Source organism: Streptomyces sp. NPDC001851, assembly GCF_040297165.1.
Lineage (GTDB): Bacteria > Actinomycetota > Actinomycetes > Streptomycetales > Streptomycetaceae > Streptomyces.
This window is the reverse complement of sequence record NZ_JBEOYR010000031.1, coordinates 1-57,671: the sequence shown is the minus strand read 5'-3', so window position 1 is coordinate 57,671 and position 57,671 is coordinate 1. Positions and strand designations below refer to the sequence as shown.

The 57,671-nt window shown below is 71.0% G+C and carries 37 protein-coding genes (1 of these 37 running past the window's edge); 11 read left to right on the top strand and 26 right to left on the bottom strand.

The window, feature by feature from the left end; genetic code table 11:
• From ABT171_RS34360 to pqqC, 6 genes are all read right to left on the bottom strand, one after another.
• On the bottom strand, positions 1-1,007 hold the 5' portion of the coding sequence (locus ABT171_RS34360; RefSeq protein WP_503077642.1) for an ABC transporter substrate-binding protein. 178 nt of this gene lie to the left of the window's left edge; 1,007 of the gene's 1,185 nt are visible here — the first part of the coding sequence; it begins with the start codon at positions 1,005-1,007; its stop codon lies off the left edge, out of view.
• 244 nt (positions 1,008-1,251) lie between these two features.
• The gene (locus tag ABT171_RS34355) at positions 1,252-3,966 is read right to left on the bottom strand and encodes a SpoIIE family protein phosphatase (RefSeq protein WP_503077641.1); all 2,715 of its coding nucleotides are present in this window, start codon (positions 3,964-3,966) and stop codon (positions 1,252-1,254) included.
• 191 nt (positions 3,967-4,157) lie between these two features.
• A complete protein-coding gene (locus tag ABT171_RS34350) occupies positions 4,158-7,232 on the bottom strand; it encodes a choice-of-anchor D domain-containing protein (protein ID WP_351250324.1) in 3,075 nt (1,024 codons plus the stop codon).
• Positions 7,233-7,306: 74 nt separating this feature from the next.
• Entirely contained in the window at positions 7,307-8,419 is a 1,113-nt protein-coding gene (gene pqqE, locus ABT171_RS34345) for a pyrroloquinoline quinone biosynthesis protein PqqE (RefSeq protein WP_351250323.1), read from the bottom strand.
• The gene (gene pqqD, locus ABT171_RS34340; protein WP_351250322.1) at positions 8,412-8,747 is read right to left on the bottom strand and encodes a pyrroloquinoline quinone biosynthesis peptide chaperone PqqD; all 336 of its coding nucleotides are present in this window, start codon (positions 8,745-8,747) and stop codon (positions 8,412-8,414) included. The genes pqqE and pqqD overlap by 8 nt, the downstream gene beginning before the upstream one ends.
• Positions 8,747-9,454 carry a pyrroloquinoline-quinone synthase PqqC gene (pqqC, locus tag ABT171_RS34335; RefSeq protein ID WP_351250321.1) on the bottom strand — a complete coding sequence of 236 codons (708 nt, stop codon included), beginning with the start codon at positions 9,452-9,454 and terminating at the stop codon, positions 8,747-8,749. Before pqqC ends, pqqD begins: the two co-directional genes overlap by 1 nt.
• A 466-nt stretch (positions 9,455-9,920) precedes the next feature.
• Between pqqC and ABT171_RS34330 the strand changes: the two genes are divergently transcribed.
• Positions 9,921-11,306, top strand: a complete 1,386-nt coding sequence (locus tag ABT171_RS34330; protein WP_351250320.1) for a Dyp-type peroxidase — start codon at positions 9,921-9,923, stop codon at positions 11,304-11,306.
• Positions 11,307-11,343: 37 nt separating this feature from the next.
• Positions 11,344-12,216 carry a YncE family protein gene (locus ABT171_RS34325; RefSeq protein ID WP_351250319.1) on the top strand — a complete coding sequence of 291 codons (873 nt, stop codon included), beginning with the start codon at positions 11,344-11,346 and terminating at the stop codon, positions 12,214-12,216.
• Between the two features lie 72 nt (positions 12,217-12,288).
• Here the strand turns inward: ABT171_RS34325 and ABT171_RS34320 are convergent, their stop codons facing one another.
• The 7 genes from ABT171_RS34320 to ABT171_RS34290 form a co-directional block, all read right to left on the bottom strand.
• A complete protein-coding gene (locus tag ABT171_RS34320; RefSeq protein WP_351250318.1) occupies positions 12,289-13,086 on the bottom strand; it encodes a hypothetical protein in 798 nt (265 codons plus the stop codon).
• Between the two features lie 225 nt (positions 13,087-13,311).
• Positions 13,312-14,469: an alkaline phosphatase family protein gene (locus ABT171_RS34315; protein WP_351250317.1), complete on the bottom strand. Its 1,158-nt coding sequence runs from the start codon at positions 14,467-14,469 to the stop codon at positions 13,312-13,314.
• A 120-nt stretch (positions 14,470-14,589) separates the two neighbouring features.
• The gene (qhpG, locus tag ABT171_RS34310; protein ID WP_351250316.1) at positions 14,590-16,029 is read right to left on the bottom strand and encodes a flavin-dependent monooxygenase QhpG; all 1,440 of its coding nucleotides are present in this window, start codon (positions 16,027-16,029) and stop codon (positions 14,590-14,592) included.
• The gene (locus ABT171_RS34305) at positions 16,026-17,414 is read right to left on the bottom strand and encodes a radical SAM/SPASM domain-containing protein (protein ID WP_351250315.1); all 1,389 of its coding nucleotides are present in this window, start codon (positions 17,412-17,414) and stop codon (positions 16,026-16,028) included. Before ABT171_RS34305 ends, qhpG begins: the two co-directional genes overlap by 4 nt.
• Before the next feature lie 14 nt (positions 17,415-17,428).
• The gene (locus ABT171_RS34300; protein WP_351250314.1) at positions 17,429-18,298 is read right to left on the bottom strand and encodes a LodA/GoxA family CTQ-dependent oxidase; all 870 of its coding nucleotides are present in this window, start codon (positions 18,296-18,298) and stop codon (positions 17,429-17,431) included.
• Positions 18,295-19,686, bottom strand: coding sequence for a hypothetical protein (locus tag ABT171_RS34295; protein WP_351250313.1), 1,392 nt, complete (start codon positions 19,684-19,686; stop codon positions 18,295-18,297). Before ABT171_RS34295 ends, ABT171_RS34300 begins: the two co-directional genes overlap by 4 nt.
• Positions 19,687-19,727: 41 nt before the next feature.
• The gene (locus ABT171_RS34290) at positions 19,728-21,203 is read right to left on the bottom strand and encodes a ferritin-like domain-containing protein (RefSeq protein WP_351250312.1); all 1,476 of its coding nucleotides are present in this window, start codon (positions 21,201-21,203) and stop codon (positions 19,728-19,730) included.
• A gap of 489 nt (positions 21,204-21,692) precedes the next feature.
• Between ABT171_RS34290 and ABT171_RS34285 the strand changes: the two genes are divergently transcribed.
• Positions 21,693-22,154 carry an NUDIX domain-containing protein gene (locus ABT171_RS34285; RefSeq protein ID WP_351250311.1) on the top strand — a complete coding sequence of 154 codons (462 nt, stop codon included), beginning with the start codon at positions 21,693-21,695 and terminating at the stop codon, positions 22,152-22,154.
• Between the two features lie 224 nt (positions 22,155-22,378).
• On the opposite strand, the gene ABT171_RS34280 is transcribed toward ABT171_RS34285, so the two are convergent.
• Positions 22,379-23,362, bottom strand: coding sequence for a hypothetical protein (locus ABT171_RS34280; protein WP_351250310.1), 984 nt, complete (start codon positions 23,360-23,362; stop codon positions 22,379-22,381).
• A 252-nt stretch (positions 23,363-23,614) separates the two neighbouring features.
• Here ABT171_RS34280 and ABT171_RS34275 point away from each other — a divergent pair, with 252 nt between their 5' ends.
• Both ABT171_RS34275 and ABT171_RS34270 read left to right on the top strand, forming a co-directional pair.
• Complete coding sequence (locus ABT171_RS34275) at positions 23,615-24,241, top strand: papain-like cysteine protease family protein (RefSeq protein WP_351250309.1); 627 nt, start codon at positions 23,615-23,617, stop codon at positions 24,239-24,241.
• A 5-nt stretch (positions 24,242-24,246) separates the two neighbouring features.
• Positions 24,247-25,104: a hypothetical protein gene (locus tag ABT171_RS34270; RefSeq protein WP_351250308.1), complete on the top strand. Its 858-nt coding sequence runs from the start codon at positions 24,247-24,249 to the stop codon at positions 25,102-25,104.
• Positions 25,105-25,289: 185 nt separating this feature from the next.
• On the opposite strand, the gene ABT171_RS34265 is transcribed toward ABT171_RS34270, so the two are convergent.
• From ABT171_RS34265 to ABT171_RS34235, 7 genes are all read right to left on the bottom strand, one after another.
• Positions 25,290-26,864, bottom strand: a complete 1,575-nt coding sequence (locus ABT171_RS34265) for a multicopper oxidase family protein (protein ID WP_351250307.1) — start codon at positions 26,862-26,864, stop codon at positions 25,290-25,292.
• Positions 26,861-27,325: a hypothetical protein gene (locus tag ABT171_RS34260; protein WP_351250306.1), complete on the bottom strand. Its 465-nt coding sequence runs from the start codon at positions 27,323-27,325 to the stop codon at positions 26,861-26,863. The genes ABT171_RS34265 and ABT171_RS34260 overlap by 4 nt, the downstream gene beginning before the upstream one ends.
• The gene (locus ABT171_RS34255; protein ID WP_351250305.1) at positions 27,318-27,665 is read right to left on the bottom strand and encodes a darcynin family protein; all 348 of its coding nucleotides are present in this window, start codon (positions 27,663-27,665) and stop codon (positions 27,318-27,320) included. Before ABT171_RS34255 ends, ABT171_RS34260 begins: the two co-directional genes overlap by 8 nt.
• Positions 27,666-27,763: 98 nt before the next feature.
• A complete protein-coding gene (locus ABT171_RS34250) occupies positions 27,764-29,464 on the bottom strand; it encodes a hypothetical protein (RefSeq protein ID WP_351250304.1) in 1,701 nt (566 codons plus the stop codon).
• 122 nt (positions 29,465-29,586) lie between these two features.
• A complete protein-coding gene (gene xdhC, locus ABT171_RS34245; RefSeq protein ID WP_351250303.1) occupies positions 29,587-30,396 on the bottom strand; it encodes a xanthine dehydrogenase accessory protein XdhC in 810 nt (269 codons plus the stop codon).
• Between the two features lies 1 nt (position 30,397).
• Positions 30,398-32,845: a xanthine dehydrogenase molybdopterin binding subunit gene (xdhB, locus tag ABT171_RS34240; RefSeq protein WP_351250302.1), complete on the bottom strand. Its 2,448-nt coding sequence runs from the start codon at positions 32,843-32,845 to the stop codon at positions 30,398-30,400.
• Complete coding sequence (locus tag ABT171_RS34235; RefSeq protein ID WP_351250301.1) at positions 32,842-34,305, bottom strand: xanthine dehydrogenase small subunit; 1,464 nt, start codon at positions 34,303-34,305, stop codon at positions 32,842-32,844. The genes xdhB and ABT171_RS34235 overlap by 4 nt, the downstream gene beginning before the upstream one ends.
• Positions 34,306-34,736: 431 nt before the next feature.
• Between ABT171_RS34235 and ABT171_RS34230 the strand changes: the two genes are divergently transcribed.
• The gene (locus ABT171_RS34230) at positions 34,737-35,537 is read left to right on the top strand and encodes an SMI1/KNR4 family protein (RefSeq protein ID WP_351250300.1); all 801 of its coding nucleotides are present in this window, start codon (positions 34,737-34,739) and stop codon (positions 35,535-35,537) included.
• A 128-nt stretch (positions 35,538-35,665) separates the two neighbouring features.
• Positions 35,666-37,117 (top strand): amidase, encoded by a 1,452-nt coding sequence (locus tag ABT171_RS34225; protein ID WP_351250299.1) that lies wholly within the window; start codon positions 35,666-35,668, stop codon positions 37,115-37,117.
• Positions 37,118-37,189: 72 nt separating this feature from the next.
• On the opposite strand, the gene ABT171_RS34220 is transcribed toward ABT171_RS34225, so the two are convergent.
• Positions 37,190-37,552 carry a transposase gene (locus ABT171_RS34220; protein ID WP_351250298.1) on the bottom strand — a complete coding sequence of 121 codons (363 nt, stop codon included), beginning with the start codon at positions 37,550-37,552 and terminating at the stop codon, positions 37,190-37,192.
• A 698-nt stretch (positions 37,553-38,250) separates the two neighbouring features.
• Here ABT171_RS34220 and ABT171_RS34215 point away from each other — a divergent pair.
• Genes ABT171_RS34215 through ABT171_RS34205 form a run of 3 tightly spaced genes read left to right on the top strand, consistent with a single transcriptional unit; the run spans position 38,251 to position 42,159 of the window.
• The gene (locus tag ABT171_RS34215) at positions 38,251-39,489 is read left to right on the top strand and encodes a hypothetical protein (RefSeq protein WP_351250297.1); all 1,239 of its coding nucleotides are present in this window, start codon (positions 38,251-38,253) and stop codon (positions 39,487-39,489) included.
• Complete coding sequence (locus ABT171_RS34210; RefSeq protein WP_351250296.1) at positions 39,476-41,593, top strand: tetratricopeptide repeat protein; 2,118 nt, start codon at positions 39,476-39,478, stop codon at positions 41,591-41,593. Before ABT171_RS34215 ends, ABT171_RS34210 begins: the two co-directional genes overlap by 14 nt.
• Positions 41,590-42,159 carry a flavin reductase family protein gene (locus tag ABT171_RS34205; protein ID WP_351250295.1) on the top strand — a complete coding sequence of 190 codons (570 nt, stop codon included), beginning with the start codon at positions 41,590-41,592 and terminating at the stop codon, positions 42,157-42,159. The genes ABT171_RS34210 and ABT171_RS34205 overlap by 4 nt, the downstream gene beginning before the upstream one ends.
• Positions 42,160-42,257: 98 nt before the next feature.
• On the opposite strand, the gene ABT171_RS34200 is transcribed toward ABT171_RS34205, so the two are convergent.
• A complete protein-coding gene (locus ABT171_RS34200; RefSeq protein ID WP_351250294.1) occupies positions 42,258-44,156 on the bottom strand; it encodes a CASTOR/POLLUX-related putative ion channel in 1,899 nt (632 codons plus the stop codon).
• Between the two features lie 217 nt (positions 44,157-44,373).
• On the opposite strand from ABT171_RS34200, the gene lgoX reads away from it, so the two are divergent.
• A complete protein-coding gene (gene lgoX, locus ABT171_RS34195) occupies positions 44,374-46,368 on the top strand; it encodes an L-glutamate oxidase LgoX (RefSeq protein ID WP_351250293.1) in 1,995 nt (664 codons plus the stop codon).
• A 275-nt stretch (positions 46,369-46,643) separates the two neighbouring features.
• Here lgoX and ABT171_RS34190 read toward each other — a convergent pair whose 3' ends face one another.
• The 3 genes from ABT171_RS34190 to ABT171_RS34180 all read right to left on the bottom strand — a co-directional run.
• On the bottom strand, positions 46,644-47,720 hold the full coding sequence (locus ABT171_RS34190) for a hypothetical protein (RefSeq protein WP_351250292.1): 1,077 nt from the start codon (positions 47,718-47,720) through the stop codon (positions 46,644-46,646).
• Between the two features lie 161 nt (positions 47,721-47,881).
• On the bottom strand, positions 47,882-54,346 hold the full coding sequence (locus tag ABT171_RS34185) for a type I polyketide synthase (protein ID WP_351250291.1): 6,465 nt from the start codon (positions 54,344-54,346) through the stop codon (positions 47,882-47,884).
• A gap of 34 nt (positions 54,347-54,380) precedes the next feature.
• A partial coding sequence (locus ABT171_RS34180) for a type I polyketide synthase (RefSeq protein WP_351250290.1) occupies positions 54,381-57,671 on the bottom strand: 3,291 nt, incomplete at its 5' end.

The window sequence follows — 57,671 nt, the reverse complement described above, 5'->3', positions numbered from 1 at the left end:
TCCTGCCTCATGACGTCCATGAGCACCGGGCGGGCGTAGCCGCGCAGCCGCAGGTTCTGGCCCTGTGGGCTGAAGAGGTACTCCTGCCACAGGCGGGCAGCCGCCGGGTGCGGGGCGTTCTTGTTGATCGCCAGCGCGAAGTACTGGGCGAAGCTGCCGTCGAAGGGGATGGCGACCTGCCAGTTCACGCCGTGGCCGCGGAGCTGGTCGGCGTACTGCAGGTTGATGTAGTCCCAGTTGATGCTGATGGGTGTCCGGCCGTCCTCGACCGTCGCCAGGTCGGACCTGAGCGGGGTGAGGTTGCCGTTCTCGTGGAGTCTGGCGAAGAAGTCGAGGCCGGGCTGGACGTCGGCGAACGACCCGTTGTTCGCGAGCGCGGCCGCGTAGACGCTGGCGAACGCGGTAGCAGAGCGCGGCGGGTCGCCTTCGAGTGCGACCTTGCCCCGGTAGGCGGGCTTCAGCAGGTCGGCGAAGGTCTCCGGGCAGGGCTTGACCCGGTTGGCGTCGCAGCCGATGGACATGTAGCCCCCGTAGTTGTTGGACCAGCGGGCCTCGGGGTCCTTCTGATTGCCGGGGATCGAGTCGTAAGCGGCGACCTTGTACGGCGCGAGCAGATTCTGCGCCGCCGCGTTCCGCGCGAACGTGTCGCCCACGTCGATCACGTCGGGGGCTGTCGGTCGGTTCCCCCTCTTCCGAAGGGTGTCGATCTCGTCCTCGCTGTGGCCCAGCGGATTCTCGACCGTGACCTTGATGCCGTACTTCTTCTCGAAGCCGTCGATCAGGCCGCCGTAGTCGGCCCAGTCACGGGGAAGGGCGATGGCTCTGAGCGTGCCCTCCTTCTTCGCCGCGGCGGTCAGCGCGCGCATGCCGCCCACGTCCTCGGCGGACGTGGCCACCGACGGCTTCGCGAGCCTGGCGGTCGGGGAGTTCATGCAGGCGTTCACTCCCAGTGCCATGAGAGCGGAGCAGCCGAGGACGGCCGCTGCTCGGGCACGGGATGTGGTCACGACTGCTCCAGGCGTGGGGATGGAGTTGTCACCCGGGGGGCGGGTGCTGGTGACAGGGCGCGTCGGGCCATCGGAGGGATGCCCGAGCCGCTGTGGCCGGTCTGGAGTTCCGGTCGCTCTCGCAGGCCGAGCGGCCACGCGCCCGGCGACATGGTCGTCGACGCCAGGGTACCCGGCCGCCGCGACGGCGGACGCCCTCCCGTGAAGCCCGCCTCTCCCGCGGAACGGGACGGGCAGGCGTCCCTCACAGTGCTGTGTCGTCCCATTGGCCGAGCAGGATCTCGCCGAGTTCCTCCCGCTCCGGCGCGGCGCCGTGGCGGAGGGGCTGTTCCGCCCAGATGACCTTGCCGGTGGGGGTGTAGCGAGTCCCCCAGCGCTCAGCCAACCGGGCGACCAGGAAGAGTCCGCGGCCCCCCTCGTCGGTGGGCTTCGCCCGGCGCAGGCGGGGCGAGGTGCTGCTGCCGTCGGAGACCTCGAAGATCAGGGTGCCCGCGGCGGGGCCGCTGGTCGGCACCGTGCGGAGCAGCCGGACGGCGATGGGTTCGCTGCCGTAGCGGACGGCGTTGGTGATCAGTTCGCTGAGGACGAGTTCGGCGGTGAAGGCCATGTGTTCCAGCCCCCACTCCGTCAGCCGGCGGGCGCAGGCGGCGCGCACCGGGGCCACCGCCGCCGGTTCACGGGGCACGTCCCACTCGGCGATCTGCGCCGGTCCGAGGCGGCGCGTGCGGGCCACCAGCAGCGCGATGTCGTCCCTGGGCCGGTCGGACAGCATGGCCTGCATCACCGCCGCGCAGGTGGCCTCCGGCGTGCGATCGGACCCTGTCAGAGCATCGCGCAGGGCCGCAAGACCGGCATCCAGGTCCCGGGTTCGGTCCTCGATCAGGCCGTCGGTGTAGAGCACCAGCCGGGAACCCTCGGGCACGGCGAGCTCGGCGGTCTCGACCGGCAGGCCTGCGCCGAGTCCCAGTGGTGGGGAGATCGGCAGCCGGGGGAAGTCGACGGTCCCGTCCGGCCGGACCACCGCCGGGCCCGGATGGCCGGCGGTGGCGACAACCAGCTGCCCTGAGGTGGGGTCGTAGACGGCGTACTGGCAGGTCGCGCCGGTGATCAGGCCCTGCCCGTCCTCCGCGGTGGCGGCCTCCTCGGCGTCGATCTGGGCCACCAGTTCGTCCAGCCGGCCCAGCAGCTCCTCCACGGGCATGTCCAGGCTGGCGAAGTTGTGTACGGCGGTGCGCAGCCGGCCCATGGTCGCCGCGGCGTGCAGACCATGACCGACGACATCGCCCACGACCAGCGCCACCCGGGTGCCGGACAGCGGGATCACGTCGAACCAGTCCCCGCCCACCCCCGCCTGGGCCGGCAGGTAGCGGTAGGCCACATCGAGGGCGGACTGCTCGGGCAGCCCCCGTGGCAGCAGGCTGTGCTGCAGGGTGACGGCCATGGTGTGTTCGCGGGTGTAGCGGCGGGCGTTGTCGATGCACACCGCTGCCCGGGCGGCCAGCTCCTCGGCGAAGGACGCGTCCTCTTCCTCGAACGGCGGGGAGCCCGTTGCCCGCCGGAAGTCCACCACTCCCAGCACCACGCCGCGGGCCCGCAAGGGAACCACGAGCAGGGAGTGGATGCCGCGGTCGAGGATGCTCCCAGTATGTTCGGGGTGCTGGGTCCGCCAGCCGGCAGCGGCGCTCAGGTCCCCGATCAGGACCGGCCGGCCCTCGGCCATCGCCGCGGCGACGGGGTGGGCGGGGGCGAACCGGATCAGCTCGCCGACGGGCTGGACGCGGTCGTCCGCGTCCAGCCCGGCGACGGCGCTGCGGCGCAGCTCGGTGGTCACGGCGGTCGCGCCGGGGGCCTCCTCGCCGCGCAGCACCGGGTCCAGCAGTTCGACGGTGACGATGTCGGCGAACCGGGGCACCGCCACCTCGGCCAGTTCCTCGGCTGTGCGCTTCACATCCAGCGTGGTGCCGATCCGCAGTCCGGCGTCGTAGAGCAGCTTCAACCGCTCACGCGCCACCTCCGCGCGGCCGGAGAGTGCCCGCAGCTCCGTGGTGTCCCGGAGTGTCACCACGCTGCCGACCGGCCCGTGAGGTGCGGTGAGCCGCTTGTTGACCGCGAGCAGCCGGTCGCCCGCCAGGTGCACCTCGTCGGTGGCCGGGCGGTCCGAGGCCAGCAGCCCGGCGAGGTCGTCCTCCAGCCGCAGCTCGGTGATGTGCCGCCCGTCCGCGTCCGCCGGCAGGTCCAGCAGCCGCCGTGCCTCGTCGTTGGCCAGCAGCAGCCGGCCGTCACCGCCGACGATCAGTACTCCTTCCCGCACCGCGTGCAGCACCGCGTCGTGGTGCTCGTACATCCGCGTCATCTCGGTCGCCCCCAGGCCATGGGTCTGGCGCCGCAACCGCCGACTGACCAGGCCCGCCCCGCCTGCCGCGACGGCCAGGGCCGCGGCGGCGCCGCCGAAGAGGACCGGCAGCTGCCGGTTCACCCTGTGCTGCACCGTCTCGACCGTGACGGGGACGGAGACGATGCCGACGACCGAGCCGTCGCGCCCCCTGACGGGAACCGCCGAGATCACGGAGAGCCCCAGGGACCCCTGGAAGGTACTCGTGAACGGCTTGCCGTTCGCCGCCTTCGCGTAGGGCCCGATGACGTGTTTGCCGATCTGGTGCGGGTCGCTGTGGGTGAGGGTGAGCCCGTTCAGCCCGTACACGATGATGGCTTCCACGCCTGCGGCCTTGCGGGCCGCCTCGGCGTGCGGCTGCAACACCTTGCTCGGGTCGGCACTGTTCAGCGCCGCCGCGGTCCCCGGGGCGTTCGCGAACGTCTGCGCCGTGGTGAGCGTCCGCTGCCGGGCGTCCGCCATGACATCGCTTCGCGCCTGTACCACGAGCGCCACCAGGGTGGCTGCCACGAGGAGCATCACGACCGCCAGCTGCAGAAGGAAGACCTGGCCGGCGAGGCTGTGCACGCTCAGCAGCGAGCCCGACGGCCGCTCCTCTCCTCCTGGAGGGGAGCGATCGGGCCGAGGGGTCTGCCGGGACGCATGAGGCACCTCGCGCCCGGTTTGACCCGAAAGTTCACGCATACACCCTTTCTATCGTTTCCGGGCGGCCAACCACTATCCGACCGTCGACGTGAGGTCGTTCCCGAGAAGGGAGCTCAGCAGACGATGGCTGTGTTCCGGACGAGGTGGATGTCGGTCAGGGCCGCCGTGGCCGCCGTGAAGCCGACCAGGGCCGGTGTCGGCACCCTGACGGCGGTGTCCAGCACCCGCACGTGGTCCAGGTCGACCTGGAGGTGGCCGTTGGCCACCGTGACGTGCACGTCGTGGGTACCGGTGCGCAGATCGGGGATTCCCGTCGCGGTGGAGGCGTAGGTGAGGGCGTCGCCGGTGCCGCCTGTGGCGATCGCCAGGAAGTTCGCGGAGGGATCGTTCGTGTTCCGGTGCGTGTCGAGCGTGACGGCGATTCCGGGCAGCCCGGAACACCCCAGGCCACCGCCTCCCGCGCCCAGCGCCTGCGGCGTCGCGGTGGGATCGAGCAGGACGAAGGCGAGTCCGTCGGCGCCCGTGCCGCCGCCGATCTCCACGGAGAACTCGGCCCGCAGCCCGGCCGTGGGCACCGCCACGGTGTGCAGGGCGGATCCGGTCTCGTTCGGGGCCGCCCGAGTGAGCACCAGGTCGGCGCCCGAGAGGGCGGCGCTGCCGTTGAAGGACCAGGAGTCCCTGGCCGGGCCCGGGACGGCCCCGCCGGGGACGCCGGTACCGGTGAGGTTGACGATCTGCTTGCCTATGGGGTGTTTGCTGTCGCTGTTGATGGTGTATTGGCCGTTGGCCGGTCCGGTGGCGGTGGGTGCGAACACCACGGCCGGGTGGAGGTCGCTCTCGGGCCCCAGCCGCTGGCCCTCGGCAAGGGGGTGAGGATCGTTGAAGGGCGGGGTGGGCGCCTTGGCCAGGGTGAGGGTGAGGGTGAGGGTGCCGCTGTTCCTGACGTGGAAGTCGAGGGTGCGTGAGCCGCCGACCGGGACCTGTCCGAAGTCCAGGTTCAAGGGCGTGACGGAGATTTTCCGGTCTCCGACGACGGCTCTCCCCCGGAGCGGCACGGTGACCGACAGCCCGCTGGCGCCGGTGACGGTGAGACGGTCCGTGTCGCCGGCAGGCGGGCTGGGGGTGGTGGGGGCGTAGGTGACCGCGATGGCGAGGGACGCGCCCGGCTGCAGCAAGACCGCTTGGGGCAGATCACCCGTGTGGAACGGTGCCGCGGGTACTCCAGTGGTGCTGATCGTGTCGGCGGTGGTGCCGGTGTTGGTGATGATCACGCCGAGGGTCATACGGTCGCCGACGTTCAGCGCGTCGGCGGGGTCGAACGTGACCACGGAGGGGGACGCGCTGAACCCGGGCTTGGTGCCGTTGCCGAACACCCCGAGACCGACGGTTTCGGTGGTTCCGCCGACGCTGGTCGAGAAGCTGAGGGAGCCGACCGCCCCGCCCGGGCCCGTGGGGGTGAAGGACACCGGTACGGCGAACTGCTCGGCGGGGTGCAGGGTGGCCGGCAGCTGGGGCGGCGAGGGCAGGGAGAACGGCGGCTCGGTGGTCACCGCCGTCACGGTCACCGTGTCCGAGGCGGTCACGGTGGCGGTGGCCTGCCCGCTGCTGCCGACGCCGACGCTGCCCAGATCGACGAAGCTTCCGGTGAGCGGGGAGCCGGACGGCCGGCCGAAGGCGATCAGCCTGCCGTCCCCGGTACCCACGTAGACGCGACCGCCGCCGACGGCGGGTACGGAGAACTTGGTGGAGTTGCCGATGGGCGCGGACCAGCGCAGCCGCAGGACGCCGTCTTCCGGCTCGGCATCGTACGCGCGCAGCTGTGCGTCGGTGCACAGCGAGTTGTCGTCCAACGGTCCGCCAGGGCAGATGACCCAGACCAGTGCGGAGCCGGGCTGGGTGCCCGTCGAGGTCACGACGGGTGAGCCTGGGTAGTGACCGATGCCGGCGCTGCTGGCGCCGACTGGGGTGAGTTCGGGCTCCTGGAGGTCGGACAGCCCGAAGGCGTAGGCACGTAGCTGGCCGTCGTTCTCGGCGACGTAGACGCGGCCGCTGCCGCCGCCCCAGACCGCCGGGTGCCCCCAGACTCCCCTGAAGGGGCCGGTGACACCGAGCACGCGGTCGGTCCCACCGGGGCCTTGGGCACGGCCGCCGAGGTCGTCGCGGTCGAGGAGGAACACCCGGCCGTCCTTGCCGACGTGCACCATGAGGTGGGGGTGGTCAGCGCCGGCGAAGGGCGGGGAGGGCAGCGCGACCGGGCCCCCCGAGCCCAGATCCTGGTCGATCGCGTCGAGGTTGTCGGCGTCGCTGGGGCTGAAGAAGTCCTGGGCGGTGAGTGGCCCCGTACCGGCGGTGCCGAGGCGGACCACCGACTCGGCCAGGTTGCCGGGGGCGGGGTGGCCCGGACCAGGAGCCGGTGAGATGCCGTTGCCGGTGGAGAAGAAGATCCTTCCCGGACCGTCGGAGACCAGGCCGCCACCACTCATCCACACGCCGGCATCCGCACCGCTGGTGGCGTCCTCGGTCGCCCACATCCGGATGGCCCGGGTGGTGGTGTGCACGCCCACCACGTAGCCGACGTAGGATCCGCGGTCGCAGTGGGAGCCGAAACCGGCGAAGACCTCCCCGTCCAGCAGGAGCAGCCCCGGGCGCTGGTGGGCGGTGTACGGGTCGAAGGCGTTCGCCGGGTTGTTCGCGGGCGCGCCCTGTATCGTCACCGGCCAGCCCGGGTGGTCGGCGCCGGTGGCGAGGTCGAGTGCGTGCAGGTACCAGTGCGGGTGCTTGGTGTCGGGCCCGTCGTTGACCTTGGTGGTGAGATGGACCAGGCCGGTCGAGGGGTCGTAGACCGGTGTGCTGGTGATGCCGATGCTGGGTTTGAGGTCCTTGCAGTTGGAGACCGCATCGAAGGGGAAGGGCGGGCCGAGCGTGCGGTGCCACTGGATCGCGCCGGTGACGCCGTGGATGCCGTAGACGGAGTTGGTCTCCGTGGCGACCACCACGGTGGTGCCGACCACGAGAGGCTGCGCGTAGATCTGGCCGTCGACGGTGGTGGTGAACAGCCGTCCGAAGTCGGCGGCGCTCACCTTCTCGGGTGTCAGGCCCGGCTGGTCGGCGTCCCAGCCGGTGCGCAGGTTGTTCATCGAGACGGTGGTGTCGTCGGTGGTGCCGAGGACGGGCTGCACGGTGACCATCTGTGCCTCGCTTCTGGTTCGGTCCTGGCGTGACGGCCGTCGGTGCGGTGGGCACGCGCCTCCTGGACCAGGGATCATTTCGGAGGTCTGCCGCCGGGCGCTCGCGGAACCACGGGCACTGGCCGGCCGGCTGCCCCGGTCGTCTCCGACTCGGCCACGATCCGGTCGACGAGTGGGCGGTGTGGCGACAGACGGCACACGGGGTCGGTCGCCGCGGGATCCCCGGTCAGCTCGAACGCCTGGCAGCGGCACCCTCCGTGGTCCAGCTCCCGGCGTGGGCAGCTGCGGCACGGTTCGCGCATCCAGTCCGTGCCGCGGAAGCGGTTGAAGGCCGGCGAGTCGTACCAGATGGACGCCAGGTCGGCCTGACGGATGTTCATCACACCGAGCCCCGGGATGCGGCCCGCGGCAGGGCACGGCAGCACATCACCGTTCGGGGCGACCGTCAGCTGGCGGCTGCCCCAACCGTGCATGCACGGCTTGGGCAGGTCCTCGAAGTAGTCGGCGACCACGTACACGATGTCCAGACGCGAGCCGGTACGGCACCGGGCCGCGCGCACCGCTCGCTCGGCGTCCACGAGTTGGGCCCGGGTCGGCAGCAACGCCGCGCGGTTGCGCAGCGCCCAGCCGTAGTACTGGGTGTTGGCCAGCTCCAGCCGGTCGGCGCCGACGCGTTCCGCCAGGGCGACGAGAGCGTCGATGTGGTCGATGTTCGCGCGGTGCAGTACGACGTTGACCGTCAGGGCCAGCCCCGCCTGCTTCACCGCGGCCGCGGCCGCCAGCTTGCGCCGGTGGGCGGGCCGGCCCGCGATGAGGTCCGCGCCGCCGGGGCGGGCGTCCTGGAAGCTGAGCTGCACGTGGTCGAGGCCCGCGGTGGCCAGCTCGCCCGCCCGGCGGGGCGAGAGCGTCAGGCCGGCGGTGATCAGGTTGACGTAGAGGCCGAGGCGGTGGGCGTGTGCGACGAGGCGGGGCAGGTCCCGGCGCAGCAGCGGCTCGCCTCCGGACAGGTGCGTCTGCAGCACGCCCAGTGCGCGCGCCTGGTCGAGCACGGCGCACCACTGAGTGGCCGTCAGCTCGTCGGCATAGGTGTCCAGGGCCAGCGGATTCGAGCAGTAGGGGCAGCGCAGGCCGCAGCGGTAGGTGAGTTCGGCCAGCAGGCCCAGCGGCCGGGGGGTGTGCTCAGCCACCGCGGTGCCTGCCGGTCTCGGGGCCCGCGCCGCCGCCCGGAGCCGGCGCCCGCGCCGGTATGACCGGTTCCAGCAGGTGGCGCGCGGCGAGCGCGGTCAGGAACGCTTCGACCTCCCCGGTGTCCACGGTGTCGTAGCGTTCCGCCAGTACGTCTGCGATCTCGGCCGCGCCGGCGGTGTCCTGGCACACGCGCAGGATCGCGGCCGCTGTCTCGTTGAGCAGCAGGACGCCCTCCGGGTGCAGCAGCACCGGTGTCTGCCGCACCGGGTCGTGACCGAGCCGGACCCCGCGTCGCAGCCGCCAGCACCGGGCCGGTACGCCGTTCATCAGCCCTCCGCGCGGGCGGCGCGGTCGAGGGCGTCGAGCATGCTCCACAGCAGCCCGCACTTGAACTCCAGGGCGGCGAGCGCCGCGTCCTGCCGCTCGCGCGTGGTGCAGTTCTCCAGCACCAGGTCCAGCGCATGGGCGGCGTCACTGGAGGCGGCCTCGATCCGGCGGTCGAAGTACTGGTGGCCGCTGGAGTGGATCCAGGGGTAGTGCTCGCGCAGAGCCGTCAGACGGGTGCGCATCAGCTCGGGCGCGAACAGCTCCGTGAGCGAGGCGGCCACCGCTTCCGTCCAGGGGCGGACCCGGGCGAAGTGGACATAGGCGTCGGTGGCGAAGCGGACACCGGGCAGGACGAGCCGTTCGTCCAGCACTTCGGCCCGCTTCATGCCCGCCGCGGTGGCGAGCGCCAGCCACTCCTCCAGTCCGCCGCTGCCGGTGTCGTCCCGCCCGTCCTGGTACCGGATCCGCTCCACCCATCTGCGCCGCACCTGTATGTCGGGGCAGTTGGCGAGGATGGCGGCGTCCTTCTGCGGCAGGCACTTCTGGTAGTACCAGCGGTTGGCGATCCAGCGTCTCACCTCGTCCTCGGTGAGCGCGCCGTCGTGCAGCCGCGAGTGGAACGGATGCTTGTCCCAGTACTGCGCGGAAAGGGCCTGCAGTGCTGCCTCGAACTCCTGCCGGGTGCGCGGCGGCGTGGTGATGTCCATCGGGATCCTCCCAGCCGGCCCCCTCGACACCGGCCGACGGCTACCTACGGCCCGCGTACGCCGTGACCTCGTGCGGCGTCTCGAACTCCGCGAACCGCGGGGGGACCCACCCGCGCCGCCGGCCATCCACGACAGCTCCTGCCGTCGTCGCGTCCCGCCCCTTGCGCGAGGGCGCCGGCCGTGCGGCGGGCGTGCGGACACTCCGGGCCGATATCTCGTACCTCATCGTTCGTCCTTCCGAAGAGGTTCGTACACGTCAAGTGTTTATCCCGCCCACCCCGTTCGCAAATCGTTCCGGTGAAACAAAGTACTTTTCCTGTCAACCGAGATTTTCACCGTTCAATTTGTCACCCGTGACCGGTGGTGCCGCGCACCGGCACATGCCAGGGCCTCGATCAATTCGCATATTCCAGCTCCCTTCAGCAGACTGAAAAAAGGTGCCGCAATATCGACAAAGGGGGCTGACATGCCCGTGAACCTCGACAACACAGCACCGCTGTCGTGGAAGAACGCCACCGGCGACGACGACACCATGCTCCAGCACTTGCAGCCGAACATCCTGAAGGGGCACGTCCGCGACCGTCTGCACATCCTGATCCTCCAGTTCGCCGACGCGTCCGCGGGCCGGGCCTTCCTGTCCGGTCTGGTCCCCCTCATGAAGTCGGCCAAGACGGCACTCGAAGAAGCGGACGCGTTCAACCAACACGACACGAAGGGCACCCCCTATGTCGGCGTGGGGCTGTCGAAGCTGGGCTACCAGGCGCTGGGTCTGGATGACGTGGAGTTCCACGACGAGGTCTTCAAGAAGGGGATGAAGCACCCCGATTCCGTGGCCCACCTGGGCGATCCCAAGAAAGAGCAGTGGCAGCAGGAGTACCAGAAGGACATCCACGCCGTCGTCCTGGTGGGCGACCACGATCCCGACCCTGCCGACGCCCGGCTCGCCGAGGTCAAGGCGCTGCTCACCGATTCGATCACCGTGATCGCCGAAGAGACCGGCCAGACCCAGCGCGATGACGCGGGCCGCGCGATCGAGCAGTTCGGCTATGTCGACGGGCGCAGCCTGCCGTTGTTCCTCGCCGAGGACCTGGAGGCGGAGCGCGACACGATGGACGGAACCGACGTATGGGATCCGTTCCTGCCGCTGGGCCGGGTGCTGGTCGCGGACCCGGGGACCGCCGACTCCGGCACGGACTTCGGCAGCTACTTCGTGCTGCGCAAGCTGGAACAGAACGTGCGGGCCTTCAAGGCGGCCGAGGAAGAGCTCGCCAATGCCCTGAATCTCACCAACGACGACCGCGCGCGGGCCGGTGCGATGTTCGTCGGCCGCTTCAGGGACGGCACCCCGCTCACTCTCCAGCCCAAGGCCATAGGACACACGCCGGTGATGAACAACTTCACCTACGGCGAAGACGCCGCCGCCCACAAGTGCCCGTTCCAGGCTCACGTCCGCAAGACCAACCCACGCGGGTCCGGAAAGTTCCAGGATCCGGAGGTGGAGAAGCTGCATCTGATGGCGCGGCGCGGACAGACCTACGGGGAACGGACGCCGGGCGTCGACCCGGAGAGCGGCGTCGGCCTGCTGTTCATGGCGTTCAACTCCCAGATCGACCAGCAGTTCGAGTTCGTGCAGCAACTGTGGGCGAACAACACCGGATTCCCCGCACACGACTCGCCTCCCGATCCCGGCCGCGACCCGGTCATCGGCCAGGGCAGCCGGCCTCCTCAGGCTTGGCCGCTGGTCTGGGGAGAGGACGGGACGCAGGAGGTCCCCGCTCCCGCCCAGGCCGTGACCATGAAGGGCGGCGAGTACTTCTTCATGCCCTCGCTGCCGTTCCTGAGCAGCCTGTGACCAGCGCGCATCCGTCCCCCAGCAGCCAGGACATGCCATGACCATCGAACGCGACAGTCGGGAACTGGCAGCGGCACACATGGACCCGCCGTTGCAGCGCCTTCTCGATGCGGCCCGGCAGAGGAACCGGCTGGTGCCCCGTGCCGAGACCGCGCCCCCGGTCGCGAAGGGGGTCACCACCATCCCGGTCGGGCACAGCCCGCACAGCGTGGCGGTGAGCCCGGACGGGACCCGCCTGTACGTGACCGAGTTCAAGGGGAATTCCCTGTCGGAGGTCGACCTCTCCCGTGGGGAGGTGGTGGCCACCTTCCCGGTCGGCGAGGGCCCGTACGGCGTGGCGGCCAATCCCGACGGACGGACACTGCACGTCACGGTTCCGGAGACCGAGACGCTGTTCGTCATCCACCTTCCGGACGATGAGCAGGGCAGCGGCTTCGGCCATGCGCCGTACGGGGTGGCAGCCGGCCCCGACGGAAGGCGCGTCTATCTGGCGCTGGCCCTCGAAGACCGGGTGTTCGTCACCGACGCGTTCGCGAAAGGGGACTTCGGAACGTTCACCGGGCTGGACTTCCCGGTCGGCGTGGCGGTGAGCCCCGACGGGCGGACTCTGTACGTCACCCACTACTTCTCCGACCAGGTGTCCATCGTCGACATCGCGGACAAGGCGCTGCTCGGCCGTGTCCCGGTCACCATAGGCCCGTACGGTGTGGCGGTGAGCCCCGACGGAGACCGGGTGTACGTGGCCCACTTCCCCTTCGACAGCGTGTCGGTGATCGATCCCGGCCGAGAGGAAGTGGTGGGGACGATCCCGGTCGGCGGCGCACCCCGGGGGGTGGCCGTCAGCCCGGACGGCACCCACCTCTACGTGACCAACTTCTTCGCCGACACCGTGTCGGTCATCAGGCTGTGACGGGGTCCCGCCCAGTACGGGTGTGACGGGGGTCCCGCCCCGTCCGGGGCGGGACCCCCGTCGCGTGGTGACTCAGATGCAGCCTTCGTTCTTGTTGGACCATTCCTTCTGAACGGTGAAGTCACCGACTTTGCGGGTCTTCCAGGCGCAAATGTCGCCGATTTCACCGTTTTCTTCGTCGTACCAGCCGCGTCCGGGCACCGGATCGGTGATCGCCTCGCACAGTTCATGGGAGCTGGTGGAGGTGAGAGCGTCGAGCTCTCCGAGTTCGCCCAGGCAGCCGGGGCAGCCGGGGTACGGCATGACGGCGTAGAAGATCTGCCCGCCGATATCGCTGTGGTAGCCGCAGAACGCCTGGCAGGAGCGGGATCCGCCCTGCACCACGGTGATACCCGGGGGCAGGTACACGAAGTACAGGGTGTTTGCGTCCGGCACCGGGAAATCGGGGTTCGCGACGAGCTCCTGCTGAAGCATGTGCTGGACAGCGGCGTCACTGACGACCGTCTTCGGCCTGGGTGCGGTGACAATGGCTCTGCCGATCCGGCGACCGTGTCGGATCTGCTGCCCGTTGACGCTGTATTCCGACAGCTCGTCGATCAACTCGCTGCTCAGCACGAAGTCGAAGAATTCGTCCAGCTGCGTAGCGGTGTCGAACAGAGAACGGTTACCCCCCCAGTCCGCCCCCCAGTAGACGGTGAACACCTTGACAGAGCTGAGGATCGGACCGCCCATATACCTGAGGTGTGGGACAGTGACGGGGGGAGCGCCTTCGATCGGGCGAAGAAATTCTTCTTCGACGCTCAGTGGAACGATCCGTATGGGGTCCCTCACGGACGGTACCACCGCGCTGTGCGGCTTTTCTTTGGTCATGACTGTGGTCCTCTCGCGACCCGCGGGACGAGGACCCCCGACGTCGGCGGGACAACCGGCCGACCGGGAGGAGTGTTCAGAATTTCTTGGGCGTGAGGTGATTCTTCACCTCACCCTCATGGGATGTGGCATATGCCGCCGATTCCATCCTTCCACCGGGTGACATATTGTCAAGGACCGGCCGTGGTGGACGGTTCAAACGTAGAGGCTTCAATTTTCGGCTGGTCAGTGGGTCCTGATGAGCACATCCCGCGGTCGGCCCAGCGAAGTGCCATCGCGCAGGATCACTTCATCCACGAGCTTCGGACCTGCGACCGGTGAGGGCGGCAAAGGCGCCGGCTGCGGCGTCGGCTGCGGCGGGGCCGGCAGCCTGATCTGGCTGCCGAAGGCGGGCGGCTGCGGCATCGTGCCGCCGCCCCCGGCCAGGTCGACCAGGTCCGCCAGGCCGCCGTCATTGTCCACCCGGGGTACACCGAGTGGCGGCAGACCGAGCAGTTGCAAAGCGGTCTTGGGGAGACTGACGTGCGAGCACCACCGGCTGTCGATGCCGGGGCGGACCCGACCGCCGAACATCAGCAGCGGTACCCGGGGGCCATAGGCCAACTGGACGCCGTCCGGTGTGTACTCCACGTTGGGCGTGGCGACATGGTCGTCGAAACCGCCCCAGTCGTCCCAGGTCAGCAAGAAGACCGTCTCGTTCCACCGCCCGGCCTGCACCACCGCGTCTACGGCCTGCCAGACCGCGTCCATGCCGAGTGATACGTCCGCCGTCGGGTGCTCGTCGAACGGTTCGTCGTGCCACACCATGGCGAGCGTCGGCAAGGAGTCGTTGGCGGCGTCGTTGAGGAACTGCTGCGACGGCTTGGCCGAGCGGACGATGTTCGCCGACCCCTTGAGCTGCTGGTAGAACTCGACCGGGTAGCCGGTGGCGCCGGTGTAGGCCTTCCAGCTCAGGCCGTTGTCCTGGGCGAGCCCCGGCAGGGAGGGCAGGTCCCACACCGGTTGGGTGTTGTGGCGGGGGTTGCGCAGCGTTGGGGACTGGCCGCCGACGATGAGCAGGTGGTTCGGTGTCGAGTTGGTCCCGAAACCGGAGCAGTGGTTCTCCAGGAACGCCCCGCTGGCGGCCAGCCAGGCGTAGAACGGCAGCACCGAGGTGGTGTCGAACTGGACATGATCACTGGTGGACTGGGTGAGCCAGCGGTAGTAGGCGTGCCGGTCGTGCGGCGGGTCGAACAGCGGGGGGTTCGGCGAGACCGGCCAGCCGGTGGCGATGTTGGCGCCGTAGGCCGCCATGGAGAGGAAGTAGTTGTCCGTGGTGTGGTTCTCCTGAACCAGGAACACCACGTGCTTGACAGGGCCAGCCGGGGTCTGCGGTTGTGTCATGGGCCACCCTCAGGGCATGGAACGTACACAGTACGAACTATTGATTGACGCTCAGTCGTCTGAGCACTACCCGACTGGGGATCCGTCACCAGAGCGGAGCAATCGACGTCCGGTGTCGGACTACGGCTGGGGCGCCAGCAGGCCCTGTCCGTGCAGCCACGTGGCCACGGTCAGGGCCTGGTCGGCCGGCATGGTGCGGCTCCACGCACGCAGGGTCTCGGCGAGTGTGTGCCCGCCGTGCAGCGACGCGACCAGCGGGGCGAGCGCGTGCCCGCCGAGATAGGCCACCGGCCGGGGCAGCGCGGGATGGACGAGCGCGGGGCGGAAGGCCACCTGGTCGCCCACCACGCACGGGGTGCTTGTCAGCCGGCCGGCGGGTGCCAGGCGTACCCGCCGGTGCATGAGGGCGGCGAGGCCGGGGCGGGGCGGGGCTTCCCGTCCGGGGTCCGGGAGCGGCCGGGAGCGGCGGCGCCAGAAGTCGTTGCCCCGGTATGGCAGATGTTCCGCGTAGTAGCCGCCGGCCCAGCGCGCGTGCTGCTCGGCCGAAGCGCGCTGGCTGTCACGGTAGTAGGCCAGCGCGGCCCGTCGGTCACCGCCCGCACCGAGCAGGGTGTGCACGGTGACCGCCCCGGCCATGGCGCTCTGCAGAGCCTTGTCCACCCCTGAGGAGGAGAGCGGGTCGATCGCGAACGCCGCCTCGCCCAGGCTGATGCGGTCCTCGGCAACGGGGTCGGGATCGAGGTAACCGGTGGCGTCGCAGACCGCCACCGCACTCGCGGGCCGGTCCGCCGCCAGCTCGCGCAGCAGCTCGGAGCCGGCCAGCAGGCCTCGCAGGAAATCGGCCCGCGAGGAGCGGTGGACGCCGGAGCGGCGCAGCTGCTCGGGGTCGGTGAAGGCCATGACCCGGTACTCCTCGCCCGGCAGGAGCGTGCCCCACAGCCAGCCGTGCGGTCCGGCCTCCAGGCAGGTCGGCGGGACTCTCCTGGTCCCGACGCGCCACGCCGCGTACAGCGCGACCGTCCGCGGGTCCGTACGGGTCACCCGCCCGCCGAGGACCCGCGCCCGTCCGGTGGCGTCGACCAGGAACCGCGCGCGCAGGCTCCGGGGCCCCTCGGGCGTCGTGAGCGGCACCTCCCAGCCGGCGTCGAGGCGGTGGGGCCGGTGCGCGCGGGCGGGCTGGAGCACCGTGACGCCGGCGGACCGGGCGGCGTCCAGCAGGAGTTGGTCGAAGCGTGCACGGCAGACCGTGAACCCGCTCGCGCCGGCCGGCGGACGGACCCGGCGCACGCGCTCGTCCGCCCAGCGCACGCACGACCAGGCGGGGGCGACGAAGCCCGCGTCGCGTACGGCCTGCAGCAGCCCGAGGCTGTCCAGCAGCGGCCGGACGGCCGGAGTCAGCGCCTCCCCCACGTGCGGACGCGGAAACGGGTGCCGCTCCACCAGCAGTACCCGGTGGCCCAGTTCGGTCAGGCGCCGGGCACAGAGGGCACCCGACGGTCCGGCACCGAGGACGCAGACCTCGGTGTGGATGCGCCGGGCGGGCTCTGCGCCGTCGGTCACGCCGGTGTCCCGCCGGGAGGCGCGGGGCGGAACCAGTCGGGCCTGCGGCTGAGCAGCCGGTGGTACGCACCCAGGGCGTAGTGCAGCCAGCCGCGGATGTATTGGCAGGCGGGGCGGCCACGGTCGATCACCTCGTGGTGGCAGCCACCGCCGCACAGATAGCGCGCCCAGCACGATCGGCACGGCTCCTGGCGGTGCACATGCCGCTCGGCGAGCCAGGTCAGCTGCCGCGCACGGTCCACGCCCCGGTCGAGGCTGCCCAGCACGCCCCTGGGATCGCCCACGAAGCGGTGGCAGGCGGCGAGCTCGCCCTCCGCGGAGACGCCCAGGTACCCGGCGCCGGCCCCGCAGGGATAGGGGCGATGAGTGCCCCGGTGGAGCTCACGCAGCGCGTTGGCCAGGTTGGCGAACGGGTAGCGGCGGCCTGCGACCACCTGCCGTTCGAACTCCTCGCCGCATGCCACCATCTGATCGAGCATCAGCTCAAGGTCTTCGGCGGACAGTTCGCCCCGGCCGGTCGGGGAGTTCAGCAGGGGCGAGAAGCCGACGCTGTGGAAGCCGAGTCCGACGAACGCGTCCAGGGTCTCCCGCAGGGCGAGATTGTGCGGGGTCACCGTCACCCGTGCCGAGACCTGCATCCGATGCTGCGCCGCCAGGAGCGGGGTCACGTTGGCGATCACCCTCCGGAAGCTGCCCTGTCCGCCCCGGTAGGGCCGCAGTGAGTCGTGCGCCTCCCTGGTGCCGTCCAGGCTCACCGTCACCGCGAAGCCGTGCCGCTCGAAGAAGTCGGCGTCCGCGGCGGTCAGCGTGGTGCCGTTGGTGGTGATCGAGAAGGTCGCCGGCACATCCCGTTCCGCCGCGAGCCGGACCGCGTGTTCGGTGGCGGCGTGCACCACGGGCCGGTTGAGCAGGGGCTCACCGCCGAGGAAGGCCAGGTTCACCCGCTCTCCCGGTGCGGCGTCGCGGAAGAGCAGGTCCACTGCGGTGAGCGCGGTCTCGGGCGACATGCTGGTGGGTGTCCCGCCGAAGCTGCCCTGCTGGGCGTAGCAGTAGGTGCAGCCCAGGTTGCACTTCTGCGCCACCGAGAGCGACAGGGCGCGCACCGGCGGCTCGGCGGGAGGCCGGTCGTCGATCAGCGGTGGGGCGTCCAGCCCGAGTTCGGACATCAAGCGGGACAACCCGGAGCCGTCGCCGGCGTGCCGGGCGCGGTCGAGGGCCAGGTAGCTGTCCGCGTCGAGGTCGAACAGGCGGTTGCCGTTGACCACCAGGGCGTGCCGGCCGACCTCGGTGCGCAGCAGGTGGAGGTCGGGACTGACCGGGGCGGACAGCTCGAACAGCTCGCGGGCCGGCGCCCCTGTCGTGGGTGGGGTGAGGGAAGGGTTCATCGGACAAGGCCTCGTCAGGAGTGGTCCGTGGGGCGGCCATCGTCCGGGTAGTCCCGGCCGCCGACGATGAATCGCAGGTGCGACTGCCATTCCCGGAACAGGTTGTCGTACGTCAGGAGGCGGGTGTCCCGGCCGTTGTCGAGCACGTACTCCTTGGGTTCCCGATGCACCGAGAGCCAGTTGTTGCCGACGCTGACACCCTGTTCGTCCACGTCCACGTTGACGTAGTCCGGCCGGCTGGCGGCCCAGTAGTAGCAGGCGCACTCGCGGTAGTCGTTCTGCCAGGGCGAGCAGAGGCTGCGGGTGAGGTCGCCGGGCTGCACCAGCTGTTCGTCGATCACCGCCGTCCGGTCCTCGGTCGCCTCGCTCACGGCGAACAAGGGACGGATGACCAAGTCGACGGAGCGGAGCTCGGCCGGGTCCTCCGGGATGCCCACCGGGTTGTCGCTCGGCTGCATCGTGAACTCGCAGGCCACCGGCTGACCGGCATGGGCGTCCAGGACCTTCGCGAGGGAGTTGGACCATTCCAGCATCGTCACCCCGTCGGGGTTACCGGCCGAGGTGAGCCTGCGGGGCGCGCTCCTGGGAAGCTGCGGGCCGAGCAGGTCGCCGACCATCGGTTCACCGGCCACCCGGAGCAACCGGCAACCCTCCAGCTCCTGGTGGTCCGGATCGGCCCGGACCACCAGGTTGTCCGCCTCGTGCAGCTCGATGCCCTCGAAGATGCGGCGCCAGATGTTCCGGAAGTCGAACTCAAGGCCGGGGAAGGCGTTGGAGATGGCGGAGGCGGCCAGGGTACTGGGCGGGTTACCGGGTGCCCGGTAGTGCAACTGCGCCGAGAGGTTGCTCGGCCGGATCGAGGTGATGGGCTGCGGCTCGGTCATCCCCGCTCCTCGGGGTCGGAGGTCGAAGTGGCGGCGGGGCCGTTGTCGGTGAAGATCGCCCGCTGGGCGGCCTTGCGGACGAGGTCGACCTGGCGGCGCGTCAGCGCGAGGGAGCGGCCGTCCGCACCGCGCATCAGAGCCGGCATCTTGCGCCGCCCCTTGTTGGACAGGTCGCCGACCTCGTCGAAGTCGCGCAGCACGTCGGCGAACCAAGGAGCCGTGCCGCTGCGCAAGCCGGTGAGCACCTGCTGGTGCAGGCTCAGCAGCGCGCTGCGGTCGACCAGCGACGGAGCCATGATCGGCTCGTACAGGCGGCCGGTGTCGACGGTGTCCTGGTCGACCATGGTGGAGGCGTTGCGGACCTGGCCGTTCACCGTGTTGCCGTTCAGCACGGCCGTGTTCATGAGCCGGACCGTGTCGAAAGCACGCCGGACCACCTCCTCAGCGGCCTCCGGCGACACCTGGTCGGCGGCGACCGTGGGGCCGAACATGGCCTGCTCCAGCTCGTCCGCGACGGCGCGTACCGGGAAGCTGTCGGGAGCGTAGGCCGGCGGGCCGGCGCCGATCCGGCCGTAGGCGCTCAGCAGGGTGCCGTCGATGGTGAGTTCGGCCCTGACCAGGCCGTCGCACTCGTCGTCCAGGTAGCCCGAGCTGACCCAGTCGTCGCCCTGTGCGACACCGGCATAGATCCCGGCCGGTTGGGTGACCCGGGGGTCGTTGGGGTCGTGGTAGCCGAGCCACGTGCCCCGGTTGGCGTCGTACAGCGCGTCGACCACGTTCGGGTCGGGCTGGGAGGCGGGGCTGGAGCCGTAGACGCGGCCGGCGGCGGGGGTGAAGCGCAGCCGGATGCCGGGGAACTCCGGGGTGGGCTTCAGGTATCGGACATGCCCGAGCGGAAGTGCCTTGCCCGCCAGGAAGTTCGGGCAGGTGCCGTTGAGCGGGTGCACCGCGTGGTCGTTGACGGGGCCGACCCGCGCATCGATGCGGTCGTTCTCGTCGCCGGTCCTGCGGTGGATCTTGTGGTTGGCCACGTGCACCGACCAGCGCACGTCCTCGGGCCCGAGTCCGTGACGGGCCAGCAGGTCGAGGGTCAGCGGTTCCAGTACGTCCTCCCGGTCCGGCTGCGCGGTCAGCGCCCAGACCTCCAGGAACGGAGCCACCGGCCGGACCTGGCCGTCCTCGGTGAAGCGCAGTGCCGGCGGCGTCTCGGCCGAGGTGATGGCGCCGCTGTCCGGATCCACATGGAAGGTGGGGGCCGGCTGCACCTGCCGGGGCGCCAACGGGCGGTCCGGGTCCACCAGTACCTCGTAGTTGTCCATCGGCCGGGCGGCCGAGCCCAGGCGGCCGATCGCCAGGGGCGGCAGGATCCGGAGTTCCTTGATGGCCACGCTCTCTCCTCGTCGGTGGTCGGTCGGTTGCCGAGGGGTGTTCAGCGCTCGGCCAGCACGCGTTCGGCGAACTTCCGTGCCTGGACGTCGGTCTCGCGAAGCGCGCGCAGGTACGCCTCGCCCTCCGGCCTCAGCCTCGTTTGGAGCAGGTCGTCGACGGCGCGCAGCGAGGCCTCGGTGAGATCGCGCTGGAGCAGCCACCGGTTGCGGTCGCCCGCCGGAAGGTCCAGCGTGTACGGCATCTCGAACGGCGGACCGGCCAGCAGGCCGTCGGCCCGTTCGCGGTCGAGCGGGAGCTGGAGCAGCATTCCGGCGACGGCCCGGAGGTTGTACATCTCCCCGAATGCCCGGTGGATCAGCGATCCGCGCGCGGTCAGGGTGGTGCCGTTGTCGAGCGGGCCGGTCAGACGGAAGCTGTGTGCCACGTCGGTCAGCAGCATGCGGTAGCGCAGGTTGAACAGGTGGCCCCAGCGTGCGGCCTCGGGATCGGTGATGGGGTTGACCTCAGGGCGCGACTGGTCCGGTGCGAGGGCCTGCGTGTGGATCAGTGCCACGGTCTCCTCGTTGAGCCGGTGGTCGGTGCGTGGGTTCTCGGCCACCCGCCGCGCGACGGTGTCCTGGTCGGGCGGGTCGAGCCGGTCCAGTTCGCGGAAGATCGTCAGGAAGCGGAAGAAGTGGGAGAGATCCTGCGGATCCGTGCCGGCCGCGCTGCCGGCCGCGGGGAGAGGCGCCTGCATCGGAGGGAGCGCCTCGCCCTGATCACCGATCTGCTTCAGCGCGTTCAGGGCGGAGTCCCGCGAGGAGACGCCGATGATCAGCAGGTCGGGCGACTGCGTCTCGGGCACGCTGCCGGCGTCCCGGCCGCGTTCGCCGAGGGTGTAGCCGCGGCCCCACTCGTGCCAGGAGGCCTGGTAGGGCAGGGTATCGGCCTGGAAGGCGGCATCCGGGATGCGATCGCGATCCCCCAGAATGTCGGCCAGCCGTTCGTAGAGGGCGCCCACGCGGTTCACCGGTGCGCCCTGCTGGCCGGCGGCCAGCCGCCGGATCCGCTCGGCTTCCTCGCCCGTCCAGTTGGGCGGGCTCTCCGCGCAGATGTACCGGGCGAGCGTTTCCTGGGTGAGCCGCCGGAGCGTGAACGGGAACGGATAGAAGTCCGTGCCCCACGGGTAGTCCTCCCGGTTGAGGTTGACCGGGCTGCCGAGTGCGATCAGGAGGTTCTGCACGGTGAGCAGGTGGCCCATCTCCTCCTTCGCGATACCGAGGACGATCTCCTGCCATCGCCGTACGTCTGCACGCAGGTGCTCGGGGACCTGTGGTCCGCCCAGCGAGTACGCGGCGAAGAGGTACTGCACCATCAGGGAGTGCTCGATCTCCGCGGCGATGTGCAGCAGCAGCACGGTGTAGTCGCGCCAGTTGAACTCCGGCGGAAGGACCGGCCGGCGCACCGGTGCGGCTTCGTCGCCGACGGCGGCCTCGATGAGGACGGACTCCAGGTGCCTGGTCATCCTCGTGCGCATGGGTACCGTCCTCGGGCTCGGCGCGTCGGGGCGCGGCCCTCCCGTGGCCGGGGCAGCACCCGCAGTGGCATATGCCAGAAGGCCTTCCCGCCGGGATACGAGCGTCCAGGCCGTGACACCCGTCCGGCGCACGGCGCACACGCGCACAGGACGCCGGGGTTGTGCGCCGGGGGCGCTCGACCTTCCCGATGCGCTGCCAGCGCCCTGGACCCTCCGGTGCGGCACGATGGCTTGCGCAGGCTCACCGTGGCCCCTCTCACGCCCCCAGTCCGCCCATGCTTCAATCGCCACCGTGGTGTGCCTGACAGCGGTGTTCTTCCCCGCCCCGAACCGGACCAGGACCGGACTTCATGGGGCCGCGGGCCGGCGAGGCGTCACCCGCCCCGGCGCTACAGGGTGCTCGGCGCGGGCGGGCTCGTCCTGTACCAACCGGGCAGCACCTGGGTTCCTCCGATACCCGCTTGTCCCCCACCCCACCAGGACCTGACCATGCACCCTCCCTTTCCCGCCCTCACCGCTTCGGCCGGCGCGCTGTTCTCCAATGCCGACGGCGACATCCTCATCGTCAATCCGACGTACAAGGACTTCTGGAACCTCCCCGGTGGCGCCATCGACATCGACCGGAACGAAACCCCTCAGGACGCGACCGCCCGCGAGGTACGCGAGGAACTCGGCATCACACCGCCCATCGGCCGCCTGCTGGTCCACGCATGGATCAGCGTGCCCGGCCGCGGAGCGCAGGTGCTCTACGTCTTCGACGGCGGCGTTCTGAGCTCCGAGGACCAGGCCGCGATCACCCTGCAGGAGGAGGAGCTGAGCGAGTACCGCTTCTGCGCCCCGGACAGCATGGTGACCGGCGGCCTCATCCCTCCTCACCTGACCGAGGTCTGGCAGGCTGCCCTGACCGCACGTGGTGGTCAGCACCCGGAAGTGATCACGGTCCGCTTGTGAGCCCGAAAGGGCGCCCGCGGCACCGGCTCCGGATCCGGCTCGGTGGCGAAGACGGTTCCGCAGTCCCGGACGAGGCGTTGGGGTGCAGCGCCGGGCCGCGGATGCGCCCGCGCCATCACCGGCATCGCGGACACCGATCCGGCCCCGGCCATCCGCTGCTCCGGGAACCGCGGCACACGTACCCGTCCGCCGAAGGCGACGTCCTCCAGGAGACCACGGCCGCTTCAGTCCCACTCCCATGTGATGCCGAGGACCCCCGGCCGTATCTGCTGCTCCACGAGGTGGACGGAGCCATGGGCGTTCAGCGTCAGATCGGCGACCGCCTCGCGAGGGGCGGTCGCCGAGGGACGGGCGAAGCGGCGGCAGTGGACGGGCAGGGCGGCGCGGTCGAAGCCGACCTCAAGGACATACTGGCCGCCCCCGTAGGTGAAGCCGCGAACGTACTCATGGCTGGGCGCGCCGGTCCCGTCCTCGAAGCGGTATCCCAGGACGGCGGTCTCGCCGACTCTCAACCGCCCGTCGAAGAGCAGCTCGACGACGATCACCCCCGATGCGCCGTGCCGCCGGACCCGCCCGACCCGGCAGTTGCCGAGACCGCGCACCCGTACCCGTTCCGCGTCGCAGCCCGGGTCGCCGTGATAGATGGCGAGATAGCGGTCGACGCCATCGCGGTGGGCCCGTACGACGTGTTGCGAGTCACGGGCGGCGAGTTCTCGATGGGCACCGATGTGGACGTGTTCGTAGTGGATCACGGTGTGCAGCCCGCCGTCCGCCGGTGCCGCCAGGCTCGCCAGCAGCGATTCGACCGCGGCGGCGGGTTCGAGGAGGGTGCGATACGGGCGGGCCGGGGGGTGGTCGCTGGTGGCACGGGGGCCGATCAGGCGGGTGAGGGAGTGCGGGGGAAGCTCCAGGACCTCCTCAAGCGCGGTGACGGCGCGAAGGGACTCGGGCCGCTCGGGCCGCCGCACACCGCGCTGCCAGTAGCTGAGGCTGGACACACCGACACGTACGCCGCGCTGGGCGAGCCGGTGCTGCACACGGTGCAGAGCCAGTCCCCGTGCGGCAAGCGCGGCCCGGAGCGCGGCGGAGAACGGGCCGGTGCGCAGGGCTTCGGCGAGTTCGGCCTCGGGGGTGGGGCGGCGGGACGAGCCTGGGGCCGGGGCGGTGGGGCGCGGGACGGCACGTCGATCGGCGCTGTGTGCTGCCATGGGCCCCTCCCCTCCCCCCGCCCCCCTCCGACCGTTTATCGGTGAACATTCACTGCCCTGTCCTGGAACAGGGCGTTACATGCGCTGCCACGTGCTGGTACCTGCTGTGGCGTTCACAACGGTACGGGGGGAATTCACTTTGCCGCCAGCCCTGTGGATAACTTCATTGACCGAGCCCCGACAAAAGATCGATGCTGCTCTCGCAGCGTCCGGACGCGCTCCTCCACCCCCACCCTGACTGGGAGGAACGCCATGTCCCTTACTCTTCAGGGGCGTAGACGGCTGGCATCAACGGTCCTCGTGGCCGTCGCCGTCCTGACGCCCGCCCTCGTGCCTGCGGCCACCGCTCACGCGGCCCCGCACGCCGCTCCCCGGGCCGCCGCTCACCCCGCCGCTCCCGCCGCCAAGCGCCTGAACATCAGCATGCAGGCGCAGCAGAACAGCAACTGGTGCTGGGCGGCGAGCGGCAACACCATCGCGTCGTGGTTCGGGCGCGACTACACCCAGAACCAGTTCTGCGACGCCGCCTTCAACCGGCCCCAGGGCAGCACCTGCGGCAACTGGCAGGCGGCACTGGACGACGTGCAGAACGCCCTCGACTGGATGGGCATCAGCCCCGGTACGTACGTGCGCGGTTATCTGCGCTACAGCACCGTGCAGAACGAGATCAACGCCAACCGCCCCGTCGAGACGCGCATCGAGTGGAGCTCCGGGGGCGGGCACATGCATGTGCTGTACGGCTACGACACCTCCGACAACCAGGTCTACTGGGGCGACCCGTGGCCGTCCAACTACCGCTACAACTGGGCGGACTACAACTACTACGTGAGCAACGGCTCGTTCACGTGGACCCATTCGCTCTACGGGATCGGAGCGTGACCCCCATGACCCCGATCCGCACATCACCGAACCGGCACGCGCCCGCCGGCCGCAAGGCCGTCCGCAGGCCTGTCCGCAAGGGCGCGGCGGTCGTGGTGCTCGCCGCCACCACTGCGCTCGGCGCCCTCAGCCCCGCCGCCGCCCATGCTGTGGCCGCCGGCGGCTTCCCGGCGCCCTTCACCGCCGCCGACACCGCTCAGGCGCGCGAGGCGGCGTCCACTCCGGCCAGCCTGCTCACCCTCTCACGCTTCTTCGCCCGCGACGGCGCCATCGCGCGGAGCGCGGCCCGGCCGCACCTGGTCGGGCCGTCGGTGACCGTCTACTTCCTCGACCCGGGGTTCGTCGCCGGACGCCCGGGCGCCCCTGTCGCCGACCGGCAGTTCGTCGCGAGCAAGGCGGTCTGCGCGGACGGCCAGGTCGCGTCGGTGTGGACCGCGCGGACGGCGAAGGGGTGGAAGGTCGTGAACATCGCGACCGGCGGTGACGAGACCGACTACGTCAGCGAGGCGCACGGCCTCGGAACCGTCTTCCGGGAACCGCAGATCGACGCCTGGTACGTGGTGCGCGACGGCCGTGTGCTGCCTCTCGACACCGACGCGCGGCGCGCCGTGGGGAAGGGCGGTGTGACCCTGGCCGCCTACCAGCGCCTCGTACACAGGAAGTACGGCGACAAGCTCCCCGGGTCGGCCTACGACCGGGCGGGCGAGGGTGGTGGTTACGGCGGTACGGCCGCGCCCCCGCGGGCGTCCGACCCGACCGCCGGCACAGCCGTCACCGCGGGCGCCGCCGCCACGGCCGTCGCCGCCCTGCTCGGCGTCTGCTTCGGCGTCCGCCGCCTACGGCGCTCGCACCGCGTCAGCTGAGCCGCCTTCCCGGCCCCGCTCCCGTGCCCCGGGCTCACCAGGCCTGGGGCACGGGTGTTGTCCGGCGCGGCGTCCAGCACCTCGGCCCGCTGACCATCAGCCGGCGCACCAGGGGCGTCACCGTCGACGGCCGCCGGCCTGGATCGCCACCGTCCGCGGCATCGGCTTCCGGCTCACCGGCCTGATCACACGACCTGGAAGTTCGCCATCATCGCCATGTCCTCGTGCTCCAAGTTGTGGCAGTGCAGCATGTACCGGCCGCGGTAGCCGCGGAAGCGGACCAGGACGTCGACGACCTCGTACGGGCGGACGTCGACCGTGTCCTTCCAGCCGGCGTCCGTGGGCTCGGGCGTACGGCCCCCGCGCGAGAGGACCTGGAAGTGGGCCAGGTGCAGATGCACGGGGTGGTGGAAGTCGCTGGTGAACCGCCAGCGCTCCACGGTGCCCAGGCGGGGGCGGGCCAGGGTCTCCGAGGTGCTGAAGGGGCGGCCGTTGATGGTCCACGCGTCGTCGGAGCGGCGGAAGTCGAAGTGCCGGGTGGCGACGGCCGACGCGGGGTGGAGGGCGGCGTACCGGGAGAGGCGGGCGGGGATGCTGCCGGTGTCCTTCTCCTTGCGAGCGACCCGGAAGCGCATGACCTGGCGCATGCGGCCGTCCGTCAGGGTGTTGACCAGGGTGACATGGCTGCCCACCGGGCAGCCGGTGAAGTCCACGACCACGTCGAGGCGTTCGCCCGGGGCCATGGCGATGCCGGTCAGCCGCTGGGGGGCGGCCAGCAGGCCGCCATCGCTGCCGATCTGCACGAAGGGCAGCGCGCTGCCGTCCTCCCGGCGCAGCACCAAGTGGTAGCGGCGGGCGTTGGAGGCGTTGAGCAGGCGGAGGCGGTGCCGGGTCGCGGAGACCTCGGCCTCGGGCCAGGGTGCGCCGTTCACGAGCTGTACGTCGCCGAGGACGCCGTCCATGTAGGCCTGTTCGACTCCGGGGGTGCCGGTGCAGGACGGCGAGTTGCCGGGGTAGCGGAAGGAGCCGTCCTCCTCGAAGGAGCGGTCGCAGAGCATCAGGGGGATGTCCCGTTCGCCGCCGGGCAGCGGCAGGGCGTCCTCCTCCTGGTCGTGGACGAGGAGCATCCCGGCCAGGCCGCGCCAGACCTGTGGGGCGCTGAAGTCCATGCGGTGGTCGTGGTACCAGAGTGTCGTGGCCCGCTGGTCCATCGGGTACTCGTAGGTCTTGTAGCCCTCCGAGACCGTCCAGTCGGACGCGGGGGCGTGCATGCCCGCGTTGCCGTGCGTCATGCCCCGGGACTTGAACTCGGCGCCGCACTGCGCGGGCACCAGCACATCGGTGGGGTAGCCGTCGGAGTGCGGTGGGGTGACGCCTCCGTGGAGGTGGAGGGACGTGGGTACGCGCAGCTTGTTGAGCACGCGTACGTGCATCCGGCGGCCCGAGCGGGCGGTGAAGGTGGGACCGGGGAAGACGCCGTCGTAGCCCCAGATCGTCGTCTTCAGACCGGGGATGATCTCCACGGCCGCCTCGCGCTGGGTGAGGTCGTAGAAGTCGGTGCCGTCGGCGCTGCGGGTGGGGCGGGCGCGTGGCGGTACGGGCAGGGGCACCGCGAACTGCCGGGGCGGACGGATCCTGCTGGGCAGGACGGTTCCGGTGCGCTCGCCCTCCCACTGCTCGTACGCCACCGCCCCGGCGGGTATGGCGAGGCCGGCCGTGGCACCCGCCGAGAGCCCGATGAATCGTCGACGCGAGCTCACCGGCCCTCTCCTTTCGCGTGCTGGTACGTGCACGCCCAGCAGGACAGCGCCACGCCGACCCCGAACACGCCCAGCGCCAGCGGTACATGGCCGCCCAGCATCCGGGCCGCGCCCAGCCCCATCTGCGCGCCGACGAGCACGACCAGGCCCACCGTGAGCGCGAAGGGCCAGGCCGGCCCGCGCATCGAGCGCCACACCAGCAGCGCGGCTACGGCCTCGACGAGGACCAGCACGGCAAGCACCTGCGCGTTGGCCGCGTGCAGATCGAGGAAACGCACGTCACCGGTGATGAACAGCCCGGCCAGGGCTGCCTGGAGCAGGGTGTCGAACACGAACAGCAGTGAGGTGGCGCGCAGCAGGGTGAGGGGCCAGGTACGGGGCCGGTCCGAGAGCGCACCGGACGGCGGCTCCGCCGTCGGCCCGGGGCGTTGGACCACTGCCTCGGCGGAGGTGTCAGCCATGCGTCGCCTCGCCGCCGGTCTGTGCCTCGAACGCCTGGAACCCGGCCTCGACGCCCATGAAGATGTCGTTCATGACCAGATAGCCCTGCGCGATCAGCGGCGAGTCACGCAACTCCTCGATGAGGAAGTAGTACGCCTGGAGGTCTTCGGTCTCCAGGAGCGCGAAGTCGGAGAACGCTGTGGTGAACGCCTCCGCGTCGAAGAAGCGAGCCGAGACGCGGTCCGCGTACTTGGCGAACGCGGGGTGGATATGAGTTGCCGCCATGGTGTTGCGCTCCTCGCGGGAGAGCGCCAGCCAGGCGGGGGTGAACGTGTAGGTCAGGATGATCGTCGTCTTCACGGCAGTGCCCCCGTTGTCGTAAACGGCGTTAGTTTACGACGTCACACGCTGGGGAAAGGCCGAGGGCAGGCCTGGAGGGTGCCCGCGACGAGGCACCGTCAGCATGCTCCGTGGTCTTCCGGGCAGCAACCGCCTCCGTCGGCCGTGTCCGTGACCGCGCCGAGGCGGCAGAAGCAGGACGCCTCGATCGGCACGTCCGCCATGGCGAGGGCGATCTTCAGCTTCTGGGCCACGAGTTGTGCCTCTCCCGTCTTGCCCAGCCGGACCAGGCACTCGTGCAGGCCGTGCAGGGCCCAGACGTTGTCGGGGTGCTGCGCCGCGCGGGGCAGGGTGTCGTCGAGTCCCAGGTCGGCCCGGTAGACCGCCTCGGCCTCCGCGACGTGACCCCGTTCCAGGAGCAGGGCGCCGTAGGCGTGCCGGGTGGGCTGCATCCATCCCCAGGGCTCGTCGTAGGGAAGGTTGTCATCCAGTTCGATCGACCGCTTGAGCGCGGCGAAGGCGGTGTCATGGTCGCCCTTGCGGTAGGCGAGTTCACCGTCGAGCATCGCCGACGCGATCGCCAGGATGTCGGCACAGGTGTTGTTGAACAGCGTGCGTGTCTCCGGTACCCGGGCGACCGCCTCGCCGAACAGCCGGCGTTCGGCCTCGGCCTCGGCGGTCTGGCCGGTGGCCGCGAACGCGACGCCTCGGGCGTAGCGCAGCATCGCGGTGCTCACGCTGTAGAGCTCCGGGTCGGCGGGCATGGGCGTCCGCAGGATGTCGTTCCAGCGGCCGAAGCGGATCAGTACGTGGACCCGCATGGCGAGGAAGCCCTCCAGCCAGTCAGCCATGGGCGGGCTCTGCACGCGCAGCAGTTCCCCGGGGATGGACGCCTCCAGCTGGGCAGCCGCCTGCAGAGCGGTCCGGCACTGGCCGAGGAACATCGCGCCGTAGATCTTGAAATGGTGGTTGTGCGACCGGTACAGGGTGTAGAAGTTCATGGCGCCGGCCCGCGCGTGGAACTTCTCGTCGGCGACGATCGCGGCGTCGTTGTCCGTCACCACTCGCCGGTAGTCGCCGCAGAGCACCTCGATGTGTGACGGCATGTGCTGCAGGTGGCCGGCGTCGGGCACGAGGCCGCGCAGCCGGTCGGCGACGGGCAGGGCGGCTTCGGGCGTCGGGGACATCTCCATGAGGTGGATGTACATGTGCAGGATGCCGGGGTGTTCCGCCCCGGCATCTGTCGCGACCGCCCGGTCCAGGACTGCCTTGGCTTCGAGTGTGCGGGCGCCTTCGGCGGGCTCGCCGGTCCGCAGGTTCCACAGCTGCCAGGGAGTGAGGTTCATCAGCGCGTCGGCGTACAGGGTGGTGATGTCGAGGTCGTCGGGAGCGATGGCGTGGACGGCGCGCATGCTGTCGGCGTACGGCGCGTTCCACACGGAGCAGTCGTCGACGGCCTGCGCCTGGGGGTAGCGGGCGCGCAGCGCGCCGATCAGGGCTCGTTCGACGGGCGTGGCGCGGGCTTCCGCCTTTTCGTGGGCGAGTTCCACGGCGGCGTGGGTGCGTGCGACGGTGCGTGCCAGGTCCTGCTCGTCGAAGGAGCCCCACGGCTTGTTGTAGTTGGGGCCGAGTGCGTAGGCGATGCCCCAGTACGCCATGGCACAGCCGGGGTCGGCGGCCGCGGCGGCCTCGAAGCAGGAGACGGCTTCCTCGTGGTGGAAGGCGTACGTCCAGAGCAGTCCGCGGTCGAACCAGAGTTGTGCCTCGGGCGAGGACGTGGTCACCGGGCGGCTGTACGTGCCGAGATCGTAATAGTCCATGCATCGTCCCTCATCGTCCGACCGCGCTGACTACGCACAGCGTGTACCGAGCAGCGTAGAGGGCGGCCCCGCCCGTGGTCGTCCGCGCGGGCGCGGGGCAGCCTGTCCGGTCCGATGGGGGATCAGTTCTTCTCGGTTTCGAAGGTGAGGAGCAGATCGGCGGCGACGCTCACGGCGATGGTCGCGGGTTCCTTGCCCGTGATGTCGGCCAGCCCGATCGGAGTCTTGATCCGGTCGATGGTGGTCTCGTCGTGACCGCCCTCGGTGGCGAGGCGTTTGCGGAACCGCGCCCACTTGGCCGCCGACCCGATCAGCCCGATGGATCCGAGATGGGTGGTGCGCAGGGCGGCGTCACACAGGGCGGCGTCCTCGGCATGATCATGGGTCATGATCAGGATGTGGGTGCCGCGCGGCAGTTCCTCCAGCACCTCCTCGGGCAGCAGTGGCGTGTGGTGCACGTGCACCTGCGCCACCGCGTCCGCCAGCACGTCGAGCCGGTCCTCGGCGAGGACGTCGGAGCGTGTGTCGATCAGATGGAGGTCGAGGTCCTGACGTGCGAGGATGCGCGCCAGTTCCAGTCCGACGTGCCCGACGCCGAAGATCGCCACCGCCTGTACCACCGGCAGCGGTTCGAGCAACACCGAGACCGTACCGCCGCAGCACTGCACGCCGTGCTGGTTGGTCACCTTGTCGTTGAGGGCGAAATCGATCAGCTCCGGCTCCGGCTTGGACGCGGCGATCATCTCCCGGGCCCGGTCGATCGCGACGGCCTCGACATTGCCGCCGCCGATCGAGCCCCATGTCTCGGTGTGCCCCACGACGAGTTTCGCGCCGGCGTCGCGTGGGGCATGACCGCGCACGGTCGCGACGGTCACCAGCACGCCGGACTCCCGGCGTGCCCGCAACCGTGCGACCGCGGCGATCCATGTCATGTCAGGCACCGTTCAGCGCTTTGGCGTCGGTCCGGACCGTGCCGTTGGCGGCGTGCCCGTGTCCGGTCTGGCCGCGTGCGGCAGCCCCGTGGCCGGCGTGACCGTTCCGGGAGGCATCGCCCTGGCGAGCCGCCTGGATCGCCCAGTACACCGCCTCCGGAGTGGCGGGCGAGGCCAGGTCGACACTGACCCCGTCCGGCCCGAACGCGGCGGTGGCCTGCCGCAGTGCCTCGCGCACCGAGAACGCCAGCATCAGGGGAGGCTCGCCCACCGCCTTGGAGCCGTAGACCGCGCCCTCCTCGGTGGCGTTCTCCAGCAGTGTGACGTTGAACTCCTCGGGCATCTCCGAGAAGCTCGGCAGCTTGTAGGTGCTGGCGGCCTGGGTGAGCAGTCGGCCGCGGTTCGGCCCGTCACCGGTGTCCCAGCGCAGGTCCTCCAGGGTCAGCCAGCCCGCGCCCTGTACGAAACCGCCCTCGACCTGACCGATGTCGATCATCGGGGAGAGGCTGTCGCCGACATCGTGCACGATGTCCACCCGCCGGATGCGGTATGCGCCGGTGAAGCCGTCGACCTCCACCTCGGTCGCGGCGGCGCCGTGGGCGAAGTACTTGAACGGCGAGCCCCGGAACGTCTTCGCGTCCCAGTGCAGCCCCTCGGTGCGGTAGAAACCGGACGCCGACAACTGGACTCGCTGGAAGTACGCGGTGCGCACCAGGTCGTCCCAGGCCAGCTCCTTGTCGTTGCCGAGGGCGCGCGCGACGCCCTCGACGATGCGCACGTCCGAGGCGTTCGCGCCGAGCTGGGTGGCGGCCACCTGCAGCAGCCGCTCGCGCAACTGCTCGCAGGCGTTCTTCACCGCCCCGCCGTTGAGATCGGCGCCGGAACTGGCGGCGGTGGCGGAGGTGTTGGGCACCTTGTCGGTGCGCGTGGGGGCCAGCCGGACCTTGTGCAGCGGGATGCCCAGCGTGGTCGCGGCCACCTGCAGCATCTTGGTGTGCAGGCCCTGGCCCATCTCGGTGCCGCCGTGGTTGATCAGGACGGAGCCGTCCTTGTAGATCAGCACCAGCGCGCCGCCCTGGTTGAAGGCGGTGAGGTTGAACGAGATGCCGAACTTGATGCCGGTGATCGCGAGTGCCCGCTTGGTGTGGGGGTGCGCGGCGTTGAAGGCGGCGATCTCGCGTTGGCGGTCGGCGACACCGGCGGCGTCCTGAACCTGCTGCCAGACGGTGGAGATGCGTTCGGGCTGCGTGACGGGCTGTCCGTACGGCGTCGTCTGGCCCTGGCCCGGCTGGTAGAAGTTGCGTTCCCGCAGCTCCATGGGATCCAGGCCGAGCAACGGCGCGCAGCGGCCCAGGATGTCCTCGATCACCAGCATGCCCTGCGGTCCGCCGAAGCCGCGGAAGGCGGTGTTGGAGACCGTGTTGGTCCTGGCGATACGACCGGCGACGCGCGCGTGGGGAATCCAGTAGGTGTTGTCGATGTGGCACAGCGCCCGGGCCAGCACCGGCTCGGAGAGGTCCAGGCTCCAGCCGCCGTCCGCGACCAGGGTGGCGTCCAGGGCCTGGATACGGCCGTCCGTGTCGAAGCCGATCTTCCACGTGGCGTGGAACCCGTGCCGCTTTCCGGACATCGTCAGGTCCTGGGTCCGGTTGAGCCGGAACCGCACCGGCCGGCCGGTCAGCTTGGCGCCGAGCGCGGCGACGGCCGCGAAGCCGTGCGGCTGCATCTCCTTGCCGCCGAAGCCGCCGCCCATCCGCAGGCACTGCACGGTCACCTCGTGGGCGGGCACCCCGAGCACGTGCGAGACGATCTCCTGCGTCTCCGACGGGTGCTGGGTGCTGCTCTGGATGAACACCTGGCCGTTCTCGTCGACCTGGGCCAGCGCCGCGTGTGTCTCAAGGTAGAAGTGCTCCTGACCGGAGAACTGGAACTCCCCGGTGAACACGTGCGCGGAGTCGGCGAAGCCCGCGTCGATGTCGCCGTGCACCATCACGGGCTGGGCTCCGTGATAGCTGCCCGCCGCGATCGCCTCCTGCAGCGTGACCAGGGAGGGCAGTTCGTCGAGCTCCACCTCGACGGCCTCCGCGCCGAGCCGGGCCGCTTCCAGGGTCTCGCCCAGCACCCAGGCGACCGCATGGCCGTAGAACATGACCTCGTCGGGGAACAGCGGTTCGTCGTGCTTCATCCCGGCGTCGTTGACGCCGGGCACGTCGGCACCGGTCAGGACGCGGACCACGCCGGGCACGGCGAGGGCGGGCTCGGTGCGCAGGGCGGTGATCCGGCCGTGGGCCTTCATGACCTGGACCGGGTAGGCGTGCAGCACGTCCTTGGTGCGATGGACCAGGTCGTCGGTGTAGAGCGCGGTGCCGGTGACGTGCAGGCCGGCGCTCTCGTGCGGCATCGAAACGCCGACGACGGGCTTTTCGGGGCGCTGGGACAGATGGCTCATGACGGCACCGCCTCGGTGGTCTGCGCGTACAGCTTCAGCAGGCTCTGGCCGAGCATCGCGGAGCGGTAGCCGGCGCTGGCCCGGTGGTCGTTCATCGGCGTGCCCTGGGCCTGCAGCACCTGGGCCGCGGCCTCGGCCGTCTCCGCCGACCACGGCCTGCCCTCCAGGGCGGCCTCGGTGGCGAGGGCGCGGATCGGGGTGGCGGCGACGCCGCCCAGGCCGATGCGCGCCTTGCGGACGACTCCGTCCTCGATGTCGAGTGCGAAGGCGACCGCCACGCTGGAGATGTCGTCGAAGCGCCGCTTGGCGATCTTGTGGAAGGCCACGACCGGCGACAGCGGCAGCGGGATGCGCACCGCGCGGATCAGCTCGCCGGGCCTGCGCACGCTCTGCCGGTAGCCGGTGAAGTAGTCCGCCAGCGGGACCTCGCGCTCACCGTCGGCGTCGGCGAGCACCACCGACGCCTCCAGCGCGAGCAGTACGGGCGGGCTGTCACCGATGGGGGAGCCGGTACCCAGGTTGCCGCCGAAGGTCGCACTGTTGCGGATGAGCCGGGATGCGAACTGGGGGAAGAGTTCCGCCAGCAGCGGGACGCTGCCGTCGAGGCGGCGTTCGATCTCGGTGAGCGTCAGCGCGGCCCCGATCTCGATGTGGTCCGATGCCGCCCGCAGCTCCCGCAGTTCGGGCAGCCGGTCGATGGCGACCACGCAATCCGCCCGCCGGGAGCGGATGTTCACCTCGACGCCCCAGTCGGTGGAGCCGGCGACCACCACGGCGTCGGGCCGCTCGCGCAGCAATCGGAGCGTCTCGGCCAGGGTGCTCTTCCGCAGGAACGCGCTGTCGTCCTGGGTGTATTCGGTGGCCACCGGTGCGGGCGGGGACTGGTCGCGACGCTGTGCGAGCGGGTCCTCTTCGGAGGGCGTACCGACGGCGAACGCGGCATCGCGAATCGGGCGGTAGCCGGTGCAGCGGCACAGGTTTCCGCTCAGCGCGTGCAGATCAAAGCCGTTCGGGCCGTGCTCGGCGTCGGTGCCGCCGGCGGAGTCCGCATGCGCGCAGCGGTTCGGCCGGTAGTACTCGGCGGCCATGCTGCAGATGAATCCCGGTGTGCAGTAACCGCACTGGGAGCCGCCACGGACCGCCATCTCCTCCTGCACCGGGTGCAAGGTGGGCGGCGTGCCGGGCTCCCCCGCGGTGGCGAGACCCTCGGAGGTGATGATCTCCTGACCGTCGAGCGCCGCGACCGGGACGAGGCAGGCGTTGACCGCCACCCAGTCGGTGGGCTTGTTCACTCCGGGACGGGCCACCAGGACCGAACAGGCGCCGCATTCACCCTCGGCACAGCCCTCCTTGGTGCCGGTGAGGCCGCGCTCGCGCAGGAAATCGAGCGCTGTGGTGTGCGGCGCAGCCGGTGAGATCGGTGTTTCTTTCCCGTTGACCGTGATCCGCGCCGCTACCATGACGGGCCTTCGTTCCGGTGTGTGGTGGGTCGGTTCATCATGTTCGCCAATTTCAGGCAGCTTTCTGTGTTCAGACGCGCCAGGTCGGAGAAGCAGGCGCAAAAAGGCACGCGACAGCGACGTGTCGGAAGGTGGTGACGGGAATCCCCGAATGTGCCACGGACAGGCACATGAGAACGGCGTGCTCAGCAGCCGTGCGCGATCCGACCCGGAACCCAGACCGTGCGCTGGGCGAGGCGACCGAGATCAGAGCTGGTGTTCATCCGCTGGTCGCCCCCTTTCGGTAGTGATGGATCGGCTACCGCAAATTAGTGGCTGCCGCCACCGAGGTCAAGAGGTCGACGTCGGGCTCTTTGGGAACCGGTCGGACGCTGCCCGGGCCTCTGCTGCCGCCGTGGCCGCTGTCAGTGCGGTGCGCTTCACTGTCCGCCATGGAGCTCACGCAAGCGACCGTCAACGACCTGCTGGCCCGGCTGGGCCCGGGAGACGGCTACATGTACCTGCCCGGCGACCTGGAACCGCAGGCTCTGACCGACCTGCTCGCCGACAGGTACGGCGCACCGCGCACCCTCGTCCTCGACGGTTTCACCGATCCGGCGGTCGACGATTCCAGGGGCGCGGCTCTCCTCGTTCCCTTCGAGGACCGGGCCGTGAGGATACGGGCCTGGGCATACGGGGATCAGTGGGTCGGAGCCGGTACGGCGCGAGACGCCGAAGGGGTCGAGCGGCCGGTGCTGGTGGTCGCTCACAGGGAGGTGCCAGAACCTTGGGCGGTCGCTCCGGACGAGGACGAGGAGGTCGACTGGATGGAGCGGCTCCGGCAGATCACCGGCTGGACGCAGCCCGCCCAGCGGCCGGACGTGGACTGGACGGAGGTGGAGTCGCGTCTGGGCACCGCGCTGCCGAGCGACTACAAGCGCATGGTCGAGACGTTCGGCGTGGGCGCCTTCGACGGATACCTGGACCTGGACCAGGAGCCGTGGACGGGTCTCGGGGACGGGCTGCTCATCTGGGCGGGCACGGAGCACGAGGACCTGTACTGCTGGCGGGCCGACGGCGACGACCCCGACCGTTGGCCCGTCGTGGTCCGGTCCGTCGACAACAAGGACGTCACCTTCGACTGCCAGGCCGCGGAGTTCGTCTGCCGCATCCTCGTCGACCCGCACCACCCGTTCACGATGGCCCGCTATTTCGACACCCACTGGTTCATGAACCACCGGATGAGCGACTGACCGAACCCGCGCCGCCATCGGCATCCGCACCCAGGCCGGCCGTGCCCCATCATGTGCATGAGACCGCCAACTCCCTTGTACAAAGCGGCATTTCATGACCTGTCCCAGAGGCCGGTACGGTCGGGTACATGGAGTGGACTTTCCAGACGGCCGAACGACTCGTGGCTGCCCTGCGTGCCGGTGAAGTGACCTCGGAGGAACTGACCGACGAGGCGATCGCCCGTATCGAGCGGGACGACAAGGCGATCAACGCGATCTGTGTGCCGGACTTCGACCGCGCGCGGGCCGCCGCGCGCGGTGCCGACCAGGCGCGCGCCCGCGGTGAGGACCGGCCGCTGCTCGGCGTCCCGGTGACGGTCAAGGAGTCCTACAACATCGCCGGGTTGCCCACGACTTGGGGCATGCCGGCGCACCGGGACCACATGCCGGCCGAGGACGCGGTGCAGGTGTCGCGGCTCAAGGCCGCGGGCGCGGTGGTGCTCGGTAAGACCAATGTGCCCTTGGGACTGCAGGATGTGCAGAGCTTCAACGAGATCTACGGCACCACCAGCAACCCGTGGGACCACGGGCGCACGCCGGGTGGCTCCTCCGGCGGATCCGCGGCCGCCCTGGCGTGCGGATTCGGTGCGCTGTCCATCGGCTCCGACATCGGCGGTTCGTTGCGCACCCCCGCGCATTTCTGCGGTGTCTACGCACACAAGCCGACGCTCGGGCTGGCGGCGACCCGCGGTATGGTCCCGCCGGCCGCGCCGGCGTTGCCGGCCGACCTCGACCTCGCCGTCGTCGGTCCGATGGCGCGTAGTGCCCGCGACCTCACGCTCCTGCTCGATGTCATGGCCGGACCGGACCCGCTGACGCTCGGTGTGGCGCACGACCTGAGGCTGCCGCCCGCACGCCACGAGCGGCTCCGCGACTTCCGGGTCCTGGTCCTCGACGACCATCCGCTGATTCCGACCGGGTCCGCTGTGCGGGCGGGCGTGAACCGGGTGGCCGACACGCTTGCCGACGGCGGCGCCCGCGTCGCGCGGCACAGTCCGCTGCTGCCGGATCTGACCGAAGCCGCGCTGATCTACACGCAGTTGCTGTTTTCGAGCTCCGCCGCACGCTTTCCCGTCGAAGTGTACGAGCAGTTGCGGTCCCACGCCGCCGGGCTGAGCGACGACGACCGGAGTCTCGACGCGGCGCGGCTGCGGGGCATGGTGCTCAGCCACCGCGACTGGATCGAGGCGGACAGCCGTCGCGAGCTCCACCGTCACGGCTGGCGGCAGCTCTTCGCCGAGTTCGACGCCGTGGTGTGTCCCGTCACGCCCACTCCCGCGTTCCCGCACGACCACCAGCCCGATCCGCGAGAGCGCCGGATCGACATCGACGGGGTCGAGTACCCGTACCTCGACCAGCTCGTCTGGGCCGGTCTGGCCACCATGCCCGGTCTGCCCGCCACCGCCGTGCCGGCGGGCCGGTCCCCCGAGGGTCTGCCGGTGGGGGTGCAGCTCATCGGTCCGATGTTCGAGGACCGCACCCCGCTGCGGCTGGCTGAACTGCTTGAGCAGCGGATCGGCGGCTTCCGGACACCGAGGTAGGAGGCGCACTGCGGCGGCCGAGACCGGCGCGACCGGCTTGACGACCCTGACCGGCATCTCATGTGGTGGGCGTCAGCAAGGTTCGGCGGAGGTGCGTGCCACCGCTCGCTCGCGGGCTGCGGCGACGACGTCGGCGATCCACACCTCGTCCGCGTGCCCGGCCGCGGCGTCCTCCAGGCGGCCCCAGAGAGACACACGAGTCCAGGCGATGAAGCGACGGTGCGCAGTGGCGGGCGAGACTCCCGACCACGGCGGTAACTGCCGCCACGTGCAGCCCGACGTGAGGACGTAGACCACCGCGGTGAAGGTCTGTCTCTCGTTCAGCGGCGCCGTGCCGCCACCCTGCCGGCGTCCCGTGAAGCCGGGCAGCAGTGGCTCGACCAGCCGCCACATCCCGTCCGGCACCAGCCTTCGGGCCAGCTCGCATTTCATCATGACCCCCCAATTCAGCGCACGGATTTCCCCATTCCGCCCGCCCTGCCTAAAGCAATATCCGCGCAGCCACGTGAGACAAGGATTCACGTGATCCCCATGACGGCAACCGCGTTCGACTCGCCGACTATGGCCTTCCCGGGAGTACTTGTCCACCACCGCCGACATTCATGACTGAACGCTTGATTCCCCTTGATGAGCAGGGAGCGGACGCCCTCGACGACGGTCACAGCGACCCCGTCCAAGCCGTTGACATGCCTGTCCCGCAGGATGTAAATCTGTCGAGCGTCGAATCAGGGCGCGAATCCTGGTGGGGCGAACAAGGTCGTTCTGCGCAGCATCACAAAAGAAAGGCAGGCGTCTTGCCGGCCCACCACCAGGGCCGTTCATCCATTGCGCAAGCGAATTAATGCGCGGAATTCACGCGTTAATCATGGTCGTGGTGTTTCTTCTCGCCCAAGAGCACCCGAGGCATCGGGTACGCCGTCCGGATCCCCGGCGGCGCTGTGCACCACTTCGCAGAGAAGGAGATCCCCATGAAGAAGATCGCCGTGCGCAAGGCCGGGACCGTCCGCCTGACATCCGCCGCCGCGTCCGCGTACTGCTGCGGCACCAACAACGCCTGATCCCAGGCAGGTGCGCGCCGGGCCATGCCGCCCGGCGCGCACCGCACACCGGCCGCCAGACAGCGAGGTGAGGCAGTGACGACACCGCCGTCCAGGAATTTCGACGAACCCGTACGGCTGCACCCGCTCACCTATCTCGACGAGGGCGACGAAGTCACCGTCGGCCGCGCCGACATCGATTCCTACGGCCTCTTTCCGCCCGACGGTGCCGCACTGCTGCGCCGCCTGGAGGGCGGCACACCGCCGAACGCCGCGGCGCGGTGGTACACCGAGCAGTACGGCGAACAGGTGGACATGGCGGAGTTCCTCGACGTCCTCGACGAGCTCGAACTCGTGGTCAAGGACGGAGAGGACGTGCCCGCCGCAGCGGGCCCGGTGCGCTGGCAACGACTCGGCCGTGCCGTCTTCTCCCCGGTCGCCTGGGGCGTCTACGGCCTGACCGTACTCGCCGCGCTCGCGGTCATGATCAGGCAGCCCCACTTGGCACCGCACTACCAGAACTTGTTCTTCACCCGGCGGTCTCTGGTACTGCTCACCCTCGGCATCGTCCTCGGCCAGGTGCCGTGGATTCTGCTGCACGAGGCCGCCCACGCCCTCGCGGGGCGGCGCCTGGGCCTGAACTCCACCCTGTCGATCAGCCGGCGGTTCTACTACGTGGTCTTCGTGACCGCCCTGGACGGCCTGGTCGCCGTACCGCGCCGCAAGCGCTACCTGCCGATGCTCGCCGGCATGATCACCGACGTCCTGGTCGTCAGCGGCCTGACCCTCGTGGCCGCGGCCCTGCAGGGCACCGGCGGTGCCACGGCCGTCGTACGGCGGCTGCTGCTGTCGATGGCCTTCGCGGTCGTACTCCGGCTGGTGTGGCAGTTCTACTTCTTCCTGCGTACCGACCTGTACTACCTCGCCATCACCGTGCTCGGCTGCAACGACCTGCAGACCACCGCCCGCCAGATGCTGCGCAACCGCCTCATGCGGCTGTGGGGCAAACCCGAGCGCATGGTGGACGAGAGCAGTTGGGGCGAGCGAGACCGGCGGATCGCCCGCTGGTACTCGTGGCTGATGGTGGCCGGCTACGTCTTCCTCACCGTCACCCTGCTCACCGCCGCGGTCCCCACCGGAATACGCCTCACCGAGGTCGCCGTGCACAAGCTCGGCAGCGATCTCTCACCGGCCAACGCGGCGGACGTGCTGACGTTCCTCGTCCTCAACTTCTGGGAGCCGGTCTTCGCCGCCTACCTGGCACTCCGTGCTTGGCGGCGCCGCACCCGCACCGCCGCCACCACCGCAAAGGAGACCGCACATGCAGCAGGCTGACTGCGCGCCGCCCGCCCACCTTGGGCTCTGGGGCGGCACACGGCACGACCGGGCCGCAGCCCTCGACGGCCTCCCGCTGCCACCCCTGTGCCTGCCTCCGGTCGACGCCCACCGCCGGCTGCGCGGCCCCTACACCGCCGCCGGCACCATCGCCCGGGCCCTGGTCCCCGACGTACTCGCCGCCGATCCCGGACTCGTGCGCCGACATGACATCGAACTTCTCTCGGTGGCACCCGAGTTGGCGGCCATGGTGCCGAACTCGCGGGAGACGTTGACGTCCATGGCGCTGCCCGCCGAGCGTACCCGCTTCTACGCCCGGCTTCGCACCCGGCGGATCGCCAACGGGCTGGTGGAGTTCGTCCGCGACGCGCTGCCCGCGCTCGGCCACGACGGGCCGCGGCGCCTGGTGGTGGAGAACGCCGAGCACGCCGAGACGACGGACGAGGAGTTCCTCGCCGCGCTGGTGCGCCGCGTCGGTCCCGGCACACTGACCGTCGTCCTGTGCGGCGCGGGTATCCCGGCTGCCGGCGGCGTCCTGGCCCCCGCACTCGACCGCCACACCACGGCCGTGCCCGTGACCGAGGCCGCAGCCGCCCCGGCGAGCGGCATGGACGAGCCCGCATGGCACTGGGTCGCCTCCGACGGACTGCTCGACGGCCCCGACGGCACGGCCGCCCGCACCGCCTACGAAGCCCTGCCCGCCGCCGAGCGTGCCGCCCTCCACGACCGCCGGGCCACGCACCTGCGCCGTACCGCGGAGCTGTCGCTCACCCTCGGTGCACTGCCGTACCACCTTGAGCGCGGCAGCGACCCGGTGAGCGAGGCCGTGCCCGCCCTGTGGGCCGCGTCGGACCACTGCCTCGTCAACGGTTTCTACACCGCCGTCGTCGACTACGGCCGACGCGGCCAGCACCTGGTCGACGGCCGGCAGGACACCGCGCAATGGTGGAAGTTCGGCGTGCAGCTCGGTCTCGCCCTGTCCATGCTCAGCCGGACGAAAGAGGCGGAGGCCGTCTACGACGAGGCGCGGCTGCTGTCGACCGACCCGGCGGTGCACATGGCGTGTGCCTACTCCACCGCCATGCTGTACACACGCCACAACGACCCCGCCGACCGGGACGAGAAGAAGGCCAAGTCGCTCCTCAACGGCGCCATCGCCACGGCATCCTTGCTGCACGACCGAGTGGAGCAGGCCTTTCAGAGCGCCTTCTACAAGAACGGTCGCGCCCTGGTGGAGGTCAACCTCGGCGATCCCGAGGAGGCGCTGCGCCTGGTCACCGAGTGCATCGACGACCTGGACCGGCGGCTGACCCCGGACGAACACCGTCTGCACCGCTCGGTGCTCAAGAACAACCGGGCCCGGGTGTACGCGGGCCTGGGACGGCTGGACGAGGCGCTCGCCGACTACGCCGTCGTCATCGACCAGGACCCCAACCATGCCGAGCACTACCTGGAACGCGGCAACCTGCTGCGCAGGCTCGGCCGCGGCGACGAGGCACTCGCCGACTACTCGCGCGCACTGAGCCTGTCGCCCCCCTTCCCGGAGATCTACTACAACCGCGGCGACCTGAGGCTGAGCGAGGGCGATGTGGCCGGGGCGCTCGCCGACTTCAGCTATGTGATCGAGCAGGACCCCGAGTTCGTGGACGCGTACGTCAACCGCGCGGGTATCCACCTCGGGGCCGGTGACCTGGCCGCCGCGCTCCAGGATGCCCGGGCCGGGCTGCGGCTCGACCCCGCCAACGCCCATCTGCACACCGCCGTCGGACAGGCGCTCGCGGAGGGCGGCGACCTCGCCGGGGCCGAAGCCGCCTACGACCGGGCGGTGGAGGCCGATACGACCCTGGTGAGCGCCCTGTCCGGCCGTGCGGGAGTGCGCTACGAGGCTGGGCGCCTGCAGGACGCCCTGGATGATCTGTTCCGGGCCGTCGAACTCGATCCGAAGGACGCCGCGTTGCGCTACAACCGCGCCTTCCTCCTCCAGGAGAGCGGCAGGCGGCTGGAAGCCCTGGAGGACTTGGAACTCGCCGCCGTACTCGACCCGGAGGACGCGGAGATCGCCGAGGCGCTGGCCTCGTTGCGTGGACGGCTGGACAGCGCGTGAAGGTGTCACCCGACGCGGCGGTGACCGCCGAGGACCCTGCGGGGCCGGCTGAGCTGCGGTGTGCCGCCCCGGCCGGCCCCGGCTCGCGTGCGCTGCGCGACGTCCTCGGCCGATACGCGACCGGAGTCACCGTGATCACCTGCGTGGGCCCGCGGGGCGCCCCGGTCGGTGTCACGGTCAACTCCTTCACCTCCGTGTCGCTCGACCCGCCCCTGGTCCTGTGGTGTCTCGCGCTGTCCTCCCACAGCCGGCCCGCGTTCACGGATGCCGAGCACTTCGCGGTCAATGTGCTCGCGGCCGATCAGTGTGAGCTGGCATCCCGTTTCGCCGGGCCCGGCCGGCGGTTCCAGGGACTGGCCACGGAGTCCGGACCGCACGGTGAGCCACTGATACCGGGGGCGGCGGCGACGCTGTGCTGCCGCCGCGTCCGCCTCCTCCCGGCCGGTGACCACATGGTGGTACTGGGCACCGTGCACCACCACGCGCGTACGGCACACCGTGTCCTCCTCTTCGCCGACGGCGCCTATCACGAGGGCCCGCCGGGGAACCTCGCACGATCAGGCTGAACCGCCGGCCTCCGTTCCGGGCGGCCGTGTTCGTCAGCCGGTCGGGGGCCCCGGTGTGCTCGCGGCCGAGTCGCCGGCCCGGCCGTCCGGCTCGTGCGTCAGTCCCTGCCGACGACGACCACCTCGTCCTCGACCGCCCAGTGGCGTCGCTCGGCTTTGGCCGGGTTGATCCGCACGCCGTAGTCCGGACTCGTCGACGAGTCGGCGTGGCTTCGGTAGCCGATGGCGCACTCGCCGCGGTGACGTGCCGCGGCCACGACCGTGGCGAAGGAGGTCTCACACCCCGGCAGCACGTAGTCGGTGGCCGGCCGCAGGCGAATGCCGGTGCCGTCGGCGGAGAACAGTTCCTCGAACACCGCTGCCAGGTGCCGGTTCTGGGAGATCTGTGCCATGAGCAGGCCGATGAGCTTACCGCTGATGATCACGTCGGCTCCCGGACGGATGGGGGCCAGCGCCCGGTTGCGGTCGTCGATCAGTTCGGTGACCACGGGCAGTTCACGTCCGGTGGCTTCCTCAAGCTGGCGCAGAAGCAGGAGGGTGACGAGCGTACGGTTGTCGGGGTCGTCCGGCGGTTGTCCGGGAGCGGGGTCCTGGCCGAGCACGATAACGCTGTCGTAGGAGTGAACGTCCAGCTGCCGCAGGGTCTCGGGCCGGGTGATGTCCCCGTGGTGCAGGGTCACGGTCAGGTCGGTGCCGCTGTGCGCGTCCACCTCGCTGACCTGCCGGTTTGTCGCTTCACCAGCGTTCGCCAGCACGTCGACGGCCGAGCCGGGCCGGGCACGGCGGCGCAGCTGCTCCACTACGAGCGGCGCTCGGCGGTTCCAGCCCAGCAGGAGCACGCGCTCCGGTCGCGCGGGCGTGGCGGGGCCGGACGCCACCGCCGTCTCCTCGACCAACTGCGCACAGTCGTCCATCCAGGCCGTGTCGTCGTCACGGGAGATGACGATGAGCAGGTCGCCGGGAGCGAGGGACATCCGCGCCGACGGGTTGAGCAGGGGGGTGTCTCCTCGCATGATCCCGACGACACTGGACGTCGGATAGGACAGCAGAGCGTCCCCGAACGGGCGGCCGGTTAGGGCCGGCTCGTTGACCAGGTAGAACTCGTCGCCGGCGAAGTCGAGCAGCTCCCGGTGGACGAGGGAGAGCCCGGGGCGGCGGGCGGCCTGGACGATCAGCCGGGCGGTGACGGTGTCGCTCTCCAGAACGACGCCGCCCGGCCCCGCTGCGAGACGTGCGGCCAAGCGGTAGCGGTCGTCCCGGACGGCGGCGACGACGGGCGGACGCGCTCCGTCCTCGGCGAGGGCCGCCCTGAGCGCCAGCAGCGTCTTGACCACCTCGGCGTCGGCGTCGGGCTCGTCGTGGGGCAGGACCAGCACGACACCGGCCGCGGCCGGGCCGGCCAGGGTGAGCACGGCCGGGTCGGTTGTGGGGCCACTGCGGCAGATCAGCCGCGTACGGCCGACGGGACCCACCTTCGCGCTCAGTGCCTCCTCCATGCCGGTCTTGTCCCGGTCGGCCAGCACGGCCACCGCGCCGCGCCGCTGGTTGGCGTGGGCGGCCACCAGCTCGCTCACCACCGTGAAGACCTGCTCCGACCATCCGAGGACCACGGCGTGCCCCTTTTCCAGCACGGTGGAACGGCCTCGTCGCAACGCGGTGAGCCGCTCCGTGAGCGCCGTCGTGATCAGACCGACGACCGTCGAGACATACAGCAGAGCGACCAGTGCGAGCAGTACCGACATCGTCACGCGCAGCGGAGTGCCCGTCGCACCGCCCAGCCGCAGCGTCTCCCCGGTGAGGTGCCACACCTGCGCCAGTCGGCCCGTCAGGGACGCCGGCGCGCCGGGGTCGGTCCACACCAGCACCGCACTGGCCGGGACGACGACGGCCAGACACACCAGTGCCATCCAGCCGACGAGAGCGGAGGCACCGCGGGCCAGCGTGCTGTCGAACCAGTAACGGGCCCTGTCACCGAACGAAGTGCGCCAATGCGCCACCCTTCCCCCTCCGTCGCCCGATACGCCTGTGGCAGTGTGGGGTACCCACCGCGGCTCCCAGGGGAGTTCACTCGGCATTCATCCGTTCGGGTCTCCGGAGCCGTCCCCGCCGGCGGGCCCGCTGTGACGTCAGTGTTTGTCGCCGTCTTCGCCCCTTCGAGTCAACGCCGGAGCGAAGAGCGGACGCCTGGGCACGGCCGCCCGTACAAAGACCGCCATGACTGAAGATCACGCGGTGGTGCGCTCGGATGGCGGCTTCTCCCGACGGAGCTTCGCGGCGGTGGCCGGCACGGCCACGGTGGCGACGGCCCTGAACGGCGGTGTCGCCGCGGCTCTGCCCGCACCCACCGCCCCGCGCGACAGGCGTGGCACCGACTTCGACCGGTGCCTTGCCGTCGCTCGTGCGCTCCTCGTACTGGACTCCGATGACCTCCCCCTCGTCCCGCGTTACCAGCGCGTCCTGCGCGAGGGGCTGCCGGCTCAGCGAGGAACACACGCCAAGAACGTCCTGGTCATCGGCGCCGGTCCGGCCGGTCTGGTGGCTGCGTGGCTGCTGAGGAGGGCAGGTCACCGGGTGACGGTGCTGGAGGCCAACGGCAACCGCGCGGGCGGCCGGATCAAGACCTTCCGCAAGGGCGGCCACGAACACGCCGAGCAGCCCTTCGCCGATCCCCGTCAGTACGCCGAAGCGGGCGCGATGCGCATCCCCGGCAGCCATCCCCTGGTGATGGAGCTGATCGACCAGTTCGGCCTGAAGAAGCGGCGTTTCCACTACGTCGACGTCGACCACGAGGGACGTCCTGTGGGCCGCAGCTGGATCCATGTCAACGGTATCCGCATGCGGCGCGCCGACTACACCCGCGCGCCCCGGCGCGTGAACCGTTCCTTCGGTGTCCCCCGGGCCCACTGGGACACTCCGGCCGCCGCCATCCTGCGTTCCGCGCTGGACCCGGTGCGCGACGAGTTCGGTTACGTCGGCCGCGACGGCAAGCGGGTCGACAAGCCTCTCCAGGAGCGGCTGCGGGGCTGGGCGCGCGTGGTGCAGCGGTTCGGTGACTGGTCGATGTTCCGCTTCCTCACCGAGGAGGCCGGCCTCGACGAGCGGACCATCGACCTGATCGGCACCCTGGAGAACCTCACCTCACGCCTCCCCCTGTCCTTCGTCCACAGCTTCATCGGCTCCTCCCTCATCAGCCCCGAAACGCCCTTCTACGAGCTGGAGGGCGGCACGGCCGTGCTGCCGGACGCCCTCCTGGAACGCGTGCGCGGGGACGTGCGGTTCGACCGCCGTGTCACACGGATCGAGTACCACCACCCCGACCGCCCCTCGCCGGACACCGCACACGTCCGGAGCAAGGGCCCGCACGTGTGGGTGGACACCGTGTCGGAGGGCCGCGGCGGTCCGGTCGTGCGCGAACAGTTCACCGCGGACGCCGCCGTGGTCACGGTGCCGTTCTCCGGGCTGCGCCACGTCCAGATCGACCCGCCCCTGTCGTACGGCAAGCGCCGCGCGGTCTGTGAACTGCACTACGACAGCGCGACCAAGGTGCTGCTGGAGTTCAGCCGCCGCTGGTGGGAGTTCGACGAGGCCGACTGGAGGCGCGAGCTGCACGCCGTCGACCCCGGCCTGTACGACACCTACCGGACCGGCCGGGCCACCGCGGACGGCAGCCTGCTCGGCGCCCATCCCTCCGTGCCCGCCGGGCACATCACAGCGGGTCAGCGCACCCACTACGCCGCCAACCGCGCCGTCGGGCGCGACCAGCCGGAGGCGGTCGGCGTCGTGGGGGGCGGCTCGGTGTCGGACAACGCCAACCGGTTCATGTTCCACCCCTCCCATCCGGTCCCGGGCAGCGCAGGGGGTGTGGTCCTGGCCTCCTACAGCTGGGCCGACGACGCGCTGCGCTGGGACTCCCTCGACGACGAGGCACGGTACCCACACGCCCTGTGCGGCCTCCAGCAGGTCTACGGCCAGCGCATCGAGGTCTTCTACACCGGCGCGGGCCGCACGCAGAGCTGGCTGCGCAACCCCTACTCCTACGGTGAGGCGTCCGTGCTGCTGCCCGGACAGCATACGGAGTTGCTGCCCGCCATCCCCCTGCGCGAAGGGCCGTTGCACTTCGCCGGGGACCACACGTCCGTCAAGCCGGCGTGGATCGAGGGAGCCGTGGAGTCCGCCGTGCGTGCCGCCCTGGAGATCCACACCGCATGAGGCACACGGCCCGCTGAGCCACGGCGCGGGAGCAGGCCCCGGCGCACCGGCGCCGGGGCCCTTCAGCAGTCGGCGGAGCGGCCGTCCAGGGACGGCTTGTCGAAGCGGCGCGGCCACGGCACAACTGCCCCCTCAACCGGTCTTCCGTGTGTCGGCTGGTTCCAGGCCGGCGTCGGTGAGGTCAGCACATCACCCTCGCCGGCGCCGGCCACACCTGCTGTCCCAAGCCGCGCAGGGCGGCCGGAGACAGGCAGGCAGGGCGGAGTGGCGACGGGTCAGGGGTTCCAGCCCCAGACCTGGCTCGAACCCTGCCGCGGGCAGGAGCTCAACCCCTGTGTCGTGGGCAGACGGTCTTGCGACATCACGTGGGCGTAGGTCTTCCAGACCTCCGCGTGTCCCAGACCGTAATTGCACACCAGGACACGGCTGCGGACGCCCCCGCCCGCGCGCTTGATGGCGGGGAAGTAGTTCTGCTGGATGCTCTGATGGTGGTTGGTAGCGGTCAGGTTGCCGGCCATGATGATCAGGCGGTTGTCCGACGAGAGCCGAAGCCACCAGGCCAGCGTCTGATCGGCCTGCACGGTACGAGTGCCCGGTTCGTCGCATGTCCCGAAGTCCGACTGCGGCGTCCCCGGGTCGTAGAGCACCACGTAGTTGATGTTCTTCGCCCGGCCCGGAGCGTGGTCCTTGAGGTATCGCAGCGCGTAGATGGGACCGAGCCGGCCCAGGCTCCACCCGGCAAGGCGCGTGATGTTCTTGCCCGCGAACGCCACGGCGTTCGCCGACGGCTGGCAGGAGCCGCCACCCGGCCATTTCCCGTCGTAACTGCCGTCGGCGGTCAGCACCCGGCCGAAGTGCAGGCTGCGCGCCAGATCCGCCCCGGCACTGCCCTTCCCCGAGTAGTAGGCCACGTTCTGGCCCGTCGCAGCGGGAGGACTCGGAGTGCCGCCGCACGGCGGGACGCCTGGGGCCACGTGGTTGGCGGTCATGCCGTCGCTGATGTAGTGGGTGTTCAGGAACCCCTTGTCGGGGCGTCCCGCAGCGCTGGGTCGGGAGACGTTGTCGCTGTAGTACCAGACCCGATTGCCGTACGGGCCTACGGAATCCCCCATCAGATAGCACTCGGCCCGTACCTGCTCACCGCGGTAGACGCCGAGGCCGGTGATGCGCGCGGTGTCCTGGGTGTGAGGGCTGTTGCGGAACCATACGCCGTCGGGGAGGGTCTCGCTGGTGTTCATCACGGTGAACACCGGGCCGGCGTCCGCGGACGCCGGCACAGCACCGGCGATCAGGCTACCGGCGATGACGGCGACGCTTGAGGCCCAGGCAAGCGCCGCGCGGAGATGTTGCAACAACTGGTTCCTCCGAAGGGGAGCACGTGTACCCGTTCGGCAAGACCTGCTTCGCCGTGGGCGCCGCCCTGGGTACGTTCACTCCAACATGGCCGAATACCCTATTTTCCTCTCCCATCCCTTTTCATCATGGCGAAGTCGTTATGATGCATATGCCGCAGTCACCGTGCGGCCTGTTTCGCCGGGAAGTACCCCCTCTCCGCGAAGAACTCGACGTGCTTGCCGAACAGTTCGCGGGTCGCCTCCGGGCAGCGGATTCCGCTGCCCGCCAGCGCCTCGGCCGTCTCGCGGTCGTCGATCGGCGGATAGAAGGCGTCCGGAGCGGCGGCCATCACCTCGAACGCGTCGAAGAGCGGGACCATCGCGTTGTCCGGGTCGGCGGTCACGCGGTCACGCCAGCTGTCCCAGTCGAGTTCATCGAGGGTGTACCCGTGCGCGCGCAGCTCCTCCACCATGGTGCCCAGGGTCAGTCCGGTGTGGCTGCACACATGGAACGTCCGGCCGTCCCTCCCGGCCTGCCGGGAGATGTGCAGAATCGCGGCGCTCGCGTAGTCGACCGGCATCAGACGGAACCGCACCGGGATGTCACCCGGCACCGCCGCGGCCTGGAGGAGCCCCTTCAGGGTGAGCCACACGAAGTCGCGGGTCTGGCAGGCACCGCTCTCGTGGTCCCCGGCGATCAGGTCGACCCGGTAGACGGAGACCGGCAGACCCCGCTCCCTGGCCAACTCGATGATCTGCTCCGCCACCCACTTGCTCTGGGTATAGCCGGTCGGCAGGGTGTCGCCGGGGCCGCTCGGGTCGGAGACCTTGATGCCGGCACCGCCGGTGTCCCGGCCGACGTACACGCCCAGGGTGGACACGTAGTGGACCGGGACCGTGCGGTGGCGGGCGGCCAACCGGAGGATCTCCTCCGTGCCCGACACGTTGGCCGCCTTGACCGTCGCATACGGCTGCACCCAGTTGACCATGGCCCCGGGGTGGTAGACCGCGTCGACCGTCCGGGCCAGCTCGTCGAAGCGCTCAGGAGCGAGCCCCAGGCCCGGCAGGCCGAGATCGCCGACCACGACCGACAGCCGCTCGGTGTCGACCTGGTCCCAGATCCCGTACCACTGAAGGTTCGCCCGCAGCCGCTCCAGTGCCACCGTCTCGTCGGCGCCCCGCACCAGGCAGTGCACGGTCGCGTCCGTCGTACGCATCAGATCGCGCAGGAGATAGGCGCCCAGGAACCCGGTGGCGCCGGTCAGGAACACCTCCTTGGGGTTCTCGGTGACGCGGTGTACCTCCGCGGCCGGGCGGATGTCGTCGGCGAGGCGTATCTCCGCGGCGAAGTCGACCGCGGGACGGTCGGCCGATCCCTCGTCCGCGCCCGCCTGCCCCACCAGTTCGGCCCACAGGTACTCGGTGAGTCCGGCCAGGGTGGGGTGGTCGAAGACGAGTGTGGTCGGCAGCCGCAGCCCGGTCAGCGAGCCGAGGCGGTTGCGCAGTTCGACGGCGGTCAGTGAGTCGAAGCCCAGATCGGTGAAGGGCTGGTGCTCAGCGATGGTGTCCGGTGCCGTGTGGCCGAGCACCGCCCCCGCTTCGGCCCGCACGAGATGGAGCACCCGGCCTCGCTGTTCCTCCTCGGGCAGGCCGCTGAGGTCGCGTGCCAAAGAGCCGTTGGGGACATCGCTGTTCCGGGCGGCGGGACGCGAGGGTACGCGCACCAGGGATCCGAGCACCGCGGGCACCTGCCGTGGCTGTTCCCGCAGCGCCTCGATGTTCAGCGGGGTGGCCACGGCGGTGGCGCGGTCGAGGCCCAGCGCGAGGTCCAGCATGGCCGGGCCCCGTTCGGAGGCGATGGGCGGATAGCCGGCGCGCGCGATGCGCTCAAGGTCGGCCGCCGACAGGTCACCCATGGTGCCGGTCTGCGCCCACAGGCCCCAGGCAACCGAGGTCGCGGGCAGGCCGAGGCCGGCCCGGTACTCGGCGAGCCCGTCGAGGAAGGTGTTCGCGGCGGCGTAACTGGACTGGCCGGCACCGCCGATGACGCCCGCGAGGGACGAGAACAGCACGAACGCGGACAGGCCGAGGTCGAGGGTGAGTTCGTGCAGGTGCCACGCCGCGTCGACCTTCGGCCGCAGCACCCCGTCCAGGCGCTCCGGGGTCATCGTGGTGATCAGCCCGTCGTCCAGGGTGCCGGCGGCGTGCACCACGCCGGTCAGCGGGCGGTCCTGCGGGATCGCGGCCAGTGCGCGGGCGAGCGCGTCCCGGTCGGCGGCGTCGCAGGCGCGGACGTCGACCTCGGCGCCCAGCTCGGCGAGCTCGGCCGCGAGCTCGGCGGCGCCCGGCGCGTCGGGGCCCCGGCGGCTGGTGAGCAGCAGCCGGGTCACGCCGTGTTCGGCGACGAGATGACGGGCGAACAGGCCGCCCAGGGTGCCGGTGCCGCCGGTGATGAGCACGGTGCCCTTGGGGTTCCAGGACCCGGAGGGCGATCCCGTGGGAGTCACCGGTACCCGGCGCAGTCGTGGCAGCAGCACCTTGCCCGCGCGCAGGGCCAGTTGGGGCTCGCCGGAGGCGACGACCGCCGACAGGGTCTCCGGCGAGGGTTCGCCATCGGCGTCCGTGGTGTCGATCAGCACGAACCGGCCCGGGTGCTCGGACTGCGCCGAGCGGACCTGGCCCCATACGGCCGCCGCGCCCAGATCGCGGATCCCTTCGCCGGGTGCGGCGGCCACCGCTCCCCGGGTCAGTACGAGCAGCGGTGTGTCGGAGAGCGAGTCATCGGCGATCCAGGCCTGGATGAGGGAGAGCACCCGGTGGGTGGCCGCGTGGGCGGCGCCGACGGGTTCGTCCGCGTCGTCCCGGGACCGCAGGCGTACGAGGGCGGCGTCGACGTCCCCCGCGCGCGCCGGGGATGTCTCGGTGTCGCCCAACTCGGCGAAGCGGAGCGTCTCGTCGGGTTGCGCCAGCGCGATCGGGGTCCAGTCGGTGTGGAAGAGCGCGTCGTTGTCACGTGCGCCGGCACGCTCCAGCCGGCCGGTCGCCACGGGTTCGAGCGTGAGTGAGCCCACGGCGGCGACCGGCTGCCCGCTCAGGTCGGTGAGCAGCGCGGACAGGCTGCCGTCGGCGGCGCGGGTCAGCCGTGCGCGCAGCGCGGTGGCGCCCGTGGCGTACAGCTGGACGTCTCCCCAGCCGACGGCCGTGCACGGCGACGGCCGTGCCGAGGCGTCGGCCGCCGCGTCCGCGATCTGCACGGCGTGCGTCAGCGCGTCGAGCAGGGCAGGGTGCACACCGAACCGGGCCGCGTCACCGGCGGACCGCTCCGGCAGCGCCAACTCCGCGTGGACGACGGAGTCGTCGGCGCGCCAGAGCGCGGTAAGCGCCCGGAACGTCGGGCCGTGTGCGAGGCCCGCCGCGGCGAGCCCGTCGTACGCCCCCTCCAGGTCGATCGCCTCCGCCCCGGCGGGCGGCCACTGTCCTGTGGTGAACGGAGCGCCTCGGCCGCGGACGCTCAGCCGGGCCCGGGCGATCTCGGTCCACCGGACGTCGCCGTCCTCGGGACGGGCGTGCACCGTGAGATGCCGCACGGCGTTCTCGTCCGCGGCGCCCACGGCTACCTGGAGCTGCACGCCGCCGTGCGCGGGCAGTACGAGCGGTGTGCCGGCGCGCAGTTCGTCGACGGCCGTGCAGCCGAGTTCGTCACCTGCGCGCAAGGCGAGTTCCACCAGGGCGGACGACGGCAGGACGACGGTGCCCGCGACGGTGTGATCGGCCAGCCAGGGGTGCGTGTGCAGCGAGAGCCTGCTGGTGAACAGCGTCTGCTCGGTTCCGGCCAGGGCGACCGCGGCGCCGAGCAGCGGATGACCGGTCGCGCTCATCCCGAGACCGGTGGCGTCGAGCGTGTCGGAGCCGGACTCGTACCAGTACCGCTCGTGCTGGAAGGCGTACGTCGGCAGCTCGACGCGGCGAGCGCCGGTGCCCGCGAACAGCCGGGTCCAGTCGACCTCCCCGCCGCGCACCTGGTAGTCGCCCAGGGAGGCGAGGAAGCGGCCGATGCCGCCGTCGTCGCGCCGGAGCGTGCCGGTGATGACCGGTTCGTCGCCGAGGTTCTGCTGAAGGTGCGAGGTCAGCACCGGATGGGGGCTGACCTCGACGAAGGCCCCGTACCCCTGCTCGGCCAGGGCCAGGGCCGAGCGGGCGAACTCCACCGTCCCGCGCAGATTCGTGTACCAGTACTCGGCGTCCAGACGGTCGGTGTCCACCCAGTCGCAGGTCACCGTCGAGAAGAACGGAACGGTGCCCTGCTGCGGCCGTACCGGCGCGAGCGCCCTGAGCAGCTCCTCCCGTACGGCCTCCACCTGCGGCGAGTGCGAGGCGAAGTCCGTGGGGAACCGCTTGGTCCGCGCTCCGTCCGCCTTGCACTGGGCGACGAGCTCGTCGAGGGCGTCGCGGTCCCCGGCGACCAGCACCGAACTGGGGCCGTTCTCCACCGCGATCGACAGCCTGCCGTCCCACTGTTCCAGGCGTGCGGCGACGTCCTCGCGCGGCAGCCCGACCGCTGCCATGCCGCCGGTGCCCTGGAGCTTGAGGGCGATGGCGCTGCGCAGGGCGACCACCCGGGCGGCGTCGTCGAGGGAGAGGGCTCCCGCGACGTACGCGGCGGCGACCTCGCCCTGCGAGTGCCCGACCACGGCTGCCGGTTGCACGCCGTGCGCACGCCACAGCTCGGCCAGTGAGACCATGACCGCGAACAGCACGGGCTGCACCACGTCGAGCCGCTCCAGCGACGCGGCGCCCTCGACGCCGCGCAGCACGTCGTCCAACGACCAGTCGACGTACGGTTCCAGCGCCTTGGCGCACTCGGCGATCCGCGCCGCGAACACGCCGGAGGAGTCCAGCAGCTCGCGGGCCATCTCGGGCCACTGGCTGCCCTGTCCGGGGAAGACGAACACCGTCTTGCCGCCTTCGCCGGCGGTGCCGGTGACGACGTTGTCCGCCTCGGTCCCGTTCGCCAAGGCGTCCAGGCCGCTGAGCAGTTGTTCCCGGTCGCGGCCGACTACGAGGGCTCGCCGTTCCATCGCCGTACGGGTGGTGGCGAGCGACAGCGCCACGTCCAGCGTGCCGGGGCCGGCGTCACGGGTGGCGAAGGTGTGCAGCCTGCGGGCCTGGGCACGCAGCGCGTAGGGGGTCTTGGCGGACAGCACCCAGGGTACGGCCGGCAGGTCGACGGCGGGCGAGTCCACGGCCGGCGCCGGCTCGGGCTCGTCCTCGGGCGCCTGTTCCAGGATGACGTGCGCGTTGGTGCCGCTGGCTCCGAACGCCGAGACCGCGCCCCGGCGAGGCGCCCCCGTCTCGGGCCACGGGCGGGCCTCGCCGAGCAGTTCGACGTCGCCCGCCGACCAGTCCACGAAGGGCGTGGGTTCGTCGAGGTGCAGCATCCTGGGCAGTAACCCATGACGCAGGGACTGGATCATCTTGATCAGTCCGCCGACGCCCGAAGCCGCCTGTGCGTGGCCGATGTTGGACTTGAGGGAGCCGACGAGGAGGGGTCGCCCTTCGGGCCTCGCCCTGCCGTAGGTGGCCAGCAGCGCCTGGGCCTCGATGGGGTCGCCGAGCCGGGTGCCCGTGCCGTGCGCCTCGACCGCGTCCACATCGGCCGCCGTCAGCTTGGCGTTGGCCAGTGCCTGGCGGATCACCCGCTCCTGCGAGGGACCGTTCGGCGCGGTCAGGCCGTTCGACGCGCCGTCCTGGTTGACGGCGCTCCCCCGTACGACGGCGAGGACCCGGTGGCCGTTGCGCCGTGCGTCCGCGAGCTTCTCGACCACGAGGAGGCCGACGCCCTCGGACCAGCCGATGCCGTCGGCGGCGGCGGAGAACGGCTTGCACCGGCCGTCCTCGGCGAGTCCTCGCTGCCGGGAGCCGTCGATGTACCCGCCGGGGTGCGCGGAGATGTACGAGGCGCCCGCGAGCGCGAGCGTCGACTCGCCCGACCTCAGCGACTGCACCGCGAGATGCAGGGCGACCAGCGACGACGAGCAGGCCGTGTCGACCGACACCGAGGGGCCCTCCAGGCCCAGGGTGTACGAGATGCGGCCCGACGCCATCGAGCTGAGCTTGCTGGTCATCTGGTAGCCCTCGAACTCCTCGGGGCTGTCCAGGTCCAGATAGCTCTGTTCGACGAGGCCCGCGAAGACACCGGTCCTGGTGCCCTTGAGGGTCGTGGGGTCGATGCCCGCCTGCTCGATGGCTTCCCACGCGGTTTCGAGCAGCACCCGCTGCTGCGGGTCCATCGCCAGGGCCTCGCGCGGCGAGATACCGAAGAACGCGGCGTCGAACCGGGTCGCGCCGTCGAGGAAGCCGCCCTGGCGGATGTAGATCTTCCCGGGCCGGGACGGATCGGGGTCGTAGAGGCTGTCCAGGTCCCAGCCACGGTCGGTGGGGAAGTCCGAGATCGCGTCGCCCTCGTCCACGACGAGCTGCCACAGCTCGTCCGGCGAGGTGACACCGGGGAATCGGCAGGCCATGCCGACGATCGCCACGGGCTCGTCCTGTCCCGCCTCCAGTTCGGCGACCCGTTGGCGCGTCTTCTGGAGATCCGCGGTCACCCACTTGAGGTACTCGACCAGCTTCTCTTCGTTCGGCATGTGGAACCCGCTTCTCCTTGGATGGCTGGGACGGTCAGTTCGTGCCACGGCCCAGCTCGCTGTCGATGAAGTCGAAGATTTCGTCGGCCGATGCGTCGGCGAGCCTGCTCGCCGCGTCGGGTGCCTGCTCCTCCTCCGTCCGGTCGGCGTCCAGCCTGGCCAGCAGCACCCGCAGACGTTCGGTGAGCACGGTCCGGTCCAGGCCGTCGGGACCGGCCGACGCGATCGCCGCCTCCAGCCCGTCCAGTTCGGCCAGGACCGAGGTCGCGCCGGGCTGCTCGTCGGCCGCTGCCTGCGCGAGGATGAACTGTGTGAGCGCGGCCGGCGACGGGTGGTCGAAGATCAGCGTCGCGGGCAGCGGGAGCCCGGTCTCCGCCTTCAGCCTGTTGCGCAGGTCGACGGCGGTGAGCGAGTCGAAGCCCATGTCCTGGAAGGGCCGTTCGGCCCCCACGGAGGCCGGATCCGCGCGCCTGAGTGTGTCGGCCACCTGGGTACGCACCAGGTCGAGCACCAGCCGCTGCCGTTCCTCGTCGTCGAGTCCGGCGAGACGTCGCGCCAACGGCTCTGCCCCGGCACCGGCGTGGGTGGCAGCACGTGCCGGGAGCCCGGCAAGCGTCCGGAACAGCGCCGGTACGGAGCCGTGGGCGCGCATCGCCGACAGGTTCACGGGCGTGGCGAGCAGGACGGTGTCAGCGGGGGCGCCGCTCCCGGACACGGAGAGTGCCGCGTCGAACAGTGCCGTTCCCACGGGCGGCGTCAGCGGCCGCAGGCCGTCCTGGAGCAGTCGCTCCCGACTGGCCTCGTCGAGGCCGGCGTTGATGCCGCCCGCTCCCTGCGGGAGATCCCACAGTCCCCAGGCCAGCGAGGTGGCGGGCAGTCCGAGCGCCGCCCGGTGGGCGGCCAGCGCGTCGAGGTGGGCGTTCGCCGCCGCGTAGCCCGCCCGGCCCGCACCGCCGAGGGTCCCCGCCGAGTCGGAGAAGAGCACGAAGGCCGCCAGGTCCATGTCCCGGGTGAGTTCGTGCAGATGCCATGCCCCGTCCGCCTTCGGACGCAGTACCGAGCCGAGCCGGGCGGAGTCCAGCGCCGGGACGGCGCCGATGTCCGAGGTGCCCGCCGCGTGGACGACCGCGGTGAGCCGGTGCTCGGCCGGTATCGCGCCGAGGACTGCCGCGAGCGCTTCGCGGTCCGCGACGTCGCACGCGGCGAACGTGACGTCGGCGCCGAGCGCAGTGAGCTCGGCCGCCAGCTCCTCGGCGCCGTCGGTGTCCTGTCCTCCGCGGCCGACCAGCAGCAGATGCCGCACGCCGTGGCGGGAGGCCAGGTGCCGGGCGAACAGGCCGCCCAGCGCACCGGTGCCGCCGGTGATCAGCACAGTACCCTCGGGGTCGAAGGTCCGGGCGCGTCCGCCGTGGAGCGGAACCCGGCCGAGGCGCGGCGCGAGCAGCCGTCCGTCGCGGACCGCTGTTTCGGGCTCGCCCGATGCCAGGGCCGCGGCAAAGGTGGCGAGTGGGGTGGGGAGGGGCGCGGCGCCGACCGGCTCCGCGTCGGCCGGCTCCGTCCCGACCGGCTCTGTACCGACCGGCTCGATGTCGACGAGGACCAGCCTGGCCGGGTGCTCCGCCTGGACGGAGCGCAGCAGCCCGCGGACCGTCGCCGCCTCCAGGTCGACGGAGTCCTGCGCGCCCACCGCCGCGCCACCGGTGGTGACCACGACGAGCGGTGTGCCGACGAGCCGTTCGTCGGCGAGCCAGTCCTGGACGAGCGCCAGCACACGGTGGGTCGCCGCGCGGAGCGCCGTACCGCTCTCGGCCGCGCCCGATGGCCAGTACATCAGTACGGTGTCGAGGGGCACTCCGGCGTCGACGGCCTTGCCGACCGCGGCCACGTCCTCGTGACGTACCAGGTCGTGGGCGGTGTCCGGGCCGGCACCGGTCCCCAGCAGGGCCCAGTGGAGCGCATCGCCGGGATGCGGGACGGTGGCGGTGACGGGTGTCCATTCGACGCGGAACAGCGCGTCGCCGTACACACCCGAGGCGGCCGTGAACTCCTCCTCGGCCACCTCCCGGTAGCGCACGGAGTCCACCGTTGCGAGCAACTCCCCGCGTTCCCCGAACAGTTGGACGGCAACGGTGTTTTCTCCCGTCTCGGTCAGGCGCGCCCGGGCCGACTCCGTGACGGCGGAGTGAATCCGTACACCGCGCCACTCCGCGGGCACGAGCACGGTCCCTTCGCCCGCGGTGAACGAGTGGTCCAGCAGGGCGGTGTCCAGCACCGCCGGGTCCAGTTCACCGATGCCGCCGTCACCGGCTTCGAGGTGTCCTTCCGCGTGCAGGGTCCAGGAGGCGTCGGCCGTATCGGGTCGGGCGTACACAGCGACCGCCCGCCGGCCGGCGTCCTCCGAGCCTTCGGGCTCCGGAACGCCCACCCTGACCTGGAGCCGTACGGCCGCCTCGGCCGGCAGCACGAGCGGTGTACGGAGCAGGAGTTCGGCCAAGCCGGACGCCCCTGCCTCCTGGCCCGCACGCGCCACCAGCTCCACGACAGCGCCGGCGGACAGCACCGGGCTGCCGAAGACGGTGTGGTCCGCGAGCCATGGCTGGTTCCGCACCGAGATCCTGCTGGTGAACAGCGCCTCGTCGGCGCCGGCGAGGTCGAGCGCGGCGCCCAGCAACGGATGCCCGGTCGGGTTCGTGCCCGCTCCACCGGCCTCGTCGTCGTCCGTACCGGCGTCGAGCCAGAAGCGCTCTTGCCGGAAGGCGTAGGTGGGGAGATCGACGCGGCGGGCTCCGCTGCCCGCGAAGAAGGCATGCCAGTCGACCGGGACGCCCGTCGCATGCAGCTGTCCGAGACCCGCGACGAGAGTGCCGGTCTCCGGCCGGTCGCGTCGCAGCAGAGGCAACGCGAGGTGTTCGCCCTGCTCACCGTCGAGCGTGTCCTCGACGAGCGCGGTCAGCACGCCGTCGGGGCCGAGCTCGACGAAGTTCGTCACGCCTTCGCGGGCGAGGGTCCGTACACCGTCGGCGAAGCGGACCGCCTCGCGGACATGCTGAGCCCAGTAGTCGGCGGAGCCGAGCCGGGCCGCGTCGGCGAGTTCACCGGTGACGTTCGAGACGACGGGGATCCGGGGGGTGTGGTAGGTCAGTCCGGCGGCGATCTCGCGGAACTCCGCCAGCATCCCGTCCATACGCGGCGAGTGGAACGCGTGCGACACCGTCAGACGCCGTGTCTTACGCCCCAGCAACTCCAACCGCTCGACAACCGGGACGACGGCATCCTCATCACCCGACACCACAACAGCCCGCGGTCCGTTGACCGCCGCGATCGC

Bases quoted from the DNA above. Each gene is read 5' to 3' on its own strand.
- ABT171_RS34280 (WP_351250310.1), bottom strand. From the start codon at position 23,362: ATGGCAGCACACAGCGCCGATCGACGTGCCGTCCCGCGCCCCACCGCC.
- ABT171_RS34230 (WP_351250300.1), top strand. From the start codon at position 34,737: ATGGAGCTCACGCAAGCGACCGTCAACGACCTGCTGGCCCGGCTGGGC.
- ABT171_RS34220 (WP_351250298.1), bottom strand. From the start codon at position 37,552: ATGATGAAATGCGAGCTGGCCCGAAGGCTGGTGCCGGACGGGATGTGG.
- xdhC (WP_351250303.1), bottom strand. From the start codon at position 30,396: ATGACATGGATCGCCGCGGTCGCACGGTTGCGGGCACGCCGGGAGTCC.
- ABT171_RS34250 (WP_351250304.1), bottom strand. From the start codon at position 29,464: ATGGACTATTACGATCTCGGCACGTACAGCCGCCCGGTGACCACGTCC.
- lgoX (WP_351250293.1), top strand. From the start codon at position 44,374: ATGACTGAAGATCACGCGGTGGTGCGCTCGGATGGCGGCTTCTCCCGA.
- pqqD (WP_351250322.1), bottom strand. From the start codon at position 8,747: ATGAACGGCGTACCGGCCCGGTGCTGGCGGCTGCGACGCGGGGTCCGG.
- xdhB (WP_351250302.1), bottom strand. From the start codon at position 32,845: ATGAGCCATCTGTCCCAGCGCCCCGAAAAGCCCGTCGTCGGCGTTTCG.
- ABT171_RS34300 (WP_351250314.1), bottom strand. From the start codon at position 18,298: ATGACCGAGCCGCAGCCCATCACCTCGATCCGGCCGAGCAACCTCTCG.
- ABT171_RS34185 (WP_351250291.1), bottom strand. From the start codon at position 54,346: ATGCCGAACGAAGAGAAGCTGGTCGAGTACCTCAAGTGGGTGACCGCG.
- ABT171_RS34260 (WP_351250306.1), bottom strand. From the start codon at position 27,325: ATGGCTGACACCTCCGCCGAGGCAGTGGTCCAACGCCCCGGGCCGACG.
- ABT171_RS34350 (WP_351250324.1), bottom strand. From the start codon at position 7,232: ATGGTCACCGTGCAGCCCGTCCTCGGCACCACCGACGACACCACCGTC.
- ABT171_RS34305 (WP_351250315.1), bottom strand. From the start codon at position 17,414: ATGAACCCTTCCCTCACCCCACCCACGACAGGGGCGCCGGCCCGCGAG.
- ABT171_RS34225 (WP_351250299.1), top strand. From the start codon at position 35,666: ATGGAGTGGACTTTCCAGACGGCCGAACGACTCGTGGCTGCCCTGCGT.
- ABT171_RS34285 (WP_351250311.1), top strand. From the start codon at position 21,693: ATGCACCCTCCCTTTCCCGCCCTCACCGCTTCGGCCGGCGCGCTGTTC.
- ABT171_RS34270 (WP_351250308.1), top strand. From the start codon at position 24,247: ATGACCCCGATCCGCACATCACCGAACCGGCACGCGCCCGCCGGCCGC.
- ABT171_RS34275 (WP_351250309.1), top strand. From the start codon at position 23,615: ATGTCCCTTACTCTTCAGGGGCGTAGACGGCTGGCATCAACGGTCCTC.
- ABT171_RS34315 (WP_351250317.1), bottom strand. From the start codon at position 14,469: ATGACACAACCGCAGACCCCGGCTGGCCCTGTCAAGCACGTGGTGTTC.
- ABT171_RS34325 (WP_351250319.1), top strand. From the start codon at position 11,344: ATGACCATCGAACGCGACAGTCGGGAACTGGCAGCGGCACACATGGAC.
- ABT171_RS34290 (WP_351250312.1), bottom strand. From the start codon at position 21,203: ATGCGCACGAGGATGACCAGGCACCTGGAGTCCGTCCTCATCGAGGCC.
- ABT171_RS34330 (WP_351250320.1), top strand. From the start codon at position 9,921: ATGCCCGTGAACCTCGACAACACAGCACCGCTGTCGTGGAAGAACGCC.
- pqqC (WP_351250321.1), bottom strand. From the start codon at position 9,454: ATGGACATCACCACGCCGCCGCGCACCCGGCAGGAGTTCGAGGCAGCA.
- ABT171_RS34210 (WP_351250296.1), top strand. From the start codon at position 39,476: ATGCAGCAGGCTGACTGCGCGCCGCCCGCCCACCTTGGGCTCTGGGGC.
- ABT171_RS34320 (WP_351250318.1), bottom strand. From the start codon at position 13,086: ATGACCAAAGAAAAGCCGCACAGCGCGGTGGTACCGTCCGTGAGGGAC.
- ABT171_RS34235 (WP_351250301.1), bottom strand. From the start codon at position 34,305: ATGGTAGCGGCGCGGATCACGGTCAACGGGAAAGAAACACCGATCTCA.